Source organism: Micromonospora sp. LOL_015 (assembly GCF_048060275.1).
Taxonomy (GTDB): Bacteria; Actinomycetota; Actinomycetes; order Mycobacteriales; family Micromonosporaceae; genus Micromonospora_E.
The window spans coordinates 1-57054 of sequence record NZ_JBHMIO010000011.1 but is presented as its reverse complement, the minus strand read 5'-3'; the positions used below and the strand labels follow the sequence as shown (position 1 = coordinate 57054).

The following is a 57054-nucleotide window of genomic DNA, read 5'->3' as shown; positions in this document are numbered from 1 at the left end:
GCACGTCGTTCGCCGAACCGGTGGACCTGTCCGGCCGGGTGACCCTCAAGTACGACCTGCGTACCGACCCGTCAGTGGGCACCAACGCGGCGATCGCCGTGCAGACCGGGCCGAGCTACACCTGGTGCCAGTCCACGTTCACCTGGCTGAACCAGGACTGGACCGGCACCGCCGAGATCGACCTGCTGACCGAGATGTCCTGTGACGCCGAGGCGCTGGCCGACGTGCGCGAGATGTACGTCTACGTCAACCCGGGCTCCGTCCACATCGACAACGTCCGGGTCGAGTAGGACGGCGCGGTCACCGGTGCGCGTCGAGCCCCGGCCCCCGTCGGCGTGGGGCCGGGGCTCGACGTCGTCGCCGTTCGTCTGCTGATCCTGCGGCTCAGCGGAGCGTGGGTGCTTCAGCGATGAACGAGCGCCAGGCGGTCGGGCCGAAGGCGAGCGTGGGACCGCCCTGGTCCTTGCTGTCGCGGACCAGGACGCGAGCGGGAAGGTTGTCCGCAACCTCGACACAGTCGCTTCCGTTGCTGTTGCTGCGGCTGGACTTGCGCCACGCCGGCTCGGTCATAGTTCCTTCACCAACTTCAAGATCATGTCTCGCGACTGGTCGCGCGGCAACGCAACACCACTCAGAGCCTGCCAGGCCTGTTCGAGGGTGGCAACCCGCTTCGGATCGGTCACCAGGCGGCCCTCCAACTGGTCGTCGACATAGCCGACGGTGCCGCCGGTCTCGGCCATGCTGGCGAGCATGAACGGGCCGTTTTGCCCGGGATGCAAGCCGGCGGATACCGGGGCCACCTGCACCAGCACCCGCGACCGGGTGCTCATCTCGGCGATGTGCTCCAATTGCTCCCGCATGATCACGGGGTCTCCCCGACGAAGTCCGTCCTCGTCGATGATGAACTGACACACCGGCGGCTCCTCCCGCTCGAACACGGCGGCCTGTCGCGTCATCCTGAGGGCGAGGTACTCGTCGGCCTTAGCGGGAGTTAGCAGGCCGCTGTGCAGGATGGCCCGGGCGTACGCTTCCGTCTGGAGCAGTCCAGGGATGATCTGGCACTCGTACCGCCGAATCGCGGAGGCTTCCTGCTCCAACTCCGGTAGCGCCCGGAACCAGTCCGGTGGGATGCTCTTGCGGGCGTTCTCGGAGAGTTCCTTGATCAGCGGGGCACTGCTGAATACCTGATCGATGTGGTCTGCCGTGTCGGGCATTGGTATCTGTCGACCAGTCTCGAACTTGGCGATCAGCGATGTCGAGACGCTGAGCTGCTGTGCCAACTGCTCCTGTGTCATGCCGCCGTTGAGCGAACGGAGAAACCTGAGCACCTGTGGAATGCCGTTGCTGCTCACTGCTGCTTGTCCTTCCGGCCCGTATCGGGGCAGCTTCCTACCAGGAATCGACTGCCTTGCGTGCCGGTATCTTCTCGCGTCGTGTCCAATCAGTCCGGGGTGGATTTATGATCTTGGCGCCATGGCCACCCGAAACAGATTCACGTAATGGATGAAGTTGATCCCGGGAACCGAAAGTGCTTCCGGACGTGATGCCGCAGGTGCATCTTGATGCATCTCTGGCATCAAGCTCGGCCGGTACCTCCGAACCGGTGGGGTGACGTTGTGTTCGCCGGGAGGTGCCCGCCGTAATCGGCGGGATGCGGCGATCCCAGCTCACCAACCGGCAGCCGACGACACAACGGCTCTAGGGTGCTCGGCCGCCGACCCGCGTACCGCGATCGCTGACGCGGTAACGGGCCGGCCGGCCGGTTCACGGTGCCGAGGGATCTCGCCGGTGTCCGCTAAGAGGCTGGTCTGTCAGCCTTGTAGGTGAGGAAGTAGCCCTTCGGCCAGCTGTGGAAGCTGTTGGGCTCGGTCGCCGGACCGCTGCAGTCGGAGGTCCGGTATCCGGGGACGGAGCGGAAACCGCCGCTCCAGGCGAGCAGCCAGGTCGCGTCGGCCGGTACCTGGCGGCAGACATCGTCCGGTGCGGCGCCGACGCCGGGCAGGCGGCGGCCCGGGCGCGGATCGAGCAGCGGGCCGGCCGGTTCGACCCGGCCACCGGCTTCCCCCGCCGGGGCGAGCCGCGTCGAGGTCGGCTGCTGGCCGGCCTGGCGGCGGCCGCCGTGCTGGCCCTGCTGATCGGCGGTGCCGTGGTGGTGCCCCGGCTGGGTGCGGTCGACGACACCGCCCGGTCGGCGCCGGCCGGGTCGCCAGGTCTGGCCGCGCCACCGACCACGCCGTCGGCCAGCAGCGCGCCGACGGCCACCCCGAGCGAACCGGCACCGCCGACGCCGACCCCGACCGGGCCGGCCGGTGGCGCTCCCGAGCCGAGCGGTCCTGCCGACCCGGTGCCGCCGTTGACGGTCCAGGCCGAGGCACGGGTCTCCTGCACCGGATCCAGCCGCTACCAGCTGACCGTCGTCGCCACCGTCACCGGTGGCACCGTCGAGTCGGCGGTGCTCACCTGGACCAGCGGCGCGGCCGGTTCGACGCAACCGCCGACCACGGCTCCCACGCAAGGGTCGGGAATTGACCCGCAGTCGACTTCCGGCTCCGGTGCCGGCGGTCCGGGCGGCATCGCCGCGCCGGGCGCGGTGCCGGCGCAAGGCGGCGAGGTGGCGATGACGGTCTCCGGGGACACCGCCACCGGGCAGGTCTGGCGGATGTCCGTGGCGTCGGTCAGCTGGCAGGTCGCCGTCGTCGCAGTCGACGGGCGGCGGGCCGGTGCCGGCCCGTACCCGGCTGCCAACCCGTGCCCGGTGCCGCGCTGACCAGTGGGGAGGCGCTGCGCTGGACCGGCGAGAGGCACCGCCTTGACCAGGGAAGACCGGCGTCGATGTGCCCGGCGGGCAAGGGTCTGTGATCGACGTCCTGCCCGGTCGACGTCACCTCGGCCGAGACGGCAGGATGTCCGGCATGCAACGTGACACCGACGGCGGCGACCGCTTCGACGACCAGGTTCGGATCTACCACCGGGCCGGCGCTCAGGCGGACGTCCCGGCGGTCCTCGCGCTGCTCGACGACGCGGTCCGCTGGCTGGCCGAACACGGCCGTACCGGTCAGTGGGGGACCGAACCGCAGTCGACCGACCCACGTCGGATCGCGACGGTCACCGGGTGGGCGAAGGAGAGCGGCCTGGTGCTGGCCTGTGTGCCGGTCGGCGACGGTGGTGAGCGGGTCGTCGGGGCGCTCGCCGTCGGCACGGCCCGGTCCTACGCGCCGCCGGTCAACGAACCCGAACTGTACGTGAACCTGCTGGTCACCGACCGGTCATGGGCGGGTAGGGGGGTCGGCCAGGCGCTACTGGACCGGGCTCGGACGCTCGCCGTCGAACGCGGCGCGACCCTGCTGCGGGTCGACTGCTACGCCGGTGGTGACCGGGCGTTGGTCCGCTACTACGAGCGGGCCGGGTTCACCGCCGCGGAGCCGTTCACCATCGACCAGCCGGACGGCCCGTGGCCAGGCCAGATCCTCAGCCAGCGGATCCGTTGACCGACCGGCCGGTCCCGGTGGTCGGCTGGCCGGAGCCGGCACGCCAGCCGGCCGGGTCGACCCCGCCCGGCACCGCTGTCGCCGGCTGGTACGGCCCCCGGGTCAGCACCAGGGTGCCGAGATCGAGATGGCTGACCGCGCCGGCCGCGTCCCGGCACACCCGCAGCGTCTCGTCGGCGTAGAAGCCCTTGAAGCCCAACCATCGGTCATCAGCCGTACGTCGGAATTGGGTGCCCCGGTTGGCCACGCCGATCGGGGTGAGCTGCAGGGTGCCGTCGCCGAGCAGCCGGAGCGCCACCGGGCGCGCACCCCAGTACCACGGTCCGGTCAGGTCGACATCGGTGGCCGGCCGCCACGGAGGCGGGATCACCGGCTCCCGGTCAGCGACGATCTTGAGGAGGTCGGCGGCGATCTCGCCGATCTGCGGTCCCGTCGTGACATTGGCCAGCACCACAGCGGCGACGTCCTGGTCGGGGCAGGTCCACAGCGCGGCGAGGAAACCGGGTACCGAGCCGGTGTGCCCGGCCAGCTCCAGACCTTCGTGGCGGAGCAGTTGCAGGCCGAGGCCGTACCCGCAGTCCGGGTCCGCACTCTCCGGCGGCGCCGAGCAGCGCGTACCCGGGATTCGAGTAGCGGTAGCGGTGCCCGGCCGGCCGTCGGTCGGACGCCGGCCCGAGCACGTCGGACAGTTCGGGGCGCAGCTCGCCGGGGGTGCGCTCCCACCACGGGCCGGGCGGCTCGGCAGGTAGCCCGCCGGTGTGTGCCAGCAACTGCTCCACGGTCGCCGCGACCCCGCAGCCGGGCAGGTGCCGCTGGATCGGATCGGTCAGCTCCAGCCGGCCCGCCTCCCGCAGCAGCAGCACCTGCACTGCGGTGAAGGTCTTGCTGATCGACCCGATCCGGTAGCTGGTCGCCGCGTCCGGTGTGCCGTGGTCGACCTCACCTCGGCCGGCGGCCCAGGCCAGCCCGTCGGCGCGGACCACCGCCGCCACCATCGACGGTGCCCGCCCGTCGACCTGGCCGACGGCGAGTCGGTGCAGCAGCGCCCGCCGGGTCGTCGGCAGGAGGCCGGCGACGGTGTGGTCCGGCGTCGACCCGGGTCGTTCCTCCGTCGTCATGACCGCCATTGTGTCGGGTGCGGCCGGCGGCGGTGCCGTTGACCGCCCGCCGCTGCGGCACCATTGACCAATGCCAGGTTCGTGGCATGGTTAGCCGATGGATACCGCAGATCCTCAGCAGGCAGGCGTTCCGCCGCGTCCGTGGCTGGCCCGCCCGGTGGCGGTGCTCGGCGGTGTGGTCGCCGGGCAACTGTTGCTGGCCCGCAGCGATCAGGCCGCGGTGATCCTGACCAGTCTGCTGGCGTACCCGACAGGTTTCGAGTTCGACATCAGCGCGATCCTGCGGGCCCCGGAACCGGCCACCGCCGCCGGTCCGGCGCGGGAGCCGGCTGCCGCTGCGTCGGGGGCGCCGCGGCCGCGTACCCCGGTCGACGGGGTCGGCGGCTTGCAGGTGATGGTCCGGTTCGCTGACGGGACGGCGTTGAGCAGCCTGCACCGGAGCACGGTGCCGGCCGACCGTGAACCCGCCGGCCCGCTGCTGTCGCCCGTGGCGGCCAGCACCGACCAGCAGCGGCACGACGCCCGCTTCTGGGTGTGGCCGCTGCCGCCGGACGGTCCGGTGACGGTGGGATGCGCCTGGCCGGCGCGGGACATCCCGCACAGCCGGGTGGAGATCTCTGGTGAGTTGATCCGGCAGGCGGCGGCCGGTGCCGTCGAGCTGTGGCCGGCAGCAGCGCCGACCAATCGAGTGGCGCCGACCGACTGACCGGGCGGCGTCGACCGACCGGCTCACTGACCGGTGGCCTCAGCTGAAGGTGGCCCGGGCCAGCTCACCGGGCTGCGGGCCGGCCTCGGCGACCAGCCGCCCGTCCGGTGCCCAGATCCGGGACCGGCCGGCCGTTTCGGTGTACCCGCCGCCGGTGCCGCCGGCGAAGCTGGCGATCGCCACCCGGACCCGGTGCGCGGCGGTGACCCGGGCAGCCCGTTGCTGCTGGACGACCGATTCGTGGGGCGCGTCGACCGCACCGGCCAGGTAGGCGTCGATGCCGAGCGCGGCGGTCACGGCGGCGCGCTCGGGCACCCCGGTGTCCTTGCAGACGGCCAGGCCGAGCCGCCAGCCGGCGACCTCGACCACCGCGGGGGCCGGCCCGGGCGTGAAGTGCGCCGGCTCCGCACCGCCCAGGAACATCTTCCGGTACGCCACCCGCGCACCGCCGCCGTCGACCGCGAGTACGCCGATGTGCCGGTGTCCCTTGTCGCCGGTGACCGGCGCGCCGACCAGCGCGAGGCTGCCGGTTTCGCGGCAGGCGTCGACGATCGGGGCGAGCCGGGCATCGTCGGGGTCGACCGGTGCCGCGTCGAGTTCGTAGCCGGTCAGCGACATCTCCGGGAACAGCACCACCTGGCCGGCGGCTGGCTGTGCGTCACCGTCCCGCATCGCGCCGGCGGTCCGGACCGCGTCGGCGTGGGCGAGCGCGTTGGCCGCCACGTCATGCCCGACGGTCGGCGGCTGGGCCACGGTGAGGGTGAGGGGACCGCGCATGCCTGATGCTAGCTCCGAGGCCGGCCTGACACGGGCCGTCGCTGCCAGGGCCGGGTCAGTCCGGCAGCAGTGGGGCGGCGGGGCCGAGGTCGCGGCCGAGCAGCACCGCCCGGTTGACCGCGCTGGACCCGAACCGGTCCCGGACCGCGTCGAGCGCGGCGTCCAGGCTCTCCTGCCTGCCGGCCGGCCCGTCGACCGGCCGCGTGCCCGACCGGTCGACCGGCCGGCCGACGGAGTGCCGCGCCGGTGCCTCCGGCGGCGCGTCGGCCGGTCCGAGGGGCAACGCCAGCTGGGTGGCCTGCCCGTCGTCGAGGTTGCCGACCGAGACGCCGACCAGGGTCAGCCCGCGTTCGCGGATCATCGGTCCGGCGGCGGCCAGCAGGTCGCGGGCGGTGTCCAGGATGGTCGACGTCTGGTTGGTGGCCCGGGGCAGGGTGTGGGCGCGGGTGGCCCGGGTGAAGTCGCCGAACCGCAGCCGCAGGGTGACCGTGCGTCCGGTGCGCCCGGCGGCCCGCATCCGCCGGCCGACCCGGTCGACCAGCCCGGCGAGGATCGCGTCCACGTCGGCCGGGTCCCGGCTGGCCCGGCCGAGCGCCTGCTGGGAGCCGATCGAGCCGCGTCGGCCGCCGGTCTGGACCCGGCGCGGGTCCTGGTTGTGGGCGAGGGCGTGCAGGTGCCGGCCGGCGGCGGCACCGACGATGCTGACCAGCGCCGCCTCCCCGAGGCCGGCCACCCGGCCGACCGTGGTGATGCCGCGTTCGCGCAGCTTGCCGGCGGTGACCGGGCCGACGCCCCAGAGTCGTTCGACCGGCAGTGGGTGCAGGAACGCCAACTCGTCGTCGGGTGGCACCACCAGCAGCCCGTCCGGTTTGGCGACGCCGCTGGCCACCTTGGCCAGGAACTTGGTCCGGGCCACTCCGACGGTGATCGGCAGCCCGACCTGGTCGCGGACCGCGACCCGCAGCCGGGCGGCGATGTCGGCCGGCGCTCCGACGAGCCGGCGCAGCCCGCCGACATCGAGGAACGCCTCGTCGATGGAGAGCGGCTCGACCAGCGGCGTGGTCTGCCGGAACACCTCGAACACCGCCCGGCTGGCCGCCGTGTAGGCCGCCATCCGGGGCGGCACCACCACCGCCTCCGGGCAGATCAGCCGGGCCCGCCGGGCGGGCATCGCGGTGCGTACGCCGCGTGCCTTGGCCTGGTAGCTGGCGGCCAGCACCACGCCGGCGCCGACGATCACCGGCCGGTCGCGCAGCCGGGGGTCGTCGCGTTGCTCGACCGAGGCGTAGAACGCGTCCAGGTCGGCGTGCAGGATGCTGGCCTCACCCGCCACCGCGCCATCATCGCACAGATGTTCGACGAACGGGGGTGAGCTGCGCAGACGTCGTCTACCCGGCGGCGGGTCGCTGCGGGTGGCGGCGGGTCACTCCGGGACGAGGCGGTACGCGCCGTCGCTGGCCGAGGTGGCCATCGAGGCGTACGCCCGCAGCGCCGCCGACACCGGCCGCTGCCGGTCGACCGGGGTGTACGGGCGGTCCCGCTTCTCCTGGGCGATCCGCCGGGCCTGCAGCACCTCGTCGGGCACGTTCAGCTCCAGCTTGCGGGCCGGGATGTCGATGACGATCTCGTCGCCCGGCTCGACCAGGGCGATCAGCCCACCGGAGGCGGCCTCGGGGGAGGCGTGCCCGATGGACAGCCCCGAGGTGCCGCCGGAGAACCGGCCGTCGGTGATCAGCGCGCAGGCCCGGCCGAGGCCGCGCCCCTTCAGGAACGAGGTCGGGTAGAGCATCTCCTGCATGCCCGGCCCACCCTTGGGGCCTTCGTAGCGGACCACCACCACGTCACCGGCGACCACCTCGCCGGCCAGGATCGCCGAGACGGTGTCCTCCTGCGACTCGTACACCTTGGCCGGGCCGCGGAAGATCAGGCAGTCGTCGGGCACCCCGGCGGTCTTGACCACCGCGCCCTGCGGGGCCAGGTTGCCGTGCAGGATCGCCAGGCCGCCGTCGGCGGAGTACGCGTGGGCCACGTCGCGGATGCAGCCCTGCGCCGCGTCCGTGTCCAGACTGGACCAGCGGTTGGTGGTGGAGAACGGCTCGGTGGTGCGCACCCCGCCGGGGGCGGCGTGGAACAGCTCGACCGCCTCGTCGGTGGCGCTACCGCCCCGGATGTCCCAGTCGGCCAGCCAACGGCTCAGCGACGGCGAGTGCACCGCGTGCACGTCGCGGCGCAGCGCGCCGGCCCGGTCCAGCTCGCCGAGGATCGCCGGGATGCCGCCGGCCCGGTGCACGTCCTCCATGTGGTACTTCGGGGTGTTCGGGGCGACCTTCGCCAGGCAGGGCACCCGGCGGGAGATGTCGTCGATGTCGGCGACGCCGAAGTCCAGCTCGGCCTCGCGGGCGGCGGCCAGCAGGTGCAGCACCGTGTTGGTGGAGCCGCCCATCGCCACGTCCAGGGCGACCGCGTTCTCGAACGCGGCCCGGCTGGCGACGGCGCGGGGCAGCACCGAGGCGTCGTCGCCGTCGTACCACCGCTTGGCGATCTCCACGACGGTCCGGCCGGCCTCGACGAACAGGTCCTTGCGGGCGGCGTGGGTGGCCAGCACCGAGCCGTTGCCCGGCAGCGCCAGCCCGACGGCCTCGGTAAGACAGTTCATCGAGTTGGCGGTGAACATGCCCGAGCAGGAGCCGCAGGTCGGGCAGGCGGACCGCTCGATGGTGTCGAGCTGAGCGTCGGTGACGGCGTCGTTCGACGCGGCGATCATCGCGTCGATCAGGTCGAGCTTGGCGTGCACGACGCCCTCGACGGCGACGGTCTTGCCGGCCTCCATCGGGCCGCCGGAGACGAACACGGTCGGGATGTTCAGCCGCAGCGCGGCGAGCAGCATCCCCGGGGTGATCTTGTCGCAGTTCGAGATGCAGACCAGCGCGTCGGCGCAGTGCGCGTTGACCATGTACTCGACGGCGTCGGCGATCAGCTCCCGGCTGGGCAGCGAGTAGAGCATGCCGCCGTGGCCCATGGCGATGCCGTCGTCGACGGCGATGGTGTTGAACTCGCGCCCCACCCCGCCGGCGTCGGCGACCGCGTCGGCGACCAGCCCGCCGAGGTCCTTCAAATGTACGTGGCCGGGCACGAACTGGGTGAAGCTGTTGGCGATGGCCACGATCGGCTTGCCGAAGTCGTCGTCGGTCATTCCGGTGGCCCGCCACAGGGCCCGGGCGCCGGCCATCGTCCGACCGTGGGTGGAGGTCCTCGACCGCAGCTCAGGCATTCGACAAGTGTTACACCACGGTTGCCGCGCCGGCGGCCCCAGCCGTGGCGCGTTTCACGTGTCGGGATGTTTCTGCGGGCAAACCCGCACCCCGGCACCACTATCCAGCGCCGATCCGGCAGAGTTGTGCCGTGCACCTCCCCTCGGGCATGCAGGAGCTCGCGCTGGCGAGTGGGTTGGCTGCTGCGCTGGGCGCTGGCTCATTGTTCGTCGTGGCCCGCCGCCGGGACGGATCATCCGACCGGGCCCATCGACTGCTCGCGGTCGGCGCTGGGCTGACCACCTTCAGTGTGCTCACCGGGCTGGCCGGCGCCGTCGCGATGGCCGCCGAGTGGGACCGGCAACAGTCGCAGCGGAGCCTGCTCGCCACGGTCGTCGCGGTCGGCTGTGCGTTCGGCGGACTGCTGCTGATCTGGGGCCTGCTGCGGCTGCCGGGCCCCGCCGGGCGCTCCGCGCCGACCGCGCGTCACCTGCTCGACTGCCTGGCGGTCGGTGCGGCGCTGTGGTTCACCGGCTGGGTGCTGGTCGCCCCACCGACCCGGCTGCTGGGCGCGGCCACCCCGACCGCCTGCCCGGCGGTCGCGCTGGCCACCGCGACCGTCGTCGCGATCATCGGGGTGGCGGTGATGACCGCGCTGCACAGCGGCCGGCATCCGGCCGGTTCGCTGCTCGGCGGCGCGGGCGCCGTGCTGATCGGGCTCAGCGGCCTCGCTGCGGCGGCGGGCATCTGCCAGTACGGTGTGGGGCTCGTCCTGGCCGGTGCCGTCGGGTTGCCGGTCGGGCTGGTGCTGGTCTGGCTCGGTGGGGGACGGCCGGGGTGCGGCGGCAGCGCGTCGGCCGGCCTGGTGCCGCGCGGGGCCGGTTACGTGTTCCTCCCGATGGTGGTGATGGCCGCTGCCGGGTTCCACCACGTGGCCAGCGGCGGCGAGTTCACCACCGTCGCGGTGGCGGTCGGCAGCCTGGAGGGCTTCATCCTGGTCGGCCGGCAGTATCTGGCCCTGCTCGACGTGCGTCGGTACGCCGCCCGGCTGGCGTCCAGCGAGGCCCATTTCCGCAACCTGGCGCACACCGACCCGTTGACCGGGCTGGCCAACCGGCGGGCGCTGCTGCGTGAGCTCTACGACTGTGTCACCGGTCAACGTCCCAGCGGGCTGCTCACCCTGGACCTGGACGGTTTCAAGACCGTCAACGACATGCGGGGCCATGACGTCGGCGATGCGGTGCTGATCGAGGTGGGCCGGCGGCTGGCCGCCGAGCTGGCCGGGGCGGGCTTGGCCGCCCGACTGGGCGGTGACGAGTTCGCCGTACTGCTGTCGTCGTCCGACCCGGAGCAGGCGCACCGCGTCGCGGTTCGGATCCTGCGCGCCCTCGACGAGCCGTACCCGCATGACAAGGGGCCGATCTACGTGTCGGCGAGTATCGGGATGGCCTGCTGTTCGACCGCGCAGGACGTACCGACGCTGTTGCGCAACGCGGACCTGGCGCTGCGCTCGGCGAAGCAGCGGGGCAAGAACCGGGTGGAGCGCTACGACGTCTCCTACGACCAGGCCCAGCGTCGCCGGGTCCGGCTGGAGCACGAGATGCGTGGCGCTATCGACCGCGGCGAGCTGCGGCTGGCCTTCCAGCCGGTGGTGGCGGTGCCGTCGGTACGGCCGGTCGGGGCCGAGGCGTTGATTCGGTGGCACCATCCGGAGCTGGGCAAGGTGCCACCGGACGAGTTCATCCCGTTGGCCGAGGAGTGCGGGATGATCAGCCGGCTGGGTGCCTGGGTGCTCGACGAGGCGTGCCGGCAGCTGTCCCGCTGGCTGGCCGAGGGGCACGACGTCTGGGTGTCGGTCAACGTGTCACCGCACGAGCTGCACGCCCCGGAGTACGTGCTGCAGGTCGACGAGGCGTTGCGACGGCACCGGGTGCCGTCGCAACGCCTCGTGCTGGAGGTCACCGAACATGCTGTCGCCCGGGATCTCGCGGAGCTGATCCGCCGGCTGAAGGCGCTGCGCGCCACCGGGGTACGGATCGCCCTGGACGATTTCGGTGCCGGCTATTCGTCGCTCGGCCAGCTGCGGAACCTGCCGATCGACATTCTCAAGATCGACCACAGTCTGGTGGCCGAGCAGGGTCCGGTCGCGCCGCCGCTGCCGAATCGGCGGGCGTTCGCGCCGATGGTCGACGTGGTGATGCGGCTCGGGCACCAGCTGGGTCTGGAGGTCATCGCCGAGGGCGTGACCAACCAGGCGGAGCTTGCCGTCGTGGTGGAGGCGGGCTGCCGGTTCGGGCAGGGCGCGCTGTTCGGGTGGGGGGTGCCGGCCGAGCATCTGGAGGCGATGCTGTCGGCGGCGACGTCGTCCGGTAACCGGCATGGAATCGGCGGTCGCCGCCGCTCCAGCGAAGATCAGCAGGCCAGCGCCGGTGCGGCGCCGCTACCCGCCCAGGATGTGAGATCAGTTGACTCATCGCGTGAGATGCGTCAGGCTTAGCCCCATGTCGCTGACTCTGTCGTCTCGAGTACTTACCTGAGCGCACTCTCCGATCGAGAGTGCGCTGGCCCCGTGCATCTGCACGAGGGCCGTTTTTATTGCCAAATCCCTGCCGGTTCCGGCCGATCGGTCCCATCTGCCGGATACGCCGCCGAGACCCATGTCACGAGACCACTGAGCTGAAGGCCTGAATCGTCATGACGAGACCCACGCCCGAGACCCTCGCCCACCGCGCGCACTCGGCAGCGGCGGCCGCGCCGACCCCGGCCACCCTCGCCAACGCCGTGACCCCGCCGCCGGCCCCGCCGGTGCCGGTCTCCGGCGCGGGTTGCCTGGTCCGGTCCCTGGAAGCACTCGGCGTCGACGTGGTATTCGGCATCCCCGGCGGGGCGATCCTGCCGGCCTACGACCCGCTGTACGACTCGACGGTGCGGCACATCCTGGTCCGCCACGAGCAGGGCGCCGGGCACGCCGCGACCGGCTACGCCCAGGCCACCGGTCGGGTCGGGGTGTGCATGGCGACCTCCGGTCCGGGCGCCACCAACCTGGTCACGCCGATCGCCGACGCGTACATGGACTCGGTGCCGATCGTGGCCATCACCGGTCAGGTGGCCCGCCCGTCGATCGGCACCGACGCCTTTCAGGAAGCCGACATCCAGGGCATCACCCTGCCGATCACCAAGCACAACTACCTGGTGCAGTCGGGCGAGGAGATCCCCCGGGTGCTCGCCGAGGCGTTCCACCTGGCGGCCACCGGCCGGCCCGGCCCGGTGCTGGTCGACATCCCCAAGGACGTGCTGCAGGCGCAGACCACCTTCGCCTGGCCGCCGACGCTGGACCTGCCCGGCTACCGGCCCACCCTGCACCCGCACGGCAAGCAGATCCGCGAGGCGGCCCGGCTGATGGCCGGCGCCCGCCGCCCGGTGCTCTACGTCGGCGGCGGCGTGCTCAAGGCGCAGGCCACCGGAGGGCTGCGCCGGCTCGCCGAACTGACCGGCATCCCGGTGGTCACCACGCTGATGGCCCGGGGCGCGTTCCCCGACTCGCACCCGCAGCACCTGGGCATGCCCGGCATGCACGGCACCGTCGCGGCGGTGTACGCGCTGCAGAAGGCGGACCTGATCGTCGCCCTCGGCGCCCGGTTCGACGACCGGGTGACCGGCAAGCTGGATTCCTTCGCCCCGGGCGCCGCCGTGGTCCACGCCGACATCGACCCGGCCGAGATCGGCAAGAACCGTACCGCCGACGTGCCAATCGTCGGCGACGCGCGGCACGTCATCGACGAGCTGATCGAGGCGTACCCGGCGGCGGAGCGGGCCGTCCCCCCCGCCGGCCGCCCGGCGGCGCGGTCCGCCGGCCCGGCCGGCGACCGCACCGACTGGTGGGCGCAGCTGGACGACCTGCGGGCGCGCTACCCGCTGGGCTACGACGAGCCGGACGACGGCACGCTGTCCCCGCAGTACGTGATCGAGCGGCTCGGCAAGCTGGCTGGACCGGACGCCGTCTATGTTGCCGGCGTCGGCCAGCACCAGATGTGGGCCTCCCAGTTCATCTCCTACGAGAAGCCGAACACCTGGCTCAACTCCGGCGGCCTGGGCACCATGGGGTACGCGGTCCCGGCCGCGATGGGCGCCAAGGTCGGCCGGCCGGAGACCGTGGTCTGGGCGGTCGACGGCGACGGCTGCTTCCAGATGACCAACCAGGAGCTGGCCACCTGTGCTCTGGAGGGCATCCCGGTCAAGGTGGCGCTGATCAACAACGGCAACCTGGGCATGGTCCGGCAGTGGCAGACGCTGTTCTACGGCGAGCGCTACTCCAACACCGACCTGGGCACCCACAAGCACCGCATCCCGGATTTCGTCAAGCTGGCCGAGGCGCTCGGCTGTGTCGGGCTGCGCTGTGAGAACGCCGCGGACGTGGACAAGACCATTGCCGCCGCAATGGAGATCAACGACGTTCCGGTCGTGATCGACTTCGTGGTCGGCAAGGACGCCATGGTCTGGCCGATGGTCGCCGCCGGTACCAGCAACGATGAGATCATGTTCGCCCGGGACGTCCGGCCCACCTTCGACGAGGACGACCTGTGACGAGGGCGGCCTGTCACGACCCGGCCAATCCGATGATGACGAGGAAGAAATGACCAAGCACACGCTCTCCGTGCTGGTGGAGAACAAGCCCGGGGTGCTGGCCCGGGTGTCCGGCCTGTTCTCCCGGCGCGGGTTCAACATCGACTCACTGGCGGTCGGCGAGACGGAGAACCCTGAGGTCTCCCGGGTCACCATCGTCGTCGACGCCGACTCGTCGCCGCTGGAGCAGGTGACCAAGCAGCTGAACAAGCTGGTCAACGTACTGAAGATCGTGGAACTCGACCCGGCGGTGTCGGTCGCCCGCCAGTTGCTGCTGGTCAAGGTCCGCGCGGACCGCGCGATGCGGTCGCAGGTGCTGGAGACGGTGAACCTGTTCCGTGCCCGGGTGGTGGACGTCGCACCGGACACCCTCACCGTCGAGGCCACCGGCACGTCCGACAAGCTGGACGCGTTGCTGCGCGATCTCGAACCGTTCGGCATCAAGGAGATGGTGCAGTCCGGTCTGGTCGCGATCGGGCGCGGCTCCCGGTCGATCACCACCGGGCCGGCCCTGCGCGCCGCCTGACCCGCTGGCCGGCGGCATCGGCTGCCGGCCTGATGACCTGCGGCAGGCAGCTGCCGCCCGAGGAGAAGCCGGCCACCGTGGCCGGGCACACGAGAGGGAAGTCATGACCGCTGAGGTGTTCTACGACGACGACGCCGACCTGGCCGTCATCCAGGGGCGCAAGGTCGCCGTGCTGGGGTACGGCAGCCAGGGCCACGCCCACGCGTTGTCGCTGCGCGACTCGGGTGTCGACGTCGTGATCGGCCTGCCGGAGGGTTCCAAGAGCCGGGCCAAGGCACAGGAGCAGGGGCTGCGGGTGCTCGGTCCGGCCGAGGCGTCGGCGTGGGCCGACGTGATCATGGTGCTGGCCCCGGACACCGCGCAGCGCTCGCTCTACGCCGAGGCGATCGCGCCGAACCTGACCGCCGGCAAGGCGCTCTTCTTCGGCCACGGGCTGAACATCCGGTACGGGTTCATCACCCCGCCGGCCGACGTGGACGTGGCGATGGTGGCGCCGAAGGGCCCCGGGCACCTGGTCCGTCGGCAGTACGTCGACGGCAAGGGCGTGCCCTGCCTGGTCGCGGTCGAGCAGGACGCCAGCGGTGGTGGCTTCGGCCTCGCCCTGGCGTACGCCAAGGCGATCGGCGGCACCCGGGCCGGCGTGATCAAGACCACCTTCAAGGAGGAGACCGAGACCGACCTGTTCGGTGAGCAGGCGGTGCTCTGCGGTGGCGCGTCGGCGCTGGTGCAGACCGGGTTCGAGGTGCTGACCGAAGCCGGCTACGCGCCGGAGATCGCCTACTTCGAGTGCCTGCACGAGCTCAAGCTGATCGTGGACCTGATGTACGAGGGTGGCATCGCCCGGATGCGCTACAGCGTGTCGGACACCGCCGAGTACGGCGACTACTCCCGTGGCCCACGGGTGGTCGACGCCCGGGTCAAGGAGGAGATGCGCAAGATCCTCGCCGAGGTGCAGTCCGGGGAGTTCGCCCGGGAGTGGATCGCCGAGGATGACGCGGGCCGGCCGAACTTCGCCAAGTGGCGGGCCGAGGGCGCCGCGCACCCGATCGAGGAGACCGGGCGGAAGCTGCGCGGCATGATGAGCTGGGTCGACCGGCCGATCACCGAGACCGCCTGACGCCGGACAGAGCCCATCACCGACAGTGATCAGTGGTGGGCTCTGTGCCTATCTCGGGGCGGGTTTCGTTACCGAAAGATTGCGGGTTGGGGTCGGTTTCGGGTACCAGGTTTCCGGCGCCGATAATTGACCTACGGTTACAGGTAGTTAATGGCCGCCTCGGGTAATGTGCCCCGCATGCGTCTGGAGCAATCGCACCGCACGGAGCGCTTCGGGGCCGTTCGCATCCATGAGCTTCAGCGTGTCATCGAGCTGGACTCGGGGGATGTCGCCGGTGACCGGGGCCGTGGGCTGGTCTCCCAGGAGGATATCCGGGCCGTCGAGCGGGACATGGTGGTGGTCATACCCTGCATGAATGAAACACGCAGGGTGATTGAAGGAGTGCTCTCTGGTATTCCGCACGACTGTCTGATCGTGCTTGTCTCGAACAGCGGCCGGCAGCCGGTGGACCGTTATGAAATCGAGGCCCATACCGTCGAGCAGTTCTGCCGGTCGGCGGACCGACCGGCGATCACCGTGCATCAACGGGATCCAGGGCTGGCCGCGGCGATGAAAGCCGCTGGCATGCCGGAGTTGATCGACGAGAGCGGGTTGATCCGTACCGGCAAGGGTGAGGCCATGCTGATCGGCATGGCGGTCGCCGCGCTCACCGGGCGCCGGTATGTCGGCTACGTGGACGCCGACAACTACGTCCCCGGCGCGGTCCACGAATACTGCAAGGTGTACGCCGCTGGCCTGCACCTGGCCGACAGCCCGTATCCGATGGTCCGGATCTCCTGGCACTCCAAGCCCAAGCTGCGCGACGGCCGACTGTTCTTCAGTCGCCGGGGCCGCAGTTCGGAGATCACCAACGGGTTCCTGAACCGGCTGATCGCCGAGTACTCCGGCTTCGGCACCGAGGTGATCGCCACCGGCAACGCCGGCGAACACGCTCTCAGCCTCGACCTCGGCCTGCGGCTGCGGCTGGCCGGCGGTTTCGCGGTCGAGCCGTACGAGTACGTCGACCTGTTCGAGCGCTTCGGCGGCATCCTGGACACCGACAGCCCCGAGGTGATGGCGCATTCGGTGCCGGTGCTGCAGGTGGAGACCCGCAATCCGCACTTCCACGACAACAAGGGCGAGGAGCACGTCCAGGGCATGCGGATGCAGGCGCTCAACGTGCTGTACCACTCCCCGGTGTGCCTGCCGGCGGTCCGCGAGGCGATCCTCGAGTTCATGATCGACCAGGGGGCGTTGTCGCCGGGGGCCGAGCCGCCCCGCGAACGGGTCTATCCGCCGGTCGGTTCGCTCGCCTTCGACCTGCTCTACGACACCCTGGAGGCGGAGGCCGGCACGTTCCGGCAGATCGGTGACGGCGGCATCGTCCGTAGCCGGATCCCCCGTCATCCGGTCAGTCCGGCACCGGCCGGCTGACGGTCCGGCGGCGGCAGTCGGAGTACGGCGTCGGTTGGCCGGGGCGGGTGTTAGGTCTGATTTGTGAGGGCCCTCACCCCCGGCCCCGAGCCGCGCCGTCCACGGCTGCGCCTACGATCGCGGGTAGGCCGCCTCCGTGCCGGCGCGACACCCGGGCGGGGGAGCGTAGGGCGCAGAGCGGCGCCCCACCGCCGCAGATACCCGTCCCGGACGACTTTGAGGACCAATGAATCCTGTCGTACTGATCGCTGAAGAGCTCGCGCCCGCCGCAATCGACGTACTCGCTCATGACTTCGATGTCCGCCACGTCGACGGCACGGACCGTCCCGCCCTGCTCGCCGCGCTCGCCGACGCCCACGCGGTGATCGTGCGCAGCGCCACCCAGATCGACGCCGAGGCGTTGGCCGCCGCGCCCCAGCTGAAGGTGGTCGCCCGCGCCGGTGTCGGCCTGGACAACGTCGAGGTACCGGCCGCCACCGCCCGAGGCGTCATGGTGGTGAACGCACCCACCTCCAACATCGTCTCCGCGGCCGAGCAGGCGATCGCCCTGCTGCTCGCGGTGGCCCGCAACACCGCCAGCGCCAGCGCCGCGCTCAAGGCCGGCGAGTGGAAGCGGTCCAAGTACACCGGCGTGGAGCTGCAGGGCAAGACCGTCGGCGTGGTCGGGCTCGGCCGCATCGGCGTGCTGTTCGCGCAGCGGATCGCCGCGTTCGGTACCCGGCTGATTGCGTACGACCCGTACATCCAGCCGGCCCGCGCGGCCCAGCTCGGGGTTCGCCTGGTCGGACTGGAGGAGCTGCTCCGGGAGAGCGACTTCATCTCGATCCACCTGCCGAAGACCCCGGAGACGCTCGGCCTGATCGGCGAAAAGGAGCTGGCGATCGTCAAGCCCGGGGTCCGGATCGTCAACGCCGCCCGGGGCGGCCTCGTCGACGAGCAGGCGCTGGCCGACGCGTTGGCCGAGGGCCGGGTCGGTGGTGCCGGCGTCGACGTGTACGCGAAGGAGCCGTGCACCTCCTCGCCGCTGTTCGCCTTCGACAACGTGGTCGCCACCCCGCACCTGGGCGCCTCTACCGCCGAGGCGCAGGACAAGGCGGGTCTGGCGGTGGCCCGCAGCGTCAAGCTCGCGCTGCAGGGCGAATTCGTCCCCGACGCGGTGAATGTGCAGGCCGGCGGGGTGGTCGCCGAGGACGTCCGGCCGCTGCTGCCGCTGGCCGAGAAGCTGGGCAAGGTGTTCACCGCGGTGGCCGGGGTGGTCGCGGCCAGCGTCACCGTCGAGGTACGCGGCGAGGTCGTCGGCAACGAGGTGTCGGTGCTCAAGCTGGCCGCGACCAAGGGGCTGTTCAGCTCGGTGGTCGAGGAACAGGTCACCTACGTCAACGCGCCGCACCTGGCCGCCGACCGGGGCGTCGAGGTGGAGCTGGTCACTCACCCGGACACCGCCGACCAGCCCAACCTGGTCACCGTCCGGGGCGTGCTGCCCGACGGCGGTACGGCAAGTGTCTCCGGCACCGTGGTGCAGTCCGCCGGCCGGGACGTGGTCCGGCTGACTGAGGTCGACGGCTTCGACCTCGAGCTGTCCGCCGAGGGCATCCTGCTCTTCTTCCGGTACGCCGACCGGCCGGGCGTGGTCGGGACCATCGGCTCGATCCTCGGTGAGTCCAGTGTCAACATCGCCGCCATGCAGGTGGCCCGGCGGTCCGTCGGTGGCGAGGCGCTGATGACCCTCACCGTCGACTCCGCTGTCGGCGCGGAGTCGCTGCACAATGCCGCCAGCTCGATCGGGGCGACCGCGGCCAGCGCGGTGGATCTGCGCGAGGAGTGACCTGCCGGACGTGTCGTCCGGCTTCGGCGGTTCGGGGACCCGCGTCCCCGAACCGCCGCCCGCTCAGCGGGTCGACGCGCTGGCCGGCGGCGGATAGACCGAGCCGTCCTGCGGATCGAGCAGCAGCAGATTGTGTTCCTGAGCCAGCCGTTCGATGGTGAGCAGCACCTCGTCGGCGCAGGTCTGACGCAGGTTCATCTCGACGTGGTCGGTTGCGGTATGTAATGGGACCTTTGCCCAGGGGCAGTCTTCTGTGGTGGAGGCGGCACCTTGATCCGGGTAGCTGGCGGTCAGCGCGGCGTGGAAGGACGTGATCCGGCGGTCGGTCGCACCGTCGGCGTGCTCACCCTGCCGGCACAGTTCGTGTGCGGCGTGTACGTCCGCCGAGGTGGACTGATCGTCCAACGCCCATACGACTAGATCGAATGTCACGCCGCACAGCGTGCCATCCATCAGGGGGATCGTTCCACCCAGTGCCGTGGCCGACAAGCAATGTCAGAGGAATTGGAACCTTGCGCCCGGTTGTGCGGAATCGATAGCGTGGCGGTGCGGTTGCTCAGGAGTTGCTCCGGCGCCGGTCGCGTCTTCGGGTGACGTTCCGGCCGGGCCGTGGTCTCTCGGGTGACTGCACCCCCGGTGCGCGAGCTGAGCGCACGTGTCGCCGGCCCGCTCCCGTGGTCATTTGCCGAGATCACGGGGGTGGGCCGCGCCAGGGGCCGACCTTCTTCCGCCGACCAGATTCAGCACGTGGTAGCCGTCCACTGTAGGAAACCAGTCGCGGCCGGCGGGCCCGGCGGCGAACAGCGCGGTCGCGTAGCCGTCGGCCACCGCGAGGTCCGCGCCGAGCACCATGGCGGCGCTGTCCCGCTCCACTACGGCCCCGGTGTGCGGGTTGACGACCTTTCGGCTGCCGACGGTCAGTCCACTGGTCCCGATCGCTCCGTCCATCATGGTCACGGTGGTCGGCTGGCTGCCCGGCGTGGTGCCGGCTGGGCCGTCGCCGGTGTCTGCGGGCAGCGGCTGCTGCAGGGCGATCCGCCACGGTCCGCCGTGCGGGGCGCGTCCGCGTGCCACCAGATCACCACCGCTGACCACGGCGTAGTCGGTGATCCCGGCGGCGCGCAACCGACCAGCGGCCCGCTCGATGGCCCAGCCCTTGATCATGCCGGCCGGGTCGAACCCACCGGGCACCGCCCACGGGTCGAACCAGCCCTCGGTGGCCACCCGCATCGCCTCGCACCGGTGCACGATGTCGGCCAGCGGCGGGTAGACCTCGGCCGCGACCTCACCCCGGCGCAGCAGCGAGACCAGGCTGTTCGGCCGCAGCGGACTGTACGTCACGTCGATCGCCCGCAGCTCCGCGACCGCGTCGCCGATCGCCTCGCTCAGCCCACGCCGGCCGATCCGTTCGCTGCCTACCAGAACGAGCTGGTAGTCGGTGGTGGACGTGGCGACGGTGTGCCGGGCGACCAGCTGGCCGGCCGGGCGGCTGTCGTCGGCCGGCGACGCGGCGGTGCCGGACGACCCGGTCGGGGTGCCGGCTCCCGGCGTCGGACCGATCCGCAGATCGGGCGGTTCCGGCTGGGCGGCGCGGTACGCCAGCATCGTCGATCCTCCTCCGCCGGTGCCCGGATCCGATCTTCACCTACAGTAGCCGTTTGAGGTAAGTATGGTGTTAAGCCCGGCTGTGTGCTTCCTGGGCGGCGCGGGGCGCCGCGGCCAGCTGGCCGCCACCCGTGTTCCAGCGGGTAAGCCGGTCCCGGGTTCCAGCGGGTGAGTCCGTATTCTGGGACCGACGTACCGATTTCCGGGATGATCGCTTAACGTTCGCTAGGCGGTCGACGGAGCAGACGAGGGAGTTGACGTGGCGATGGCGCGGATCGCGGTCGTGGCCGGCGACGGCATCGGATCCGAGGTGACCGCGCAGGCCCGGAAGGTCATCGACGCGGTGCTGCCCGGCGTCGAGGCGACCGAGTACGACCTCGGTGCCGCCCGCTACCACCGCACCAGCGAGGTGCTGCCCGACTCGGTGCTGGACGAACTCGCCGAACACGACGCCATCCTGCTCGGCGCGGTCGGTGACCCCAGCGTCCCGCCCGGGGTGCTGGAGCGCGGCCTGCTGCTCAAGCTGCGGTTCGCCTTCGACCAGTACGTCAACCTGCGGCCGTCCCGGCTCTGGCCCGGCACGGCGAGTCCGCTCGGCGGCGTCAAGCCGGGCGAGATCGACTTCGTCGTGGTCCGCGAGGGCACCGAGGGCCTCTACACCGGCGCCGGTGGCACGATGCACCGCGACACCCCCGCCGAGGTCGCCACCGAGGAGAGCCTCAACACCCGGCACGGGGTGGAGCGGGTGATCCGGGACGCCTTCACCCGCGCTGCCCGCCGGGAGCGGCGCAAGGTCACCCTGGTGCACAAGACCAACGTGCTGACCCACGCCGGGTCGCTGTGGTCGCGGACCTTCGCCGCCGTCAAGGCCGACTTCCCGGACATCGAGACCGAGTACCAGCACGTCGACGCCGCGGCCATGTTCATGGTCACCCAGCCCCAGCGGTACGACGTGGTGGTCACCGACAATTTGTTCGGTGACATCCTGACCGACATCGCCGCTGCGGTTACCGGCGGCATCGGGCTGGCGGCCAGCGGCTGCATCAACCCGGAACGCCGCTACCCGTCGATGTTCGAACCGGTACACGGCTCCGCGCCGGACATCGCTGGCAAGGGCGTCGCGGACCCGGTGGCCGCCGTGCTCTCCGCGTCGCTGCTGCTGGACCACCTCGGCCACCCGGAGTCGGCCGAGCGAGTAGCCAGGGCGGTCGCAGCCGAGCTGGCCTCCCGCGCTCCGGGAGCCGCGCTGCGTACCGCCGAGATCGGCGACCGGCTGGCCGCCCACGCCGTGGGCTGAGCCCAACCGATCGACCCGCGTACCGCGCCGGTCGACCCTTGCCGGGGCCGCACCGCGCGCCGACCGGCGTCCGCCCACGCCACGGGTGTCGGACGGATCAGGTCCGCGCCCGTCACCGCCAAGCGGTCAGTCCGGTTCGGCACCGTTGACTACGCAAAGCTGCGCAGCTCGATTCCGTCTCCGGTGCCGTACCGACCGTACCTTCGGCGTGGGTACCCCTGCCGACGGCCAATCACCAGGTGGCGGACTTATCGGCCGCCGCGCCGGTTCCCGCTGAACGAACGTTCGGGGTAAGTTGCATGACACACAGCTTCGTCGCTTTCTCGCCATGGAGGTCAGCCCGATGATCGGCGGTGACAAACTCGAATTCGAGATCCGTCCGAATCCACACCCGGTAGCCGACGCGGAACGCGCCGCGCTGCTGGCCAATCCCGGGTTCGGTCAGATCTTCACCGACCACATGGTCACCGTCCGGTACGCCGAGGGCAAGGGCTGGTACGACGCCCGGGTGGAGCCACGGGCGCCCATCCCGATGGATCCGGCGACCGCGGTGCTGCACTACGCCCAGGAGATCTTCGAAGGACTGAAGGCCTATCACGCGGCGGATGGGGGAGTGACCCTGTTCCGGCCGGACGCCAACGCGGCGAGGTTCATTGCCTCCGGTGCCCGGATGGCCATGCCAGCCCTGCCGGAGCAGGTCTTCCTCAACTCGTTGCGGCACCTGATCACAATCGATCGACAGTGGATTCCGGCCGGCGACGACGGCAGCCTCTACCTGCGACCGTTCATGTTCGCCAGTGAGGTCTTCCTCGGTGTCCGGCCGGCCCGCGAGTACCTCTACGCGGTGATCGCCTCACCAGTCGGCTCCTACTTCTCCGGTGGGGTCAAACCGGTGACGGTCTGGGCGTCGTCGGTCTACACCCGGGCCGCGCCGGGTGGCACCGGAGCCGCGAAGTGCGGGGGTAACTACGCCGCCTCACTGGTGGCCCAGGCGGAGGCGATCGAGCACGGCTGCGACCAGGTGGTCTTCCTCGACGCGGTGCACCGGCAGTACGTCGACGAACTCGGCGGTATGAACGTCTTCTTCGTCTACGACGACGGTTCGTTGGTCACCCCGCCGCTGACCGGCGCGATCCTGCCGGGCATCACCCGCGAGTCGGTGATCACCCTGGCCCGGCGGGCCGGTCACCAGGTCGTGGAACAGCCTCTCAGCCTGGCCCAGTGGCAGGCCGACGCGGCCAGCGGCCGACTGCGTGAGGCGTTCGCCTGCGGCACCGCCGCGGTGATCACACCGATCGGTCGGGTCCGCTCGGCCGACGGCGAGTTCACCGTCGCCGACGGTGGGCCCGGGGAGGTCACCATGGCGCTGCGGCAGAGCCTGGTGGACCTGCAGCGGGGCCGGGGCGCCGACCCGGACGGCTGGGTGCACCGGGTGTTCTGACCAGTGCCGTGACGCGGTAACCCGGGCCCGGCCCGGGTCACCGCGTCGACTCGGCCCAGGTCACTGCGTCAACAGATGGGCGCGCAGCTCGGTGATCCGGTCTGCGGACAGCCCGGCGGTGCGCAGGTAACCCTCGACCGAGCCGTGCCGCTGCCGCAGCTCGGTGAGGAACGTCTGCATCGCCTCGGCCGGGCAGGAGAAGAACGGCACCGGCACCAGATGGTCGTTGCCGGCCTGGGTGCGCAGCCAGGCGAGCAGCCGTTCGCTGCCGGCGTTGCTCAACGCGTAGTCCTCGGCGATCACCGAGTCCCGGACTCCGAGCAGGGACAGCGTCATCGCGCAGACCAGCCCGGTGCGGTCCTTGCCGGCCATGCAGTGCACCACCGCCGGTGCGGTCCGCGCCTCGGCCAGCAGTGAGATCGCCGCGACGAAACCGTCCGCGGCCTGCTCGGTCAGATCGTGGTAGCGGTCGGTCAGGTAGCGGGCGGCACCCTGCTCCGGCTGGTAGGGGATCTCGCCCCAGTCCTGGTGCCGCAGATGGATGTTGTGGTACTCGAAGCCGTCCGCCGGCGGGATCCGTCCGTACGTCTGCACCTCGTGCGGCCGGCGCAGGTCGATCACGGTCCGTACGCCGAGCGCGTCGAACGCCGCCGCGTCGTCGGCGTCGAGCCGGTGCGGCGAGTCGGCCCGGTAGATCCGCTGCCAGCGGACGGTACGCCCGTCGAGCCCCGGGTAGCCCCCGATGTCGCGGAAGTTGAACATGGTCGCGAAGGCCAGCGAGCGGGTGGCGGCGGCAGTCATGAGTTCTACGGTAGCCAGCCGGGCCGACACCGGTAAACGGTGCGGGTGGCCGGCGCCACGTGGCACCGGCCACCCGCACCGGGTGGGTCGTCACCGGGTCAGATGATCCGGCCCGGTGCCATTGGCGGGACCGGGGTGCCGGTGGCACCGCCGTAGTAGGCGCTCAGCTTGTCGCGGTACGCCGGATCCGTCGCACTGGTCCCGTCGTACTCGGGGGCGTCCTTGATCTGACCCTTGTCGCGGTCGACGTAGACCTTCTGCGCGTCGTGGTCGACGCGGTTGACCACCCCGGCCGGCAGCATCACCTTCCGGCCGAAGATCCACGGCCCGGTGTCGACCACCAGATGGCTGCCGTCCACTTCTTCGGTGGCGGAGTCGATTTTGCCGATGCCGCCGTCGGTCGCCTCGACGTGGTAGCCGGCCAGGTTGGCGCCGTCGATCCCCGCGTCGTCGCGGTAGCGCCACGGGTCGAACGTGCCGGCCGGGGTGCCGCCCACGACGTCACCCTGGCCACCGGCCGGCCCCGTCAGCGCGGTGTGTTGCGGATCGAGCCTGTCCATCGGAGGTCACTCCTTCGCTCGGCGGAACTGACTGCGTCGTCATCCCAGGAATACCCATGGCGCTCGATCGGTACACCTGACCTCGGACGGTCCTACTGTCCCGCGATGTGGATTCGACTACCGGTCCGGGTGCAGTCGGTGGCAAAGTACCCTGCGTGACTTACCTCGTACTCATTATTGGCAGCTAGCGCGCCCCGGCAACCGTCCGCCGAGCGCGCAGACCTCCCGCATCCGCGGGGGGTCTTTTTGTTGGCCGTACGAGGTCGGCGGACGAGCGGGTGAGGATGGCCCGGCGCGAGCAGCGGGTGGTGCGGGACGTCCGTCGAAAGGATCGAGATGACTTTCCAGGTCTATGACACGACTCTGCGCGACGGTGCGCAGCGTGAGGGCATCAGCTACTCGGTGGTCGACAAACTCGCCGTCGCACGGCTGCTCGACGACTTCGGCGTCGGCTTCATCGAGGGCGGCTGGCCCGGTGCGATGCCGAAGGACACCGAGTTCTTCCGCAGAGCCCGCACCGAACTCGACCTGCGGCACGCCGTACTCGTCGCGTTCGGTGCCACCCGCAAGGCCGGCGTCAAGGTCGCCGACGACCCGCAGGTCCGGGCCCTGCTGGACGCCGAGACGCCAGCGGTCTGCCTGGTCGCCAAGTCCGACATCCGGCACGTCGAGCGGGCGCTGCGCACCACCGGCGCGGAGAACCTGGCGATGGTCACCGACACGGTCGCGCACTTCGTCGCCGAGGGCCGGCGGGTCTTCCTCGACTGCGAGCACTTCTTCGACGGCTTCCGGCACGACCCGGCGTACACCGCCTCGGTGGTCAGCGCGGCGGCGGCCGCCGGCGCCGAGGTCGTGGTGATGTGCGACACCAACGGCGGGATGCTGCCGTCGCAGATCGGCGCGGCGATCGCCGACCTGGTCGACCGGACCGGGCTGGACGCCGACCGGCTCGGCATCCACTGCCAGAACGACACCTCCTGCGCGGTGGCCAACACCATCGCCGCCGTCGAGGCCGGCGTCCAGCACTTCCAAGGCACCGCCAACGGGTACGGCGAACGCCCCGGCAACGCCGACCTGTTCGCCGTCGTCGCCAACCTGCAACTCAAGCTCGGGCTGCCGGTCCTACCGGACGGCTGCCTGGAACAGATGGTGCGCGTCTCGCACGCCATCGCCGAGATCGCCAACATCGCCCCCGACACCCACCAGGCCTACGTCGGGGCCGCCGCCTTCGCCCACAAGGCGGGGCTGCACGCGAGTGCGATCAAAGTGGATCCGTTGCTGTACAACCACGTCGACCCGTCGGTCGTCGGCAACGACATGCGGATCCTGGTGACCGAGATGGCCGGCCGGGCCAGCATCGAGTTGAAGAGCCGTGAACTCGGTGTCGACCTGGCCGGCCATCCGGACGCGCTGTCCCGGGTCACCAAGCGGGTCAAGGAGCTGGAGGCCGGCGGCTGGTCCTTCGAAGCCGCCGACGCCTCGTTCGAGCTGCTGGTCCGCTCCGAGTTGGCGGCCGACACCGGTGCCGTCACCACCCGGCCGTTCGCTCTGGAGTCCTACCGGGTGCTGGTGGAGCACCGCGAGGACGGCGCGGTGGTCTCCGAGGCCACCGTCAAGGTCCGGGTACGCGGCGAGCGGGTGATCGCCACCGCCGAGGGCAACGGCCCGGTCAACGCCCTCGACGAGGCGTTGCGGGTGGCGCTGCGCAGCCACTACCCGGACCTGGCCGACTTCCGATTGGCCGACTACAAGGTGCGGATCCTGGAAGGCAGCCAGGGCACCGGGGCGATCACCCGGGTGCTGGTGGAGACGGTCGACGGCAACGCCCGGGACTGGACCACCGTCGGGGTGCACGAGAACGTGGTCGAGGCCAGCTGGCACGCCCTGGTCGACGCGCTCACCTACGGGCTGGCCCGCGGCCGGACCACCATCGGCGTCTGACCTGACCTGACCTGCCCGGCCCGGCCCGGGGCCACCGGTGACCCGCCCTGGCCCCGGGCAGGCGGTGCGGGTCAGGTGGCCGGCAGCACCAGCCCGGCGACGACCATCCGGTGGTCGCTGCCGGGCACCCGGTGCACGGTCACCGACCGCACCCCGATCCGGTCGTCCACCAGCACCCGGTCCAGCGTCACCGGCGGGATCGGGCTACCGCTGTACGGCCCCCAGGTGCCGACCAGCCCGTCGCCGGTCGCGTCGGCGGCGTCGACGTAGCCGGCCGCGATCAGCCGGCGCAGCGCCGCGTGGTCCAGGGTGGCGTTGAAGTCGCCGGCGAGGATTCGCGGCGGGCCCTGCGGGTCGGGGCGGGGCTGCCCGGCCAGGTCGGCCCGCCACGACGACAGGGTGTGCAGCGCGAACGGCGCCATCGGGTGCGCCGACTCGACCCGCACCGGCCCGCTGCCCGGCGGGCGGACCGTGCCGTACGACTGAGCGAAGCCGCCCATGTTACGCCGTACCCCGTCGTCGGTGACCGGCCAGCGCGCGTAGACCGCCGATCCGGTGGTCCCCACCTCCGGATCGGTCCGGCGGTACGGCAACAGGTCGCCGACGCCGAGCCGGTCCAGCTCGGCCTCGGCCGCCGGAGTGAACTCCTGCATTGCCAGCACGTCCACCGCTCCCGGCGCAGCAACTCCATCAGCACCGTCAGGTCCGCCGCCCCGGCCAGCAGGTTCGCCGTGGCGACCCGGACCGTGAACCCGTCGGTGGCGCTCGCGGTCCGGCCGCCGTCCGGCACCGCCCGGGGCAGCACCGCGACGGCGAGCAGCAGCACCGCCAGCAGCGCGGCGCCGCTGGCCCACCACCGCCGGGACCAGACCGCCACCGCCAGCGGGACAACCGTCCACGCCGCCACGTACGGGGTGAACGCGAGCAGCTGCACCAGCGGGCCGTACTCCCAGCCGGCCAGCCGCAGCATCGCCCAGAGCAGCCCCGGCAGCACCAGCGGCCACACCAGCCAACCGCCCGGGCGACGCCGGGGGCTGGCCGGGGGTTGCGGGGTGGGGCTGGTCTGCGGCGCGGTCACGCCGAAACGGTATCCGGTGTGTCCGATGTCGGACCTGTCACCCCGGTTCGGTGTCGGTGGTACCACCCCGGCCGGTCAATCATCCGGTCGGCGGCGGATCCCGGCGTTAGAACGGCCCGATACGGGGCACCCCTCGGCCGGCGCCGCAGTGGCCCCGCACCGTCGGGGCCGACCGGCGATTGGCGACCAGCGTCAAGGACGGTGCGATGACGACGACCGAGCCACAAGTCAGTACGGAACAGCCAGCCGACGCCGCTCCGGCCGCGGCCGCGCTGGAGCAGGCGCTGTTCGAGGTCAAACGGGTGATCGTAGGGCAGGATCGGCTGGTCGAGCGGCTGCTCACCGCGTTGCTCGCCAACGGACACTGTCTGCTGGAGGGCGTACCGGGGATCGCCAAGACCCTCGCGGCGCAGACCCTCGCGGTCGCCGTCGGCGGCAGCTTCTCCCGGATCCAGTTCACCCCCGATCTGGTGCCGTCCGACATCGTCGGTACCCGGATCTACCGGGCGTCGACCGAGTCGTTCGACATCGAGCTCGGACCGGTGATGGCCAACCTGGTGCTCGCCGACGAGATCAACCGGGCGCCGGCCAAGGTGCAGTCGGCGCTGCTCGAGGCGATGGCCGAGCGGCAGGTCTCGATCGGCGGCCGCAGCTACCCGGTGCCGGACCCGTTCCTGGTGCTGGCCACCCAGAACCCGATTGAGTCCGAGGGGGTCTACCAGCTTCCGGAGGCGCAACGGGACCGGTTCCTGATGAAGGTCGTGGTCGACTACCCGACCGACGAGGAGGAGCTCGGCATCCTCTACCGGATGGGGGTGGACCGCCCGCAGCCCCGCCAGGTGCTGGACGCGACCACCCTGTGCGCCATGCAGCAGCAGGCCCGGGAGGTGTTCGTCCACCACGCGCTCGCCGAGTACATCGTCCGGCTGGTGCTGGCCACCCGCCGCCCGCAACTGTTCGGGCTGCCGGAGCTGACCGGGCTGCTGGCGTACGGTGCCAGCCCGCGCGCCACCCTCGGCCTGGTCGCCGCTGCCCGGGGCTTGGCGTTGCTGCGCGGCCGCGACTACGTGCTGCCCGAGGACGTCCGGGAACTCGCCACCGACGTGCTCGCCCACCGGCTGGTGCTCTCCTTCGACGCGGTCGCGGACGGCGTCGACGCCGGGTCGATCGTCCGCCGGCTGATCCAGGTGGTCCCGCCGCCGCGGATCGCGCCGGCCCACGACCAGCGACCCGGACTGGCGGCTGTCGCGTGACCGGCGACGGCCCGCTCGGCCCGGCCACCCTGCCGGAGCTCACCCCACCGGAGACGCTGCGCCGGCTGGAGCTGACCGTCATCCGGCGGCTCGACGGCCTGCTGCACGGTCAGCACCTGGGTCTGCTGCCCGGCGCCGGCAGCGAACCCGCCGGCAGCCGGGAGTACCGGCCCGGTGAGGACGAGGTACGCCGGATGGACTGGGCGGTCACCGCCCGGACCACCGTGCCGCACGTCCGCGAGGTCGACGCCGACCGGGAGCTGACCTGCTGGCTGCTGGTCGACGGGACGGCCAGCATGGACTTCGGCACCGGCGAGCTGGAGAAGCGGGAACTGGCGGTGGCGGCGGTCGCCGCGGTCGGCTTCCTGACCGCCGGCACCGGCAACGCGGTCGGGGCGCAGTTGATCGGGGCGGACGGCGTTCGCCGGTTTCCGGCCCGGACCGGCCGGGACCATCTGCTGCATCTGCTCCGTGCGCTGCTCGCGGCGCCCCGGGTACCGGCTGGCGGGTCCGGCCGGGACGCGCCGCCGCCGCTGGCCGACGGGATCGACGGGATCCGGCGGGCGGCCACCCGGCGCGGGTTGACGGTGGTGGTCTCCGACTTCCTCGACGGACTGCCGGATGACCCGGCCGGCCGGCCGGACTGGGAACGGCCGCTGCGCCGGCTCGCCGCCGGGCATCAGGCGCTGGCGATCGAGGTGACCGACCCCCGGGAACTCGACCTGCCCGACGTCGGGGTGATCACCGTCGAGGACCCGGAGACCGGCCGCCGCCGGGAGATCAGCACCGCCAGCCAGGACCTGCGGCGCCGGTACGCCGAGGCCGCCGCCGAACAGCGTTGCCAGGTGGCCGGGGCGATCCGCCGGGCCGGCGCGGCCCATCTGGCGCTGCGCACCGACCGGGACTGGGTGGCCGACATCGTCCGGCACGTGCACCGCCAACGGCAACTGGCCGGCTGCCCACCGGCCCGTTCCGCCCCGGTACCGGCAGGAGGACTCTGATGACCTGGCAGTCCCCGGAGCGGCTGTGGCTGCTCGCCGCGGTTCTCGCGCTGGCCGGCGGTTACCTGCTGATGCAACGGCGCGGTGCCCGGTACGCGGTCCGGTTCACCAACCTGCGGCTGCTGGACCGGGTGGCACCGCAGCGTCCAGCCTGGCGTCGGCATCTGCCGGCCGGCCTGTTCCTGGCGATGCTGGCGCTGCTGGTGGCCGGGTTCGCCCGGCCGATGGACGAGGTCCGGGTGCCCCGGGAGCGGGCCACGGTGATGGTGGCGGTGGATGTTTCCACCTCGATGCTGGCCAACGACGTACGACCGGACCGGCTCAGCGCGGCCAAACGGTCGGCACACGAGTTCGTCGACGACCTGCCGGCGCAGTTCAACGTCGGCCTGGTGGCGTTCGCTGGCAACGCCTCGGTGCTGGTCGGGCCGGGCACCGACCGAGAGGCGCTGGGCGCCGGCATCGACCGGCTCGCCGAGGGGATCACCGGGGCCCAGGGCACCGCCATCGGCGAGGCGATCAAGACGTCGTTGGAGGCGATCCGGTCGCTGGACGCGCAGGCCGCCGAGGAGGTCCCACCGGCCCGGATCGTGCTGCTGTCCGACGGGGCGAACACCTCCGGGCGGTCGCCGGAGTCGGCGGCGGCCGAGGCGGTGGAGGCCGGGATCCCGATCGACACCATCTCGGTCGGGACCGCCGCCGGCTACATCGACTACGGCGGCGGCCGGCCGCTGCGGGTGCCGGTGGACGGCGAGAATCTCGAAGCGGTGGCCGAGTTGACCGGCGGTGCCTACCACGAGGCGGCCAGCAGCAAGCAGTTGAGTGCCGTGTACGCCGACATCGGCACCTCGGTCGGCTACCGGCTGGAGCTGGCCGACGTCTCGGCCCGGTTCATCGGATTCGGGCTACTGCTCGCCGTGGCTGCCGCCGGGACCTCGCTGTTGTGGTTCTCCCGGCTGCCCTGACCCGCGCCACCCGGACCTACCCCGCGCCACCCGACCTGGACCGGTAAAGGAGGAGCCCGATGACTGTGCCTACCGGGCTGGGCGAGCCGCGTGGCCCGTGGTTCGTCTCGCCGGACGCGGACCGTTGGCCGGGGCTGGACGGTTCCGCCGTACCGCCGGCACCGCCCCCGCCGCGACGGTGGCGTCGCCGGCTGCTCACCGCCGCCGCGGTGCTCGCCCTGTCGGCGGCGTCCGGCGGGCTGGCCGGCGCGGTGGTCGCCGGCTGGGGCGGCGACGCGGGACAGCCGGCGGCGCTGCCGTCGCCGTCGGTCACCCCCGGGGTGTCGCCGGACCTGGTGGCGGCGGCGGCCAAGGTGCTGCCCGGCGTGGTGTCGGTCCAGGTCGAACGGGGCAGCATGATCTCCGGTGGGTCCGGCTTCGCGATCGACGACCAGCATCACATCATCACCAACGACCACATCCTGGACGGCGACAGCGAACCGGGGACCCCGCTCAACGGCCACCAGGTCAGCGTCGTCGCCCAGGACGGTCGGCGGATCGTCGCCGAGGTGGTCGGCCGGGATCCGGGCAGCGACATCGCGGTGCTGCGGGTGCCGTCGACCGCCGGGCTGCGTCCGCTGGCCCTGGCCCAGCCCGGCGCCACCCAGGTCGGAGAGTCGGTCCTGGCGGTCGGCTCCCCGCTCGGCCTGTCCGGCACGGTCACCGCCGGGATCGTCAGCGCCCTGGACCGTGAGGTGATGCTCGGTAACGGCGGGCGGCAGACCGCAGTGCAGACCGACGCGTCGATCAACCCCGGCAACTCGGGCGGGCCGCTGGTCAACGTCGACGGCGAGGTGATCGGGGTGAACACCGCCATCGCCACGTTGGAGGGTGTCGGGTCGATCGGCATCGGCTTCGCCATCCCGATCCACCGGGCCGAGCAGACGGCCGACGAGATCATCCGGCGGGGCGGCTGACCACCGCCCAGGTGGTCGGCGCCGACGGCAGCGGTACTGTCGGATGATGGCGGCAGGCGAGATGCGGGTCACCGACTCGGTGGTGATCCCGGCGGGCGAGTTGACCGAGCGGTTCTCCCGTTCGTCCGGACCCGGCGGCCAGGGCGTCAATACGGCGGACTCGCGGGTCGAGCTGTCGTTCGACGTCGCCGGCTCGACCGCGCTGCCGCCGTGGCTGCGCCAGCGGGCGGTGCAGCGGCTGGCCAATCGGTTGGTCGGCGGGGTGTTGACGGTCACCGCCAGCGAGCACCGCAACCAGTTGGCGAACCGGGCCGCGGCCCGGGACCGGTTGTCCGCACTGCTGCGGGAGGCGATCGCGCCGCCGGCGCCGCCGCGTCGGCCGACCCGGCCGTCCCGGGCGGCGAAGGAACGGCGGATCAGCGACAAGAAACGCCGGGCGCAGACGAAGCGTCTGCGCCGCGGCGATCCTGACTGACCCGGTACGCGGCCCGGTCAGCTGTTCGGCCCGGTCAGCACCAGCAGGCGTTGGCCCAGCTGTCGGTGGACCAGAAGTGCGAGTCCCAGTCGCCCGGCGTCCACGATCCGGTGGACCAGAAGTGGCTCGACCAGGCCGGGTCCACCCAAGACCCGGAGCCGTCCCAGGACGGCGAGGTCCAGACCGCGTCACCCCAGGTGCGACTGGCCCAGGAGGTGCCGGTCCAGCCGTCTGCGGCCATCCGGTGACCCAGCCAGACGCCGCCGGTCCAGGCGGTCCGGGCCGCGGACCGGCTGGCCCAGGCCGGGCTGCTGAACGGGCCGAAGATGCTCTGCTCGCCCTGCAGCGTCACGTTGTTGCGGGCCACTCTGCTGGTGCCCCGGGACGCGTCGATCGGGCCGTGTCCGTCGGACCTGGTCCACTGCTGCGGCTGCCACACCGGGGTGTAGGTCAGTGCCGCGTTCAGGTTGATGCTGCGTAGGCCGAGGTTCGCGCCTCCGCCGGTGGGCAGGAAGGTACCGCTTTCCATCAGTAACTGTTTGACCTCGTCGGCGGTGAGCCACGGCTTGGCCTGCAGCAGCAGCGCGGCGACGGCCGAGGTGACCGCGACCGCCTGCGAGGTGCCGCTGCCCCGGAACAGGGTGCTGCCGACCCGGGCGCCGGGGTAGTGGTTGTCGATGTTGGAGCCCGGGTTGCGCAGCGACAGCACCGATTCGCCGGGGGCCAGCAAATCCAGTTGCCGGCCGGCCGTGGCCAGGTTGGTGAACGGCGCGAGTTCGTCGTCGGCGGTGGTCAGCGTGCCCTTGGTCAGACTGGCGCCGACCGTGATGACGTACGGGTTGGTCGCCGGATTGTCCAGCCGACCGAACCCGTTGCCGTCGTTGCCGGCGGCCGCCACGACCACGATTCCGGCGTGCCACGCCTGTTCGACGGCGAAGTGCAGCGGATCGGTCCAGAAGGCCGGGTTGCCGGCGGAGCCGTACGCCAGGTTCAGTATCCGGATCGGATGGGTGGGGTCGTGGTTGCGGTTGGCGACGACCCAGTCGATCGCCGCGATGACCTGTGAGACGTCGACCGCGCCGTTGGCCGTACCGACCTTGACCGAGGTCAGGCTCGCCTTCGGCGCCAGCCCGCGCGCGCCGCTGGTCGGATCGTCGCCGATCAGTACGCCGGCGAGGTGGGTGCCGTGCCCGTAGGTGTCGAGCCAGCGCAGATTTGTCGCCTGGGACTCGAAGGACAGGTCCGGGCCGTTGACCAGCCGGTTCCCCGGCAGGCCGGGGACCGGTACCACCCCGGTGTCGATCATCGCAATGCCGATCCCGGTGCCGTCCAGCGCCGCCGTCGCAGGGGTGTTCGCACCGACGATGCTGCGCACGTCGGCCAGCGAGGTGCCCTGGCCAATGCCGGGGGAGCCGTTCCACAGGCTGGCGAAGCCCCCGGCCGGTACAGCGTCCGGTGCGCCGGCCGGCCGCGCCGCCGGCCCGCCGGCCACGGTGGCGGCGAGCATCACGACCGTCGACAGTACAGCGATCTGTTTTCGGTATCCGCGCTGTTCGCGTACAGCGCTTATCGTCGGCACCGGTGCGATCCTCCTGACGAATAACTAGATCATGGCTACCGGTAAGTCCATCCGATAGGGACGTGTCCCGGCACCACGGTGGACATGTTACGTAGCAGAAACCTCTCAGGTGGGAACGAACATCCTCCTATCGTGCAGGACGTGCGTCGGGCCGGTGGACTCCCATGCCCGGTGACTGACGGATAGCATCCAACTCGGTGGTGCCGTACACAGAGGGCACCCGTTAACCATGCCGACACGCCCGTCGGCCCACCAGGTCGCGGCAGGCGGGTCCGGTGACCCGGTACGCCGGTGGTGACGAGGGCGGTGAGACGTACGACGTGGCGGCGACCGATCCGGTCACGGGAGCCCGTCAGCGCGCATCCCTTGAGCCATTCCTCAGACGCCAGTTGAGCCGGGCGGGGCACCCCTGTGGGGTGTTCCTGTTCGACGTCGACTTCTTCAAGACCGTCAACGACGTCTACGGCCACCTGCGTGGCGACCGGGTGCTCCGCCAGCTCGCCGAGCGGGTACGCGCCACCTGCCGGCCGCAGGACGTACTGTTCCGGTACGGCGGCGACGAGTTCGTCGTCGTACTGCCGCAGACCGGACTCACCGAGGCGGTCCGGCTCGCCCTGCGGCTGACCGAACGGATCCGCAACACCGAGTTCTCCGGCGACCCGCCGCTGCATCTGACGGTCAGTCTCGGGGTGGCGACCGCCCCCGCGGACGGCACCACCGCCGAGCACCTGCTGGACCACGCCGACCGACGCAACTACCTCGCCAAACGGCGAGGGCGCGACAGCGCGGTCGCCGACGACGTGGAGATCGCCGACGACACCGGATCCCGGCTGTGGGAACGCGACGAGGCGCTGCGCCGAACCCACGAGTTCCTGACCCGGCTGCAGGTGACCGGCCGTGGCTCGGCCCGTGTCCACGGGCAGCGCGGTGCCGGGCACACCCGTTTCCTCGCCGAGACCGCCCGGCTGGCCGCGTTGCGCGGGTTCGCCGTGGTCACGGTGTCACCCGAGCCGGAGCCGCTGCCGCTGCCGGTCTTCGCCGACCAGGTTCTGCTGATCGCCGACCTCGCCGCCGTCGACCGGGTCCCACAGTTGCTGCGCGTCTGGTCCCGCCCGAGTCTGCTACCCGCCGTGCTCGGGCTGGTGCAGGCCAGCACCGAAACGGCCCGGCCGGCCGGGCCGCCCGGACCCGTCGGTGCCGGCGAACCGGTCACGGTGACCGGTCCCGGTCCGCTGCCCGGTGTCGGTCCGGGTGGAGTGCACCTGCCAGAGCTGGAGCAGATCGAGCTGACCCCGTGGTCGCCGGCAACGACCCGGATCTGGTTGCGGACCGCGCTGCGCGGCGAACCCAGCCGGACCCTGGTGAACTGGTTCGTCCGGCAGACCGGCGGGCTGCCGGCCGCCGCCGACCGGGAACTCGACCGGGTGCGTAGCCGTCGTGGTCTGGTCGGTTCCGGCACCGGCGGCTGGACGTTGAGCCCGGACCTCCTTGGCCGGCCCCGGCGGCGGGTGCGGCTGCCCGCCCCGCTGACCCCGCTGATCGGCCGGGACCGCGAGGTCGCCCGGATCGACGCGCTGCTGGCGACCAGCCGGCTGGTCACGCTCGTCGGGGCCGGTGGGATCGGCAAGACCCGGCTGTCGCTGTCGGTGGCCGCCGGTCTCGCGGCTCGGTTCGACGACGGGGTGTGCTTCGTGGCGCTGGCCGCCTGCCGCACCGCGACGGAGGTGCTCACCGCAGTCGCCGCCGCGCTGGACGTGCCGGTGCGTGCCGGGCAGGCGGTGCTGGACGCGGTGGTCGACCACACCGCGGACACCGAGTTGCTGCTGGTGCTGGACAACCTGGAGCAGGCGTTGGCCGCCGGTCCGCCGTTGGGCCAGCTGCTGACCGCCGCTGGGCGCGTTCGGGTACTGGCCACCAGCCGGGAGCCGTTGGGAATCTACGGCGAACAGGTCTACCGGGTGCCGCCGCTGCCGCTGCCCCGCCTCGACGACCTGCCGCGCGGGGCGTCGGCCGCCGCCCGCGTGGTGGCGCAGCATCCGGCGATCGCCCTGTTCGACCAGCTCGCCCGGGCGGCCGACGCGGACTTCAGGCTGACCGCCGACGCCCTGCCGGCGGTGGCCGAGCTGTGCCGGCGGTTGGACGGCCTGCCGCTGGCGATCGAGCTGGCCGCCGCGCGTACCGACCAGTTGAGCCCGGCGGCACTGCTGGAGCGGCTCGGCCCGCACCTGGACCCGCTCGGCCCCGGGCCACGCGACCGGCCGGCCCGCCAGCGGACCCTGCACGGCACCGTCGACTGGAGTTTCGGCCTGCTGGAGCCGGCACAACGGGACGTCTTCACCGCTGCGGCTGTCTTCACCGCCGAGCCGACGGCAGCTGCCGTGGCCACCGTCGCCGGGCTGGAGCCGGTCGCCGTGGCGGGGTCTGCGGCCACGGCGGGGTCTGCGGCCGTCGACCGGGTCGCCGAAGCGTTGGAGGCGCTGGTCCGCAAGAGCCTCGTGGTGGCGGTGACCGGGCGGTCCGGCACCCGCCGGTACGCGATGCTGAACACCATCCAGGCCCAGGCCCGCCAGCTGTGCACCACCGGGCAGCGGTCCCGGCAGCTGCGAAACCATCTGGCGTACTGCGCCGGGCTGGCGGACCGGGCGGCCGGCGGGATGGTCGGGCCGGAGCAGAGCCGCTGGGCCGACGAGCTCGACCAGGAATACCCGGACCTGCGGGACGCGCTGGAGTACGCGCTCGCTGCCGACGACCTGGCCACCGCGACTCGGCTCTGCCTCGGGTTGTGGCGGTACTGGCGCAACGGAAACCAGATCCGTGACGGCCGACAGTGGCTCGACCGGCTGCTCTCCGCCCCCGCCGGGTTGGCCGTGGAGCACCGCCGCCAACTGCTCTATCCGGCGGCGGTACTGGCCGCCACCCAGGACGACACCGCCACCGCCGCCCGACTCGGCGGCGAGTGTCTGCGCCTCACCGAACGGGCCGGCGACGCCGAGGGCGCCGCGCAGGCCCGCAACATTCTCGGCGTCGCGGCGATGCTCGCCGGCCGCTACGACGAGGCCGGCGAACACTTCCGGTACGGCCTGGAGGTGTGGCGCGAGCTTGGGGCGAAGCCCGGCATGGCGATCGCGCTCGGCAACCTCGCCAAGGTCTGTCTGCGGGCCGGCGACATCGCCGACGCCGACTGGCACATCAACCAGTGCCTGGCGCTGGAGCGGGAAGCCGGCAACAGCCGCGGCGTACTGCTCGGGTTGACCTGTCTGGCCGAGATCCTGCTGGCCCGGCCGGACCCAACCGGCGCGGCCGCCGTCGCCCGGGAAGCGCTCGACCTGGCCACCGGGCTGGGGGACCTGTTCGGCGAGGCGGTCGCACTGCACCATCTCGGGCAGTGCGAGCTGGCCGGCGGGGACCGGCCGGCCGCGCTGCGGTTGTTCGTCGCGGCCCTGGAACGGCGGTTCGAGCTGGGCGACCGGGCGGACCTGTCCACCTCGTTGGAGACGGTGGCCGAGGTGACCGTCGACGAGGATCCGGCCCTGGCGGTACGGATCCTCGCTGCGGTCGACTCGTTGCGCTACCGGTTCGGCCTGGTCGCACCGGTGGCGGTGCAGCAGCGGCGGGACGCCGCCCTCGACGCGGCGCGGCGCGCATTGACCGGTGACGCGTTCGACGCCGCCTGGTACACGGGCGCGGCCACCCCGCTGGACCTGGTCGTCGACCAGGCACTGGACTGCGCACCGGAGGGACCCCGGGACCCGGCCGCGGTGCTAGGGTCCCGGGGGTGATCGAAGCAGCTGTCCACCTTGCCGCCCAACCCCGTCTCGACACCCTGGTCACCGAGTGGCGTTCCGAGGCGCAGCGGCTGCGTACCGACTATGCCGGCACCGCGTGGCTCGGTGACCGCCCGGCGGACGACACCGGCCTGGCCGGCCCCGACTACACCCGCCGCGGCGTGGACGTGCAGCTGTTCCTGCCGGACACCCACTGGTACGCGGTCGACGCTTTGGACGACGTGGAAATCCAGGTGACCGGCGGGCTGGTGCAGGTCGCCGCCACCGCCCGGCAGACCCAGGGACTGGTCGGCGCGCTCGCCGCGCCGACGGTGGATTTCTTCGAGCACCCCGACGGCGAACCCGGCGTCGGGATCTGCCTGTCCCTGCGCGGTGAGATCTGGTCCAACCTGGGGCTGTCCTACCGGGTGAGCGTGCTCTGCCGGCCGGACGCGGTACTGCGGTCCGGCGGGCGGGCCGACGGGGAGCCAGCCGACGGAGACTGACCGGGCCGGCCCTGGCGGGTCGGCCTTCCCGGGTCGGCCTACGCTGGTCGGGTGGTGACCGACACCCTGCTCGACCGGGTTACCTGGACCCGGCGCCGCGACGCGCACGCCGAGCGTGTCGACCGGCTGGTGGGCGGGCACCTGGAGCGCCGCCGCCGGGGCGAGTCGCATCCGGTCGCCGACTTCCTGTTCACCTACTACGCGTACCGGCCGGCGCAGCTGCGTCGCTGGCATCCGGGGTCGGGGGTGCGACTCGCCGACACCGAGCCGGCGCAGTGGGGCCGGGACTACCGGACGGTTCCGAGCGGCGACGGGGTGGCGGTCACCCTGGACACCGCCGGGCTACTGGCCCGGCGCGGCGAGTTCGTCACCTGGGTACGGGACCTGCTGGCCCGTACCGCGAACCGGCCGGCGCACCTGGGCTGCTTCGGCCTGCACGAGTGGGCGATGGTCTACCGGCAGCCCGCCGACGAGGTCCGCCACCACCGGTGGCCGCTGCGGATGAGTCCGGCCGGCCTCGCCGAGTTCGTCGACGGCCAGCGGATTCGGTGCAGCCATTTCGACGCGTACCGATTCTTCACGCCAGCGGCCCGGCCACTGAACCTGCTTTCCCCGCAGCGCTCCAACCAGGCCGACTTCGAACAACCGGGCTGCCTGCATGCCAACATGGATCTGTACAAGTGGTCCTTTCGGTTGAGTCCGCTGGTCCCCGGCGAACTGGTGGTGGACTGCTTCGAGTTAACCCGTGACATCCGGGACCTGGACATGCGGGCCAGTCCGTACGACCTGCGGGAGCTGGGCTATCCGCCGGTGCGGATCGAGACCGCGGCGGGTCGGGCCGAGTACGCGACGATGCAGCGGGACTTCGCCGAGCGGGCCGCGGTACTGCGGGACCGCCTGTTGCGGTGTATCGCCCGATTCGATGGGTTTGGCCAGTCGGATCAGCTGAGCTGACATTCCGACTTCGCATCAACTTCATGTGCCAATCGTGGCCGCCTGCTGACCGCTGCCTTAATTCAGTCAGCTCCAATGGTTGACCGGACCTATACGTTCAATTAATCTCAAGCGCAGAAGCAAGATAGAACGTCAGGTAGAAGTCAAGGAGTGGCCCAGCAACGGCTCCCGGGTCGACAAGGAGGTGCGCGATGTTGGCGGACTACGGGACGCGGGCGCTGCGGTTCGCGGTGGCGGAAGCGGGCAGACGGTGCCTGGCGCACGGACGGTGCCCGGCGCACGGACGGTGCAGCCCCCGACCGTCAGGGAACGTCGGGGGCTGTGTCCAGTGTGCCACGGCAACCGGGTTCCGCGCGACCGCCCGGCGGTACCGGCCCGCCGACCCCGGCGGTACGGGTGCTCGACGGCGTCAATCAGCTGCGTGCCGTCGCCGATCCGATCCGGTTGCGGGTGCTCGCGGTGCTCACCGCCGAGCCGGACCGGGCGCTGTCCGCCCGCCAGCTGGCCCACCAGCTGGGCATCACGTTCAGCCTGATGCACTACCACCTGCGGGTGCTGCCCAGGAGGGGATGATCCGGGTGGTCAACCAGCGGACCGACCAGGGCCGGGCGGAGCGGTACTTCCAGGCCACGCAGTTGGCGTTGCGCTGGGACTTCCCGCCGGCTGACCGGTCCGGCGACGACATTGCGCCAGCGAACCGGGCCGGCGACGGCGGGTCGAACGGGAAGCACGTTCAAAATAAGCTGAGCGACGGACGGAAGTCAATCGTCGGGGTAGAATCAACCGTGAAACGTTGGTTGACTGGAGGTCTGCGGTGACTGAGCTGATGGCCAGCCGGGTGATCGAGGACGTGGCTACCCTCAAGGCGCTCGCCGACCCCATCCGGATGCGGGTGCTGGAGCTCGCCATGTCCGAGCCCGAGCGGACCTGGACCGCCAAGGAGCTGGCAAACATCGTGGGCGTCGCGCCCACCAAGATCTACTACCACATCAACCAGCTGGAACAGCACCAACTGCTGCACATCCGGGACACCCGGGTGGTCAATGGCATTATCGAGAAGCAGTACGGTGCCGGCCAGCTCAACTTGACCTTCCACCGCCGCTCCGGCGAGGAACCCAGCTCGGTGCACGAGGTGGTGGCCACCCTGCTCGACCAGATCAAGGACGAGATCGAGGCCGGACTCAACGCCGGCACCATCTCCGGTAGCAGTGAGGCGCCCGACCCGGTCCGGATGATGCTCAGCCGGGGGGTCGCCGAGATCCCCGTAGACCGGATCGCCGAGTTCCGCCACGAGCTGCAGGCCCTGATGCGGCGGTTCGAGCAGGCCGGCGTCCCCCGTGACGGCACCACCACCGGTGGGCACCGGTTCGCGATGCTGGTCGGCATGCACCCGCTCGGGTTGTCCTGACCTGACTCGCCTGTCGAGTTCACCCCGTAACCCCGTCAGGCCGGGCAGCCGGGAGCCGACCGTCAGATCCACCGTACGGCGACCCCGGCAGAGAACGCGCCGCTGCGCAGCTCCAACCGGTCCGGGACCAGGTCGCCGCTGACCGTGAAGGCCAGCGGGACCAGCATCCGGCCCCCGGGCGGCACCGGCTCGGCGAAGACGTCCCGGCCGCCGTTCTCCTGCCGGGTCGCCGCCTCGTCCACCCCGACCCAGTCACCGGTCGGCAGATACGCCCGCTGCAACGGCCCGTACCAGAACTGTTCGGTGTCGCTGCGGTTGCGCAGCCCGACCGTGGCGACACACCGCCGATCCTGCCCCTGCCCATCAGCCGGCGCGCAGGCCATCCGGAAGACGGTGAACTCGAAGGCGGCCTCGGTCAGCAGCACCCCGAATCCGCCAGCCGGTGGCGCACCGATCCACCCACTGGGCGGCTGGTTGGCCCGGTCCAGCACCTCGCTGCCGTAGCTCGCCACGCGTACCGCCGCCACCGCCAGCCCGGTCAGCATCGCCAGCAGCAGGCCGAACACCAGCGGCGTCGCCGGGCGCCAGCTGCGCTTAGGGGCGGCCGGCACCGCCGCCGGCAACCGCACCCGCCGCCCGGCCGGGGTGACGACCCGGCGTCGGTCGACCCGGCGCTCCCGCAGCCGGCGGCGCCACCCGTACCCAAGCATCGCCACCACGACGAGTGCCGTCAGCCCGCCGATCAGCGGCATCGACGGGCGCTGCCACCAGGCCGAGTCCGCCGCCTCGATGCCGGCCGTCGGGGTCCACCGGGCGCTCGCGCAGTCGTACGGCAGCGCGGTGTCCCGCTGGTACGCGCAGACCGGGAAGGTCTGCGCGGTGCCGGCACCGCCCGGCCGGAACGACGCGGTGACCGTCTGCCCGCTGTTCGCCGGCAGGCTCAACTGCCAGGTGATCTCCGAGGCATCGACCCGGCCGGCGGCGCCGACGGTGGCCACCGAGGTCATCGTCGGTACGGCCATCCGCAGGGTGACGTCGACCGGTGACACCGTACGGTTGACCGCCTCGACCCGGTAGGTCGCCGCGCTCTGCCCGATCTCGTTGATCGTCACCGCGACCAGTTCCTGCCTCTCGGCCCGTGCCGAAGCAGCCCCCTCGGCCCGTGCCGGTGCCGCGCCCGGTGCCAGGATCCCCCCGCCGACCACCAGAACGGCGCCGAACAGACCGGCCCGCAGCGCACGTCGCCACCATGACATCACCATCTCGTCTCTGCCCCTGACCCGAACGGTAGGCCGGCACCGGCCGTCCGGCCGGCGAAGCGCGGTTCCGCCACCTGATCCGGTGACCGGTGCTAGATTTCCACTTCTCGCAGTGACCGTTGTCGCCCTTCGCCGTGACCGCCGGGGCGGCGCGGGCGCAGGGCGATACATTGACCGGGTGCGTATCGCTCGTTTCGCCCATGGCAAGGGAATGTCGTTCGGAGTCGTCGAGGGGGAGCCGGGAGCCGGCCCCGAGGCGTTGACCGTCGCCGAGGTCGACGGCCACCCGTTCGGCAGGCTGACCTTCACGTCGCAGCGTTGGGCGCTGGCCGACGTCCGGCTGCTGTCGCCGATCCTGCCCAGCAAGGTGGTGTGCGTCGGGCGCAACTACGCCGACCACGCCGCCGAGCACGGTGCCGAGGTGCCGGCCGAGCCGTTACTGTTCCTCAAGCCGTCGACGTCGGTGATCGGTCCACGGGACGCGATCCGACTGCCCGCCCAGTCCCGGCAGGTGGAGCACGAGGCGGAGCTCGCCGTGGTGATCGGACCGCCCGGTGCCCGGCGCGCCGACCGGGCCGCCGCCGAGCGGGCCATCTTCGGCTACACCTGCGCCAACGATGTCACCGCCCGCGACCTGCAGCGGTCGGACGGCCAGTGGACCAGGGCGAAGGGCTTCGACTCGTTCTGCCCGATCGGCCCGTGGATCGTCACCGGGCTGGACGTCACCGACCTGGAGGTCCGCTGCGAGGTGGGTCCGAAGCCGGACGAGATGGACGTACGGCAGCTGGGCCGGACCAAGCAGATGGTCTTCGACGTGCCGACGCTGGTGTCGTACGTGTCACACGTGATGACGCTGCTGCCCGGTGACGTGATCCTGACCGGGACGCCGGCCGGGGTGAGCGAGCTGACCGCCGGCGACACGGTGTCGGTCCGGATCGAGGGCATCGGTGAGCTGGCCAACCCGGTGGTCGCGGCGGACTGAGGCAAACCGCTGCGGTATCCCGATTTGGCGCGCACCATGGGGTCAGGTAGAGTTCTGTCCCGGTGCGGCGAGCACCGATGGGGTATGGGGTAATTGGCAGCCCGACTGATTCTGGTTCAGTTAGTCTAGGTTCGAGTCCTGGTACCCCAGCCACCGATGCCGGAAGGCTCCAGATGGCGTCGGGGTGCTGGTCTCTGTTAGAGTTCGGCACCGTGTCCAACAGGACACAGCAGCACGAAACGGCAGTTTGTACCAGGATAGTTCTGGCCCCGTCGTCTAGCGGCCCAGGACGCCGCCCTCTCAAGGCGGTAGCGCCGGTTCGAATCCGGTCGGGGCTACAGCGCTCAAGGCGCCCTCCTACGGGGGGCGCCTTTTCGTCGGCCCTGTCCGGCTACCCCGCCGCCCGGTCGCCGCTGCCTATAATGCCCGAAACGGCCTGGGCTGCGCAGAGTTACCCGGAGATCAGGGCTTGATCAGAGCACGGCGGGGTGCGGAATCAATGCGGGCTCAGAGCCCGGAGAGCCGTTGGCCGGCGCGGACCACGGCCATGGCGTGCCGCTCACCCGGCCGGCGGCCGAGCCGCTCGATCGGCCCGGAGACGCTGACCGAGGCGATCACCCGGCCGGTGCGGTCCCGGATCGGCGCGGAGACACTGGCCACCCCGGCCTCCCGCTCGGCGACGCTCTGCGCCCAGCCACGTCGGCGCACCTCGGCGAGCGTACGGCCGGTGAACTTGCAGCGGGGCAGTAGCGGCATGACGGCCTCGGGTGGCTCCCAGGCCAGCAGGATCTGGGCGGCGGACCCGGCGGTCATCGGCAGCACCGAGCCGACCGGCACCGTGTCGCGCAGGCCACTGGCCCGCTCGGCGGCGGCGACGCAGATCCGCTCGTCGGCCCGGCGCAGGTAGAGTTGGGCGCTCTCGCCGGTGGCGTCGCGCAGCGCGGCCAGCAGCGGCTCGGCGGCGGTCAGCAACACGTCGGGCGCGGCGTTGGCCAGCTCACCCAACCGGGGGCCGGGCCGCCACCGCCCCTGGGTGTCCCGGACCAGCATCCGGTGGATCTCCAGGGCCTGTGCCAACCGGTGCGCAGTGGCCCGGGGCAGCTTGGTCCGGTCGACGAGTTCGGCGAGGCTGGCGCCGTCCACGCAGGCCGCGAGGATCACCACCGCCTTGTCGAGAACGCCGACACCGCTCATACTGTGTCCCACAAGCCGAAACATACCTCCCAGAATTTAGGATGTCCAGATGGTGGGAGCCACTTCGAAGCAGACATCGCCCAGGACCCTGGCCGAGAAGGTCTGGGACGCGCACGTGGTGCGATCCGCCGCGGGCGAGCCGGACCTGCTCTACATCGATCTGCACCTGCTGCACGAGGTCACCAGCCCGCAGGCCTTCGACGGGCTGCGGCTGGCCGGCCGGCCGGTGCGCCGGACCGATCTGACCCTCGCCACCGAGGATCACAACACCCCGACCGGGTACGCCGACCCGGCGTTCAACGGCCGGCGCGGGGACCTGCTGACCATCAGCGACCCGACATCGCGTACCCAGATCGAGACGCTGCGCCGCAACTGCGCCGAGTTCGGCATCAGGCTGCACGCCCTGGGCGACGACAACCAGGGCATCGTGCACGTCATCGGCCCGCAGCTGGGCCTGACCCAGCCCGGCATGACGATCGTCTGTGGCGACTCGCACACCGCGACCCACGGCGCGTTCGGCGCGCTCGCCTTCGGCATCGGCACCAGCGAGGTCGAGCACGTGCTGGCCACCCAGACGCTGCCGCAGTCCCGGCCGAAGACGATGGCGGTCACCGTCACCGGCGAACTCGGCCCGGGGGTCACCGCCAAGGACCTGGTGCTGGCGCTGATCACCAAGGTCGGCACCGGCGGTGGTCGCGGCTACGTGGTGGAGTACCGGGGCGAGGCGATCCGCCGGCTCTCCATGGAGGGCCGGATGACGGTGGCGAACATGTCCATCGAGTGGGGTGCCAAGGCGGGCATGGTGGCGCCGGACGAGACCACCTTCGCGTACCTCAGGGGCCGGTCGAACGCGCCGCAGGGCGCCGACTGGGACGCCGCCGTGGCCTACTGGTCCAGTCTGGCCACCGACGAGGGGGCGACGTTCGACGCCGAGGTGATCCTGGACGCCAGCGAGATCACGCCGTTCGTGACCTGGGGCACCAACCCCGGGCAGGGCGCCGCGCTGAGCGCCGCCGTGCCCGACCCGGAGCAGTTCGACACCGACGCGGAGCGGGTCGCCGCCCGCCGGGCGCTGGAATACATGGACCTGCGGCCGGGCACCGCGCTGCGCGACGTGCCGGTCGACGTGGTCTTCGTCGGCTCCTGCACCAATGGTCGGCTGGAGGACCTGCGGGTCGCCGCCGATGTGCTGCGCGGGCGCAAGGTCGCCGACGGGGTACGGATGCTCGTGGTGCCCGGATCGGCCAAGGTACGGGAGGCGGCCGAGAACGAAGGGCTGGACAAGGTCTTCGCCGACGCCGGTGCCGAGTGGCGGTTCGCCGGCTGCTCGATGTGCCTGGGCATGAACCCGGACACGCTCAAACCGGGGGAGCGCTCGGCCTCCACCTCCAACCGCAACTTCGAGGGCCGGCAGGGCCGGGGCGGGCGTACCCACCTGGTGTCGCCGCCGGTCGCCGCCGCCACCGCCGTGGTGGGCCGGCTGGCCGCGCCGGCGGACCTCAACTGACCGCCGCTGGACACGCACCACGAGACGGGATCACGACATGGACAAGTTCACCGTGCACACCGGGACCGCCGTCCCGCTGCGCCGTTCTAATGTAGATACCGATCAGATCATCCCGGCGGTGTACCTCAAGCGGGTGACCCGGACCGGCTTCGCCGACGGTCTGTTCAATGCCTGGCGCGAGGATCCGGGATTCGTTCTGAACAATCCTTCGTATTCCGGGGCATCCATTCTCGTCGCTGGCCCCGAGTTCGGCACCGGGTCATCGCGTGAACACGCGGTGTGGGCGCTGCGGGACTGGGGCTTCCGGGCCGTGCTGTCCCCCCGCTTCGGTGACATCTTCCGCGGCAACGCGCTCAAGGAAGGGCTGCTGCCGGTCGAGCTGGGAATGCCCGCCATTGAGGAATTGTGGTCGCTGGTCGAGGCCGATCCGGCCGCCGAGGTGACCGTCGACCTGGCCAGCCGGGAGGTCAGGGCCGGTGCCTCCGGCTGGTCGTTCCCGATCGACGACTTCAGCCGGTGGCGGCTGATGGAGGGATTGGATGACATTGGACTGACCCTGCGTCACGAGTCGGCCATCACCGAGTACGAGCGCGGTCGGTTGTCGTTCAAGCCGGTCGTGGCATAGCGCACAACGCCGAACCGGTCTCTTCCCAACGGGGTTCCCGACGCCGATTCCGCCCCCATCCGGTGGCCCACCAACCGTCCGGCTATACCAACCGGTCGGCTCCGGCCACCGGTTGGGGGCGAATCCGTTACGACACAAGGACTTTTTTCCGGCAGATGTTTGTGTCCTGCCGGTACAGGGCATACCGTGCGCGCAGAATGGCTCGTTGAGTCCAGTTGCACATACGGGAGGGAACTCGTGAACAAGGCAGAGCTCATCGATGCGCTCGCTGCTCGCCTGGGAGACCGCAAGACGGCGACGACGGCGCTCGACGCCGTCTTGGCCGAGGTTCAGTCGGCGGTCACCAAGGGCGACCGGGTGGGTATCACCGGCTTCGGGGTGTTCGAGAAGCGCGTCCGCGCGGCTCGAACAGCGCGCAACCCGCGTACCGGCGAGTCGGTGAAGGTCAAGAAGACCTCGGTGCCGGTCTTCCGGCCCGGCGCGGGCTTCAAGGACATGGTGGCCAGCGGCAAGGCACCGAAGGCCACCGCGGCCAAGTCGACCGCGGCGAAGTCCACGGCGACGAAGGCCACCGCAGCCAAGTCCACGGCGGCCAGGAGCACCGCCCGTGGCGCGGCGAAGTCCACCGGCACGGCCGCCAAGTCGACCGCCACCAAGGCGCCGGCGAAGCGGGCGGCCGGCGGTACGGCGAAGAAGACCGCCGCCGCCAAGACCACCCGGTCCGCGGCGGCCGCGCCGGCCAAGAAGTCCACGGTCAGGAAGACCACCGCGACTCGGTCCACCGCGGCCAAGTCGGCGGCGGCCAAGTCGACCGGAGCCAAGTCGACGGCGGCGAAGAAGTCGCCGGCGAAGAAGGCCCCGGCCCGCAAGCCCGCCGCCCGTAAAACCACCCGCTGAGCCGTCCGGCCACACCGGCCGGACACCACCAGCGCGAAGGCGCCCACCGCCGGTACGGCGGTGGGCGCCTTCGTATATGCGACAGGGCCGCTGACCCGGTCCGCTGGGCCGCCGCAATCGGCCCCGCTAGAGCCGGTCCGCGCCGACCAGCCGCTCCCCGGCGAACGACAACAACCAGCCGCCGCCCTTCGCGGTACGGTGATCCGCCGCCGACCGCCGGGTCAGCACCGTCAACGCGGCCGGGATCACCTTGCCCTGACTGCACACCGCTGCCGGCGTACCGGCCGCCGCCAACTCGCTCAGCCGGCCCGCCGCCGCCAACGCGTTCTCGTCCGGCTGCTGGCCGGCGGCCGGCTCGTCGAACACCGACTCCACTTCGACCGGCAGATCCAGCGCCTGCGCCAGCGGGGCGACCGTCTGCACACACCGCCGGGGCGACGCCGACAGCACCCGACACGGCCCGGTCAGCACCAGCAACGCCGCCAACGCCTGCGCCTGCCGCAGCCCGGCGGTGTCCAACGGGCGGGCACTGTCCGGACCCGGCCAGGTGTCCCGGCTGCCGGCGTGCGCGTGCCGCACCAGGGTGAGCGTCGCGGTCACCGGCGGCAGCTGCGCGAACCCGTGCAGCACCCCGACGTCGTGCCGGTACGTCAACCGCTGCCGCGCCTGCGCCAACGGCAGCCAGCACAGCTCGTCGACCTCGTCGGCGGCGTCAACCGGCACCGGCTCGGACGACGCCTCCACCGCCCGCATCGACCAGTAGTCGACCACCTTCAGGTTGCCGTCCGGCATGGTGTAACGGATCGACGGTAGCCGCACCTGCGGCACCGCCCGGATCCCGGTCTCCTCACCGACCTCCCGGACCGCCGCCACCAACGGACGCTCCGCCGGCTCCAGTTTGCCCTTCGGCAGCGACCAGTCGTCGTGCCGGGGCCGGTGCACCAGACACACCTGCACCGCCCCGCTGTCGTCGGTGCGCCACACCACCCCGCCGGCGGCCCGGACCTCGGTCACGGCAGCCACTTCGTCCGCTGCCCCGCCGCCGCCCGCTCCCAGGCGGTGGCGAACTCCGCCCGCGCCGCACGGATCGCGGCCCGCTCCCGCTCGACCAGCCGGCCGACGGTCACCGCCAACTCGTGGTCGTCCGGGTGCTCGGCCAGCACCTCCTGCCAGGTCTCGGCGGCCACCGCCGCGTCCTGGTGCTCACCGAGCAGGTTCTGCACCTTCGACAACGCCTTCGCCAGCTTCGCCGCGCCACCGCCGATCACCGGCGCCACCGCGTCCACCGCGTACCGGGCCTTCTTGCCGTTGATTCGCACCGCGTGCCAGCGCTCGTCGGATGCGTCCAGGGTCAGATCGGCGGCACCGTCCACACCGCTGCCGCCGAACGCCAACCGGCGCCACGGCTTGGCCACCAGGCGAGGCAGCACCTCGGCCGCCGGGCCGGCCGCCGCCGGGGTCAGTCGCGGCTCCCGGGCCGCCTGCACCAGCATCTCCACCAGGGCAACGTACCGGTCGGAGCGCAGCGTCGCGTCCACCTCGGCCAGTGCCGCCGCCTGCCGGTCGGCGAGCGTCGCGTCGATCAGCTCGACCGCCGCCGACGGTAGCGGCGCCACCGGGTCCGCCCCGGCGGTACGCCGCAACCGGTCCCGCAGCACCTCGGCGTCGCGGGCACCGCCGAGCACCCCGGCGATCCACTTCAGCTCGTCGCGCAGCGCACCCGCCCACTCGCGGTCCACCAACGCCCGGAAGGTCCGCAGGTCGCTGCGCAGCCGCCGGCAACCCACCCGCATCTGGTGCACGGCGGTGTCGTCGTCGCCGACCGGGGCGTGCAGCCGCACCAGCGGGTCGTGCGCCAGGATCCGGGCGACGCCGTCGCGGACCGCCCGGGTGACCACATCGGCGGCGGTCGGCCCGTCCGGCAGGTCCTCGACCGCCGGCAGCTCCGCCGGACCGGCGGCGGCCGCACCCAACGCCCGTACGTGCTTCGGGGTGAACCCGCCGGCAATCGCCCCCGCCGCGACCAATTCGGCCTCGACCTGGTCCAGCAGCGACCGGTTGGCGGCCTTCAGCTCGACCTCCACCTCACGGAACCGCGACCGAATCGTCTTGCCGTCCAACACCGACACCGCGTCGTCGGCCACCTCCACCAGCAGCGCGTCGTCGGCGTCGCGCAACTCCAGCACCGTGCGTACCGTGCGCACCGTCGCGGCCGGCGTCAGCTCCACCCCCCGCGAGTACGCGGTGACCAGCCACACCAGCTCGGCCGGCGGCTTGCCGCGCTTACCGGACCGGCTGATCTCGTGCCGTACGCCGGGCGCGTCGGCGGGTAGCTTCACCGTCCACGGCTTCGAGTCGCCCACCCGGTGGCGCAGCGACACCCCGGCGCGGGCCAGCCGCAGATCCGGGGTGTCGTAGTAGGTGGCGGTCAGCTTCGCCGCCGGCTGCTGCACCAGCCGGCCACCGTCCGGCAGACAGCCGGACAGGTCCGGCACGGTGAAACCCGGCTCGACCTCGTACTTGCGTTCCTCCTCCACCATCGGGCCAGCCTAGCGCCGCCCGCCCGAGGTCGCCGCTGTCGACAGGGCGCCGCCGGCCCGCCGACCGCCGGTGACAGCAGGAGCTATTTGCCGGTGCCGATGAACCGCCGGAGCAGCCGCTCCTGCAGATGCACCAGCGGCCGCTCGTCGGTCGACCGGTGCCGGCTCCAGGTGCCGTCCGGGTGCAGCTCGAACGACTCGCAGTCCGGGCTGAACGCGTCGCTCATCAGCTGGTCCAGCTCGGCGCGGGCCACCGGGTCGGTCACCTGCACCAGCGCCTCCACCCGGCGGTCCAGGTTGCGGTGCATCAGGTCGGAGGAGCCGATCCAGAACTCCACGTCGCCGTCGTTGCCGAACCGGAACACCCGGGAATGCTCCAGGAACCGGCCGAGGATCGACCGGACCCGGATGTTGTCCGACAGCCCCGGCACCCCGGGCCGCAGCGTGCACATCCCCCGGATCAGCAGATCCACCTGTACGCCGGCCTGCGACGCCCGGTACAGCGCGTCCACCAGCTCCTCGTCGACCAGCGAGTTCACCTTGATCTGGACCAGCCCGCCCCGGCCCTCGCGGACGTGGGCGACCTCCCGCCCGATCCGCTCGATCAGCCCGCTGCGCACCCCGTGCGGGGCGACCAGCAGCCGCCGGTACGCGGTCTGCCGGCTGTAGCCGGTCAACACGTTGAACAGGTCGGTCAGGTCGGCGCCGACCTCCGGGTCGGCGGTCAGCATGCCGAAGTCCTCGTACAGCCTGGCCGTCTTCGGGTGGTAGTTGCCGGTGCCGATGTGGCAGTAGCGGCGGATCTGGTTGCCCTCCTGGCGTACCACCAGGGCGGTCTTGCAGTGGGTCTTCAGCCCGACCAGGCCGTACACGACGTGGCAGCCGGCCCGTTCCAGCATCCGCGCCCAGCCGATGTTGGCCTGTTCGTCGAACCGGGCCTTCACCTCGACCAGCACCACCACCTGCTTGCCGGCGGCGGCCGCCTCGATCAGCGCGTCGACGATCGGCGAGTCGCCGCTGGTGCGGTACAGCGTCTGCTTGATCGCCAGGACGAGCGGGTCGGCCGCGGCCTGCTCGATGAACCGCTGCACGCTGGTGGAGAACGAGTGGTACGGGTGGTGCACCAGGATGTCGCCGTCGCGCAGGGTGGCGAAGACGCTGCGCGGCACCTCGCCCTCGACCAGCCGCGGGTGGGTGGCCGGCACGAACGGGCGGTCCTTGAGGTCCGACCGGTCGGAGCTCTCGTACACCTGCCACAACGCGGACAGGTCCAGCAGCCCCGGCACCCGCAGCACGTCGTGGCTGTCCATGTCCAGCTCGCGGACCAGCAGGTCGAGCATGTGGTCGGAGATGGAGGCGGCCACCTCCAGCCGAACCGGCGGGCCGAACCGGCGCTGGGCGAGCTCCCGCTCCAGCGACTGCAGCAGATCCTCGTCGCGGTCCTCGTCGACTTCGAAGTCGGCGTTGCGGGTCACCCGGAACAGGTGGCACTCCACCACCTGCATGCCGGAGAACAGCTGGCCGAGCTGGGCGGCGATCAGATCCTCGACCGGCAGGAACCGGGCGCCCAGCCCTTCCTGGCTGACCACCACGAACCGGGGCACGTTGTTCGGCACCTTGATCCGGGCGAACAGCTCCGGGCCGCCGTCGGGGTCACGGACCGCGACGGCCAGGTTCAACGACCGGCTGGAGATGTACGGAAACGGGTGCGCCGGGTCGACGGCCAGCGGGGTCAGCACCGGGAAGATGTGCTCCCGGAAGTAGGTGCGCAGCCCTTCCCGCTCACCGGTGCTCAGATCGCTCCACCGGATCAGGTGGATGCCCTCGGCGGCCAGCCGGGGCCGGACCTCCTCGGTGAAGCAGCGGGCGTGCCGGGCGACCAGGCCGGCGGTCTTCGCCGCGATCAGCTCCAACTGGGTACGCAGCGGCAGCCGGTCGCCGCCGCGTACCGGCAGCCCGGCCTGCAGCCGGCGTTTCAGCCCGGCGATGCGGACCATGAAGAACTCGTCGAGGTTGCTGGCGAAGATGGCCAGGAACTTGGCCCGCTCCAGCAGCGCCGTCTGCGGGTCCTCGGCCAGCTCGATCACCCGGGCGTTGAAATCGAGCCAGGACAGCTCCCGGTTGAGGAACCGGTCGTCGGGCAGCGGCTGGCGGGCCAGCGTGGCCGGCTCGTCCGGCTCGGCCGGCTCGGCGGTGTCCGACACCGGGTTGGCCGGGTCGGGGGCCTGCACCGGCAGCGGCGCGGCCGGCGCGTCGGTCGCGGACTCCGCCTCCGGCGCCGGCTCGGTGGTCTCCGGTGCTGCCTGCGGTGCCGCCTTGGCCCGCCGGCGGGCGGTGCCGCCTGCTGACTTGCGGGCGCTGCTGGCCGTGGACCTGCGAGCGGTGCCGGCCGTCGATTTGCGGGCGGTGCCGCCGGCCGGTTTCCGGGCGGTGCCGTTCGACGACTGGCGGCGGGCCGGCCGGGGCGTCGCGGTCGCGCCGTCGTCGGCAGCGGGCTGGTCGGCGGCAGACTGGTCGGTGCCGGCGGGCTGGTCAGCGGTGGGCTGGTCGGCTGCGCGGCGCGGACGGGCGGCGGCGCGCCTGGAGGGGGCGGGCGTCACCCGGTAATCATGACCTGATCACGGTGAACTTGGCATAAATTCGCCCGGCTCCAGCTAGCCGAATGTGGGCAACGTGACGCGGTTAACGTGCCCGGACTCGTCACGCTCGATGCGTACCCGCTGACCCAGCCGCAGCAGCCGCAACCCGGAAGCGTCGAACGCGGCCGCCGGGAACGCCAGCTCCGCCCCGTCGTCGAGCAGCACCGTGCCGCTGCGGGTCGCCGGATCGAAGGTGGCCACCGTGCCCTGCATCTCAGCTCACCGACCTGTGTCGCATGTCAGCACGGTACCCGCTGGCGTGCAGCGCGGCGGTGTACCGACCCAGGCCGAGCCGGGCCGCGTCGGCGAGGTCGGCGGCGGTGTCCACGTCGCGGCGCAGCGTCGGCCAGTCCCCGCCGCGCCGGACGGCACCCGACCGTTGATGCCGTACCGCCGATCCGGCACCGAAGCCCGGCCGCAGCGCAGTGCCGACGGCGGCCGCCAGCAGCACCGTGCCGGTGCCGGCGGCGTCCGGGACGAACCAGCGGGCGGCAGCGCCTCCGGTGTCGAGGGCGGCGGCCAGCTCCGCCGGCCGCAACGCCGGCAGGTCAGCGGTCAACGCGGCGACCGGCCGGCCGCCGTCGACCGTCGCGGCCCCGTGCGCCACCGCCGCGTTCAGCCCGCTCACCTCCGGCGCGCCGACCTCCGGGCCGCCGAGGTCTGGGGCGGCGAGCTCCGGGTCGGCGACGGTACGGGCACCGAGCGCGCCCAACGCGGCGTCGGCCGCCGGATCCGAGGTGACCACCACCACCTCGGCGACCAACGGGCAGGCCAGCGCGGCGGCGACGGTGTCGCGGGCCAGGGCCAGCGCCAGCTCCTCATGCGGTACGCCGTCGAGCGCGCCCCGCAGCCGGCTCTTCGCCACCGCGAGCCGCTTGACCGGCAGCACCACCGACCAGGTCGCGTTCCGCACCGCTCCATCCTGCCGGCTGGGCTCGCATTGGCTCTGGCCGGGTCGGACAGGGCATGATTCGCTGCGTCGGTCGGCAAGACGGCGGTCGGGTGCGGTGACCCGGTGGTGGCCAGGGTGGTGGCCAGGGTGCGGTGACGAGGAGGATCGGGTGGCGCGGCGGAAACTGGGCTTCTGGCGACGCTTCATCGTGATGGTGGTCAAACCGACCCTGCTCGCGTGGACGAAGCGGAGCTGGTCCGGGATGCAGCACATCCCCGGCACCGGTGGGGTGATCGTCGTCGCCAACCACATGTCGCACGCCGACCCGATGGTCATCGGTCACTTCCTCTACGAGGCCGGCCGCTGGCCCCGGTTCCTCGGCAAGGCCAGCCTGTTCACCATCCCGGTCATCGGGCGCTGGCTGCTCAAGGTGAAGCAGATCCCGGTGCACCGGGGCAGCGTCGACGCGATCAAGTCGCTGGAGGCGGCGATCGTCGGCGTCGACGAAGGCGGCGCGTTGGTGATCTACCCGGAGGGGACCACCACCCGCGAGCCGGACCTGTGGCCGATGCGCGGCAAGACCGGCGCGGCCCGCCTGGCGTTGACCACCGGCGCCCCGGTCGTGCCGGTGGCGATGTGGGGTCCGCAGCAGATGTACGACCCGCGGACCGGGAAACTGAACCTGCTGCCCGGCCGGAAGGTGACCGTCGTCGCCGGTGAACCTTTCGACCTGAGTAGATGGGCCGGGGTCGAGCCGACCCGGGCGGTGCTGGAGGAGATCACCGAGACCATGATGCTGCGACTGCGGGACATGGTCGCCGAGATCCGGGGCGGCGAGGCCCCTCCGCTGTACACCCCGAGCGCCCGCCGCAACAGCCGGACCACCGGCACTCCGGAGCCGGGACAGTGACCGGGACCGGCCGGGCCGTCGTCCTGGGCGCCGGCTCGTGGGGGACCGCGTACGCCAAGGTGCTCGCCGACGCCGGCGCCGACGTGGTCCTCTGGGCCCGGCGCGAGCAGGTCGCCGCCGCGATCCGCGAGTACGGCACCAACCCCGACTACCTGCCGGCGGTGCGGCTGCCCGACCGGGTCACCGCCACCAGCGACGCCGCCGAGGCGATCAAGGGCGCGGGGCTGGTCGTGCTCGCCGTACCGTCGCAGACGCTGCGCGGCAACCTGGGTGACTGGGCCGCGCACATCGGCCCCGACGCGACCCTGGTCAGCCTGATGAAGGGGATCGAACTCGGCACCACCAAGCGGATGAGCGAGGTGATCGTCGAGACCACCGGGGTCGGCCCGGACCGGGTGGTGGTGGTCTCCGGCCCCAACCTGGCCGCCGAGATCGCCGCCGAGCAGCCGGCCGCCAGCGTCGTCGCCGGCACCGACACCGCGCGCACCGCCGCCGTGCAGCAGGCGATGCTCACCGGCTACCTGCGGCCGTACACCAACGACGACGTGATCGGCTGCGAGCTGGGCGGAGCGGTGAAGAACGTGATCGCCCTGGCGTACGGCATCGCCACCGCGATGCGCCTCGGTGACAACACCAAGGCCACCCTGATCACCCGGGGGCTGGCCGAGACGGCCCGGCTGGGGGTGGCGCTCGGTGCCGACCCGCTGACCTTCTCCGGGCTGGCCGGCCTCGGTGACCTGGTCGCCACCTGCTCGTCGCCGCTGTCGCGCAACCGGACGTTCGGCGAGCACCTGGGCCGGGGGGAGACCCTGGAACAGGCGCAGGCCGCCACCCGGCAGACCGCCGAAGGGGTGAAGAGCTGCCTGTCGATCCGGGACCTGGCCCGCGCGCACGGGGTGGAGATGCCGATCACCGAGCAGGTGGAACGGATCTGCCACGAGGGCCTGGACCCGCGTACCGCGTTGACGCTGCTGATGACGCGGGCCACGAAACCGGAATAGGCTCTGCCGCCGGCCGGCGGCGTTGGTCAGGATGAAGGCCATGACCGCTACTTCCCGCGACCCGGGGTACGGCGACGGCACCCGGTGCGTTGCCGCCGGGCTGCCCGAGCCGACCCCCGGCCAGCCGTTCCTGCCCGGCCCGGTGTTCGCCGCCCCGTACCACTTGGACCCGGTGACCGGGCCGGCGCCGGACCGCGACGGCTACGCCCGGGAGGACAACCCGACCCGGCGGGCGCTCGAATCGGCCATCGGTGACCTGGAAGGCGGCGACACGCTCGTCTTCGCCAGCGGCCAGGCGGCGATCACCGCGCTGCTGCTGACCACGCTGCGGCCCGGCGACACGGTGCTGCTGCCCGCCGACGGCTACTTCACCGTGCGGGCGTTGGCCGCCACGGTGCTGGAGCCGATCGGCGTCACCGTGCGGCTGATGCCGACCGTCGGGCCGTACCCGGACTTCGCCGGGGTGCGGCTGGTGCTGCTGGAAACCCCGGCCAACCCGGGGCTGGACGTCTGCGACGTCGCCGTGCTCGCGGCGGCGGCGCGCGACGCCGGGGCGCTGGTCGCGGTCGACAACAGTGCGCCGACCCCGCTCGGGCAGCGGCCGCTGGACCTGGGCGCGGACATCGTGGTCGCCTCCGGCACCAAGGCGCTGACCGGTCACTCGGATCTGCTGCTCGGCTACCTGGCGACCCGCTCGGCGGCGGCGCTGGCTGATGTGAAGCGGTGGCGCAAGCTGACCGGGTCGGTGCCGGGCCCGTTCGACTGCTGGCTCGCCCACCGGTCACTGGCCACCCTGGACCTGCGGCTGGCCCGCCAGTCAGCCAACGCGGAAGCGGTCGCCGCCGCGCTGGTCGGGCGTGGTGACGTCACCGGCGTACGCTGGCCCGGCCTGCCGACCGATCCGTCGTACGCGGTCGCGGCGGCGCAGATGCGGCGCATCCCGGGGATCGTGTCGTTCGACCTGGACGACGCCGACCGGGTCGGCCGGTTCCTGACCGCGTCGAAACTGGTGTCGGCGGCCACGTCGTTCGGTGGTCTGCACACGGCCGCCGACCGGCGGGCCCAGTGGGGTGACGACACGTCACCGGGCTTCGTCCGGCTCTCCTGCGGCATCGAAGACACTGTGGACCTAGTGCGCGACATCACCGCCACCCTGGACGCCACCTGACAGACTCGGCCCCGTGGGAGCCAGCGCACGGGAAGCGGGATCCGGGTGACGGAGCAGGAGCCAAGTGGAGGCCCGCCGTCCGGCTACCGGCGGCTGGCGGTCTACCGGCTGAGCGTCTGGTTTCTGCGGTCGATGGCCGTGGCGTTGCCCTGCATCTTCATCTGGCCGCAGGTCTGGTTCGTGTTGCCAATCGTCATCGTGTTCGGGCTGATCGTGACGTCGCCGCTGCGCTACCTGGCCCACTTCGAATGGAGGATGCCGATGCTCGACCTCGATGCGTCAGTGCTCAAGGACGCGTTGGACGTACGGTACTGGTGAAATCTGGGATAGAGGTGCGGTCATGTCGAGCCTGTTAGTGGTAGCCACACTGCTCCTGGGGACCAGCCTCATCGGGGCGGGCTTCGTTATCCTCCTTATCGGAGGTGTGCCAGTGCTGGCTGGCTTTCAGCGCCGAGATCTCGGATTGATGTACCTCCTTCCGGGGATAGGAATTATTCTGCTGCAAGCCGCGAGGTTCGCAGACGGCACTGTGGCGCTCCTCTTCTTCCTCGCTGGGCTTGGGGTAGTCATCTGCGGCGGCACGTTGGCGATTTACTGCTCATGGCTGGCCTGGGGCAGGGGCCGGCGAGAAGATTTTCGTACTCCCGCGAGATGACGTATCAGGTGAGAGGTTCCGTCGTGGTTACCCGGGACGCCAATGGGAATGTCGGGACCTCTGGTGGCTATAGCGTGACGGCATATGAATCCTGGAGCTTCGACAGAAGTGAAAAGTTGCAAGGGGTCCCTTTTAGTGGACCCGCCGACGCTGCCGGTTTTGGATTGGCCCGCGAGTTCGCGGTGGTCGGGACGAGCGGTTATCATTCCTGGTAGGGTCAGTTGTCCGATTCCAAGGAAGGCCAATTGTGTCATGCGCGAAGGGGCGGATTTGAAGCGACTAGTCTTGACGGCGGTCTTAGCCTCGATCCACCGATGAAGGTTGGACCGGCAGGACCCCGGATGTAGAAAGTGCCCTCTG

At 71.8% G+C, this 57054-nt stretch carries 49 protein-coding genes, 2 tRNA genes and 2 pseudogenes (1 of these 53 only partly in view); 33 read left to right on the top strand and 20 right to left on the bottom strand.

Annotation, left to right across the window (positions count from 1 at the left end):
- Positions 1-290 carry the 3' portion of a cellulase family glycosylhydrolase gene (locus ACFHWU_RS12310; RefSeq protein WP_416590597.1) on the top strand. Its footprint begins 1723 nt before the window's first position, so 290 of the gene's 2013 nt are visible here — the last part of the coding sequence; its start codon lies beyond the left edge, outside the window; the stop codon is at positions 288-290.
- Positions 291-384: 94 nt separating this feature from the next.
- Here the strand turns inward: ACFHWU_RS12310 and ACFHWU_RS12305 are convergent, their stop codons facing one another.
- A complete protein-coding gene (locus ACFHWU_RS12305) occupies positions 385-570 on the bottom strand; it encodes a DUF397 domain-containing protein (protein ID WP_416553689.1) in 186 nt (61 codons plus the stop codon).
- A complete protein-coding gene (locus ACFHWU_RS12300; RefSeq protein ID WP_416590632.1) occupies positions 567-1442 on the bottom strand; it encodes a helix-turn-helix domain-containing protein in 876 nt (291 codons plus the stop codon). Before ACFHWU_RS12300 ends, ACFHWU_RS12305 begins: the two co-directional genes overlap by 4 nt.
- A gap of 407 nt (positions 1443-1849) precedes the next feature.
- Here ACFHWU_RS12300 and ACFHWU_RS12295 point away from each other — a divergent pair, with 407 nt between their 5' ends.
- The gene (locus ACFHWU_RS12295; protein ID WP_416590596.1) at positions 1850-2767 is read left to right on the top strand and encodes a hypothetical protein; all 918 of its coding nucleotides are present in this window, start codon (positions 1850-1852) and stop codon (positions 2765-2767) included.
- A gap of 145 nt (positions 2768-2912) precedes the next feature.
- The gene (locus ACFHWU_RS12290) at positions 2913-3488 is read left to right on the top strand and encodes a GNAT family N-acetyltransferase (RefSeq protein ID WP_416553695.1); all 576 of its coding nucleotides are present in this window, start codon (positions 2913-2915) and stop codon (positions 3486-3488) included.
- Here ACFHWU_RS12290 and ACFHWU_RS12285 read toward each other — a convergent pair.
- A complete protein-coding gene (locus ACFHWU_RS12285; RefSeq protein ID WP_416590631.1) occupies positions 3469-4017 on the bottom strand; it encodes a hypothetical protein in 549 nt (182 codons plus the stop codon). The two genes, ACFHWU_RS12290 and ACFHWU_RS12285, sit on opposite strands and share 20 nt — an antisense overlap.
- 130 nt (positions 4018-4147) lie before the next feature.
- Positions 4148-4483 (bottom strand): annotated as a pseudogene (locus ACFHWU_RS12280) (serine hydrolase domain-containing protein); the annotation flags it as partial.
- Positions 4484-4703: 220 nt separating this feature from the next.
- On the opposite strand from ACFHWU_RS12280, the gene ACFHWU_RS12275 reads away from it, so the two are divergent.
- Entirely contained in the window at positions 4704-5312 is a 609-nt protein-coding gene (locus ACFHWU_RS12275) for a hypothetical protein (RefSeq protein ID WP_416553697.1), read from the top strand.
- A 39-nt stretch (positions 5313-5351) separates the two neighbouring features.
- Here the strand turns inward: ACFHWU_RS12275 and ACFHWU_RS12270 are convergent, their stop codons facing one another.
- The 3 genes from ACFHWU_RS12270 to ilvD all read right to left on the bottom strand — a co-directional run bounded on the left by ACFHWU_RS12270 (position 5352) and on the right by ilvD (position 9360).
- The gene (locus ACFHWU_RS12270) at positions 5352-6089 is read right to left on the bottom strand and encodes a carbon-nitrogen hydrolase family protein (protein ID WP_416590595.1); all 738 of its coding nucleotides are present in this window, start codon (positions 6087-6089) and stop codon (positions 5352-5354) included.
- A gap of 55 nt (positions 6090-6144) precedes the next feature.
- Positions 6145-7422 carry a DNA polymerase IV gene (dinB, locus tag ACFHWU_RS12265; protein ID WP_416590594.1) on the bottom strand — a complete coding sequence of 426 codons (1278 nt, stop codon included), beginning with the start codon at positions 7420-7422 and terminating at the stop codon, positions 6145-6147.
- A 90-nt stretch (positions 7423-7512) separates the two neighbouring features.
- A complete protein-coding gene (gene ilvD, locus ACFHWU_RS12260) occupies positions 7513-9360 on the bottom strand; it encodes a dihydroxy-acid dehydratase (protein ID WP_416553703.1) in 1848 nt (615 codons plus the stop codon).
- A gap of 149 nt (positions 9361-9509) precedes the next feature.
- Between ilvD and ACFHWU_RS12255 the strand changes: the two genes are divergently transcribed.
- The 6 genes from ACFHWU_RS12255 (at position 9510) to serA (ending at position 18844) form a co-directional block, all read left to right on the top strand.
- A complete protein-coding gene (locus ACFHWU_RS12255) occupies positions 9510-11837 on the top strand; it encodes a putative bifunctional diguanylate cyclase/phosphodiesterase (protein WP_416590630.1) in 2328 nt (775 codons plus the stop codon).
- Between the two features lie 197 nt (positions 11838-12034).
- Positions 12035-13924 (top strand): acetolactate synthase large subunit, encoded by a 1890-nt coding sequence (locus ACFHWU_RS12250; RefSeq protein ID WP_416590593.1) that lies wholly within the window; start codon positions 12035-12037, stop codon positions 13922-13924.
- 49 nt (positions 13925-13973) lie between these two features.
- The gene (ilvN, locus tag ACFHWU_RS12245) at positions 13974-14489 is read left to right on the top strand and encodes an acetolactate synthase small subunit (RefSeq protein WP_282234408.1); all 516 of its coding nucleotides are present in this window, start codon (positions 13974-13976) and stop codon (positions 14487-14489) included.
- A gap of 103 nt (positions 14490-14592) precedes the next feature.
- Positions 14593-15606: a ketol-acid reductoisomerase gene (ilvC, locus tag ACFHWU_RS12240; protein WP_416553707.1), complete on the top strand. Its 1014-nt coding sequence runs from the start codon at positions 14593-14595 to the stop codon at positions 15604-15606.
- A 177-nt stretch (positions 15607-15783) separates the two neighbouring features.
- Complete coding sequence (mpgS, locus tag ACFHWU_RS12235; RefSeq protein WP_416553709.1) at positions 15784-17019, top strand: mannosyl-3-phosphoglycerate synthase; 1236 nt, start codon at positions 15784-15786, stop codon at positions 17017-17019.
- Between the two features lie 226 nt (positions 17020-17245).
- A complete protein-coding gene (gene serA, locus ACFHWU_RS12230) occupies positions 17246-18844 on the top strand; it encodes a phosphoglycerate dehydrogenase (RefSeq protein ID WP_416590592.1) in 1599 nt (532 codons plus the stop codon).
- Between the two features lie 63 nt (positions 18845-18907).
- On the opposite strand, the gene ACFHWU_RS12225 is transcribed toward serA, so the two are convergent.
- Positions 18908-19276, bottom strand: coding sequence for a hypothetical protein (locus ACFHWU_RS12225; RefSeq protein ID WP_416553713.1), 369 nt, complete (start codon positions 19274-19276; stop codon positions 18908-18910).
- Positions 19277-19522: 246 nt separating this feature from the next.
- The gene (locus ACFHWU_RS12220; protein ID WP_416553715.1) at positions 19523-20449 is read right to left on the bottom strand and encodes an FAD:protein FMN transferase; all 927 of its coding nucleotides are present in this window, start codon (positions 20447-20449) and stop codon (positions 19523-19525) included.
- Positions 20450-20714: 265 nt separating this feature from the next.
- On the opposite strand from ACFHWU_RS12220, the gene ACFHWU_RS12215 reads away from it, so the two are divergent.
- A complete protein-coding gene (locus ACFHWU_RS12215) occupies positions 20715-21746 on the top strand; it encodes a 3-isopropylmalate dehydrogenase (RefSeq protein ID WP_416590629.1) in 1032 nt (343 codons plus the stop codon).
- Positions 21747-22089: 343 nt separating this feature from the next.
- On the top strand, positions 22090-23187 hold the full coding sequence (locus tag ACFHWU_RS12210; protein WP_416590591.1) for a branched-chain amino acid aminotransferase: 1098 nt from the start codon (positions 22090-22092) through the stop codon (positions 23185-23187).
- Between the two features lie 60 nt (positions 23188-23247).
- Here ACFHWU_RS12210 and ACFHWU_RS12205 read toward each other — a convergent pair whose 3' ends face one another.
- Together ACFHWU_RS12205 and ACFHWU_RS12200 are read right to left on the bottom strand one after the other, a co-directional pair.
- Positions 23248-23988 carry a tyrosine-protein phosphatase gene (locus ACFHWU_RS12205; protein ID WP_416553719.1) on the bottom strand — a complete coding sequence of 247 codons (741 nt, stop codon included), beginning with the start codon at positions 23986-23988 and terminating at the stop codon, positions 23248-23250.
- Between the two features lie 98 nt (positions 23989-24086).
- Positions 24087-24548: a PRC-barrel domain containing protein gene (locus tag ACFHWU_RS12200; protein WP_416553721.1), complete on the bottom strand. Its 462-nt coding sequence runs from the start codon at positions 24546-24548 to the stop codon at positions 24087-24089.
- Positions 24549-24884: 336 nt separating this feature from the next.
- On the opposite strand from ACFHWU_RS12200, the gene cimA reads away from it, so the two are divergent.
- On the top strand, positions 24885-26489 hold the full coding sequence (gene cimA / locus ACFHWU_RS12195) for a citramalate synthase (RefSeq protein ID WP_416553723.1): 1605 nt from the start codon (positions 24885-24887) through the stop codon (positions 26487-26489).
- Between the two features lie 71 nt (positions 26490-26560).
- Here the strand turns inward: cimA and ACFHWU_RS12190 are convergent.
- Positions 26561-27459: pseudogene (locus tag ACFHWU_RS12190) on the bottom strand (endonuclease/exonuclease/phosphatase family protein).
- Positions 27460-27773: 314 nt separating this feature from the next.
- Here ACFHWU_RS12190 and ACFHWU_RS12185 point away from each other — a divergent pair.
- The 5 genes from ACFHWU_RS12185 to arfB are packed head-to-tail and all read left to right on the top strand — an operon-like array spanning position 27774 to position 32214.
- Positions 27774-28820 carry an AAA family ATPase gene (locus tag ACFHWU_RS12185; protein ID WP_416553725.1) on the top strand — a complete coding sequence of 349 codons (1047 nt, stop codon included), beginning with the start codon at positions 27774-27776 and terminating at the stop codon, positions 28818-28820.
- Positions 28817-29821 carry a DUF58 domain-containing protein gene (locus ACFHWU_RS12180; RefSeq protein ID WP_416553727.1) on the top strand — a complete coding sequence of 335 codons (1005 nt, stop codon included), beginning with the start codon at positions 28817-28819 and terminating at the stop codon, positions 29819-29821. Before ACFHWU_RS12185 ends, ACFHWU_RS12180 begins: the two co-directional genes overlap by 4 nt.
- Positions 29821-30783: a VWA domain-containing protein gene (locus ACFHWU_RS12175; RefSeq protein WP_416553729.1), complete on the top strand. Its 963-nt coding sequence runs from the start codon at positions 29821-29823 to the stop codon at positions 30781-30783. The genes ACFHWU_RS12180 and ACFHWU_RS12175 overlap by 1 nt, the downstream gene beginning before the upstream one ends.
- Before the next feature lie 59 nt (positions 30784-30842).
- Positions 30843-31739 carry a S1C family serine protease gene (locus ACFHWU_RS12170; RefSeq protein ID WP_416568601.1) on the top strand — a complete coding sequence of 299 codons (897 nt, stop codon included), beginning with the start codon at positions 30843-30845 and terminating at the stop codon, positions 31737-31739.
- Positions 31740-31785: 46 nt separating this feature from the next.
- Positions 31786-32214, top strand: a complete 429-nt coding sequence (arfB, locus tag ACFHWU_RS12165; protein WP_123604400.1) for an alternative ribosome rescue aminoacyl-tRNA hydrolase ArfB — start codon at positions 31786-31788, stop codon at positions 32212-32214.
- 34 nt (positions 32215-32248) lie between these two features.
- On the opposite strand, the gene ACFHWU_RS12160 is transcribed toward arfB, so the two are convergent.
- Positions 32249-33793, bottom strand: coding sequence for a S8 family serine peptidase (locus ACFHWU_RS12160; RefSeq protein ID WP_416568600.1), 1545 nt, complete (start codon positions 33791-33793; stop codon positions 32249-32251).
- 275 nt (positions 33794-34068) lie between these two features.
- Here ACFHWU_RS12160 and ACFHWU_RS12155 point away from each other — a divergent pair, with 275 nt between their 5' ends.
- The 5 genes from ACFHWU_RS12155 (at position 34069) to ACFHWU_RS12135 (ending at position 40425) form a co-directional block, all read left to right on the top strand.
- On the top strand, positions 34069-37572 hold the full coding sequence (locus ACFHWU_RS12155) for a diguanylate cyclase (protein WP_416590590.1): 3504 nt from the start codon (positions 34069-34071) through the stop codon (positions 37570-37572).
- Entirely contained in the window at positions 37569-38063 is a 495-nt protein-coding gene (locus ACFHWU_RS12150) for a hypothetical protein (RefSeq protein WP_416553735.1), read from the top strand. Before ACFHWU_RS12155 ends, ACFHWU_RS12150 begins: the two co-directional genes overlap by 4 nt.
- Before the next feature lie 51 nt (positions 38064-38114).
- Positions 38115-39017, top strand: coding sequence for a 3-methyladenine DNA glycosylase (locus tag ACFHWU_RS12145; protein ID WP_416590588.1), 903 nt, complete (start codon positions 38115-38117; stop codon positions 39015-39017).
- 321 nt (positions 39018-39338) lie between these two features.
- The gene (locus ACFHWU_RS12140) at positions 39339-39590 is read left to right on the top strand and encodes a helix-turn-helix domain-containing protein (protein WP_416553739.1); all 252 of its coding nucleotides are present in this window, start codon (positions 39339-39341) and stop codon (positions 39588-39590) included.
- A 241-nt stretch (positions 39591-39831) separates the two neighbouring features.
- Positions 39832-40425, top strand: coding sequence for a helix-turn-helix domain-containing protein (locus ACFHWU_RS12135; protein WP_416590587.1), 594 nt, complete (start codon positions 39832-39834; stop codon positions 40423-40425).
- Positions 40426-40487: 62 nt separating this feature from the next.
- On the opposite strand, the gene ACFHWU_RS12130 is transcribed toward ACFHWU_RS12135, so the two are convergent.
- Positions 40488-41681 (bottom strand): hypothetical protein, encoded by a 1194-nt coding sequence (locus ACFHWU_RS12130; RefSeq protein ID WP_416553743.1) that lies wholly within the window; start codon positions 41679-41681, stop codon positions 40488-40490.
- Between the two features lie 181 nt (positions 41682-41862).
- Between ACFHWU_RS12130 and ACFHWU_RS12125 the strand changes: the two genes are divergently transcribed.
- The 3 genes from ACFHWU_RS12125 to ACFHWU_RS12115 all read left to right on the top strand — a co-directional run bounded on the left by ACFHWU_RS12125 (position 41863) and on the right by ACFHWU_RS12115 (position 43004).
- Entirely contained in the window at positions 41863-42666 is an 804-nt protein-coding gene (locus ACFHWU_RS12125; protein ID WP_416553745.1) for a fumarylacetoacetate hydrolase family protein, read from the top strand.
- A 78-nt stretch (positions 42667-42744) separates the two neighbouring features.
- Positions 42745-42819: transfer RNA gene (locus tag ACFHWU_RS12120), tRNA-Gln, on the top strand.
- A gap of 112 nt (positions 42820-42931) precedes the next feature.
- A tRNA-Glu gene (locus tag ACFHWU_RS12115) sits at positions 42932-43004 on the top strand.
- A 169-nt stretch (positions 43005-43173) separates the two neighbouring features.
- Here ACFHWU_RS12115 and ACFHWU_RS12110 read toward each other — a convergent pair.
- Complete coding sequence (locus ACFHWU_RS12110; RefSeq protein ID WP_123600449.1) at positions 43174-43860, bottom strand: IclR family transcriptional regulator; 687 nt, start codon at positions 43858-43860, stop codon at positions 43174-43176.
- A gap of 49 nt (positions 43861-43909) precedes the next feature.
- Here ACFHWU_RS12110 and leuC point away from each other — a divergent pair, with 49 nt between their 5' ends.
- From leuC to ACFHWU_RS12095, 3 genes are all read left to right on the top strand, one after another.
- Entirely contained in the window at positions 43910-45367 is a 1458-nt protein-coding gene (gene leuC / locus ACFHWU_RS12105; RefSeq protein WP_416553747.1) for a 3-isopropylmalate dehydratase large subunit, read from the top strand.
- Between the two features lie 37 nt (positions 45368-45404).
- On the top strand, positions 45405-45992 hold the full coding sequence (gene leuD, locus ACFHWU_RS12100; RefSeq protein ID WP_416553749.1) for a 3-isopropylmalate dehydratase small subunit: 588 nt from the start codon (positions 45405-45407) through the stop codon (positions 45990-45992).
- Positions 45993-46229: 237 nt separating this feature from the next.
- Complete coding sequence (locus tag ACFHWU_RS12095) at positions 46230-46889, top strand: HU family DNA-binding protein (RefSeq protein WP_416553751.1); 660 nt, start codon at positions 46230-46232, stop codon at positions 46887-46889.
- Positions 46890-47015: 126 nt separating this feature from the next.
- Here ACFHWU_RS12095 and ACFHWU_RS12090 read toward each other — a convergent pair whose 3' ends face one another.
- The 5 genes from ACFHWU_RS12090 to cofC all read right to left on the bottom strand — a co-directional run bounded on the left by ACFHWU_RS12090 (position 47016) and on the right by cofC (position 52981).
- On the bottom strand, positions 47016-47912 hold the full coding sequence (locus ACFHWU_RS12090) for an NUDIX domain-containing protein (RefSeq protein WP_416553753.1): 897 nt from the start codon (positions 47910-47912) through the stop codon (positions 47016-47018).
- Positions 47900-49429, bottom strand: coding sequence for a CHAD domain-containing protein (locus tag ACFHWU_RS12085; protein WP_416590586.1), 1530 nt, complete (start codon positions 49427-49429; stop codon positions 47900-47902). The genes ACFHWU_RS12090 and ACFHWU_RS12085 overlap by 13 nt, the downstream gene beginning before the upstream one ends.
- A gap of 83 nt (positions 49430-49512) precedes the next feature.
- Positions 49513-51666, bottom strand: coding sequence for an RNA degradosome polyphosphate kinase (locus tag ACFHWU_RS12080; RefSeq protein ID WP_416553789.1), 2154 nt, complete (start codon positions 51664-51666; stop codon positions 49513-49515).
- Between the two features lie 417 nt (positions 51667-52083).
- A complete protein-coding gene (locus tag ACFHWU_RS12075) occupies positions 52084-52281 on the bottom strand; it encodes a cold-shock protein (RefSeq protein WP_123600457.1) in 198 nt (65 codons plus the stop codon).
- Between the two features lies 1 nt (position 52282).
- Complete coding sequence (gene cofC / locus ACFHWU_RS12070; protein ID WP_416590585.1) at positions 52283-52981, bottom strand: 2-phospho-L-lactate guanylyltransferase; 699 nt, start codon at positions 52979-52981, stop codon at positions 52283-52285.
- 148 nt (positions 52982-53129) lie between these two features.
- Here cofC and ACFHWU_RS12065 point away from each other — a divergent pair, with 148 nt between their 5' ends.
- The 4 genes from ACFHWU_RS12065 to ACFHWU_RS12050 are packed head-to-tail and all read left to right on the top strand — an operon-like array spanning position 53130 to position 56357.
- Positions 53130-53870, top strand: a complete 741-nt coding sequence (locus tag ACFHWU_RS12065) for a lysophospholipid acyltransferase family protein (RefSeq protein WP_416590584.1) — start codon at positions 53130-53132, stop codon at positions 53868-53870.
- Positions 53867-54871, top strand: a complete 1005-nt coding sequence (locus tag ACFHWU_RS12060) for an NAD(P)H-dependent glycerol-3-phosphate dehydrogenase (RefSeq protein WP_278167744.1) — start codon at positions 53867-53869, stop codon at positions 54869-54871. The genes ACFHWU_RS12065 and ACFHWU_RS12060 overlap by 4 nt, the downstream gene beginning before the upstream one ends.
- Before the next feature lie 40 nt (positions 54872-54911).
- Positions 54912-56039 (top strand): cystathionine gamma-lyase, encoded by a 1128-nt coding sequence (locus ACFHWU_RS12055; RefSeq protein WP_416590583.1) that lies wholly within the window; start codon positions 54912-54914, stop codon positions 56037-56039.
- A gap of 45 nt (positions 56040-56084) precedes the next feature.
- A complete protein-coding gene (locus tag ACFHWU_RS12050) occupies positions 56085-56357 on the top strand; it encodes a hypothetical protein (RefSeq protein WP_416590582.1) in 273 nt (90 codons plus the stop codon).
- Positions 56358-57054 lie beyond the last annotated feature (697 nt).

What these genes read in the sequence shown, in the direction of transcription:
- ACFHWU_RS12305 (WP_416553689.1), bottom strand. Translation starts at nt 570, where the DNA reads ATGACCGAGCCGGCGTGGCGCAAGTCCAGCCGCAGCAACAGCAACGGA.
- ilvN (WP_282234408.1), top strand. Translation starts at nt 13,974, where the DNA reads ATGACCAAGCACACGCTCTCCGTGCTGGTGGAGAACAAGCCCGGGGTG.
- ACFHWU_RS12170 (WP_416568601.1), top strand. Translation starts at nt 30,843, where the DNA reads ATGACTGTGCCTACCGGGCTGGGCGAGCCGCGTGGCCCGTGGTTCGTC.
- ACFHWU_RS12130 (WP_416553743.1), bottom strand. Translation starts at nt 41,681, where the DNA reads ATGTCATGGTGGCGACGTGCGCTGCGGGCCGGTCTGTTCGGCGCCGTT.
- ACFHWU_RS12175 (WP_416553729.1), top strand. Translation starts at nt 29,821, where the DNA reads ATGACCTGGCAGTCCCCGGAGCGGCTGTGGCTGCTCGCCGCGGTTCTC.
- mpgS (WP_416553709.1), top strand. Translation starts at nt 15,784, where the DNA reads ATGCGTCTGGAGCAATCGCACCGCACGGAGCGCTTCGGGGCCGTTCGC.
- ACFHWU_RS12215 (WP_416590629.1), top strand. Translation starts at nt 20,715, where the DNA reads ATGGCGCGGATCGCGGTCGTGGCCGGCGACGGCATCGGATCCGAGGTG.
- leuC (WP_416553747.1), top strand. Translation starts at nt 43,910, where the DNA reads ATGGTGGGAGCCACTTCGAAGCAGACATCGCCCAGGACCCTGGCCGAG.
- ACFHWU_RS12270 (WP_416590595.1), bottom strand. Translation starts at nt 6,089, where the DNA reads ATGCGCGGTCCCCTCACCCTCACCGTGGCCCAGCCGCCGACCGTCGGG.
- ACFHWU_RS12255 (WP_416590630.1), top strand. Translation starts at nt 9,510, where the DNA reads ATGCAGGAGCTCGCGCTGGCGAGTGGGTTGGCTGCTGCGCTGGGCGCT.
- ACFHWU_RS12110 (WP_123600449.1), bottom strand. Translation starts at nt 43,860, where the DNA reads ATGAGCGGTGTCGGCGTTCTCGACAAGGCGGTGGTGATCCTCGCGGCC.
- ACFHWU_RS12205 (WP_416553719.1), bottom strand. Translation starts at nt 23,988, where the DNA reads ATGACTGCCGCCGCCACCCGCTCGCTGGCCTTCGCGACCATGTTCAAC.
- serA (WP_416590592.1), top strand. Translation starts at nt 17,246, where the DNA reads ATGAATCCTGTCGTACTGATCGCTGAAGAGCTCGCGCCCGCCGCAATC.
- ACFHWU_RS12290 (WP_416553695.1), top strand. Translation starts at nt 2,913, where the DNA reads ATGCAACGTGACACCGACGGCGGCGACCGCTTCGACGACCAGGTTCGG.
- ACFHWU_RS12085 (WP_416590586.1), bottom strand. Translation starts at nt 49,429, where the DNA reads ATGGTGGAGGAGGAACGCAAGTACGAGGTCGAGCCGGGTTTCACCGTG.
- ACFHWU_RS12275 (WP_416553697.1), top strand. Translation starts at nt 4,704, where the DNA reads ATGGATACCGCAGATCCTCAGCAGGCAGGCGTTCCGCCGCGTCCGTGG.
- arfB (WP_123604400.1), top strand. Translation starts at nt 31,786, where the DNA reads ATGGCGGCAGGCGAGATGCGGGTCACCGACTCGGTGGTGATCCCGGCG.
- ACFHWU_RS12075 (WP_123600457.1), bottom strand. Translation starts at nt 52,281, where the DNA reads ATGCAGGGCACGGTGGCCACCTTCGATCCGGCGACCCGCAGCGGCACG.
- leuD (WP_416553749.1), top strand. Translation starts at nt 45,405, where the DNA reads ATGGACAAGTTCACCGTGCACACCGGGACCGCCGTCCCGCTGCGCCGT.
- cimA (WP_416553723.1), top strand. Translation starts at nt 24,885, where the DNA reads ATGACTTTCCAGGTCTATGACACGACTCTGCGCGACGGTGCGCAGCGT.
- ACFHWU_RS12200 (WP_416553721.1), bottom strand. Translation starts at nt 24,548, where the DNA reads ATGGACAGGCTCGATCCGCAACACACCGCGCTGACGGGGCCGGCCGGT.
- ACFHWU_RS12220 (WP_416553715.1), bottom strand. Translation starts at nt 20,449, where the DNA reads ATGCTGGCGTACCGCGCCGCCCAGCCGGAACCGCCCGATCTGCGGATC.
- ilvD (WP_416553703.1), bottom strand. Translation starts at nt 9,360, where the DNA reads ATGCCTGAGCTGCGGTCGAGGACCTCCACCCACGGTCGGACGATGGCC.
- ACFHWU_RS12185 (WP_416553725.1), top strand. Translation starts at nt 27,774, where the DNA reads ATGACGACGACCGAGCCACAAGTCAGTACGGAACAGCCAGCCGACGCC.
- ACFHWU_RS12250 (WP_416590593.1), top strand. Translation starts at nt 12,035, where the DNA reads ATGACGAGACCCACGCCCGAGACCCTCGCCCACCGCGCGCACTCGGCA.
- ilvC (WP_416553707.1), top strand. Translation starts at nt 14,593, where the DNA reads ATGACCGCTGAGGTGTTCTACGACGACGACGCCGACCTGGCCGTCATC.
- ACFHWU_RS12210 (WP_416590591.1), top strand. Translation starts at nt 22,090, where the DNA reads ATGATCGGCGGTGACAAACTCGAATTCGAGATCCGTCCGAATCCACAC.
- ACFHWU_RS12055 (WP_416590583.1), top strand. Translation starts at nt 54,912, where the DNA reads ATGACCGCTACTTCCCGCGACCCGGGGTACGGCGACGGCACCCGGTGC.